The sequence below is a fragment of the Streptomyces sp. CA-249302 genome (assembly GCF_050936785.1).
GTDB lineage: Bacteria > Actinomycetota > Actinomycetes > Streptomycetales > Streptomycetaceae > Streptomyces.
This window is the reverse complement of sequence record NZ_JBNJMG010000001.1, coordinates 9410431-9468101: the sequence shown is the minus strand read 5'-3', so window position 1 is coordinate 9468101 and position 57671 is coordinate 9410431. Positions and strand designations below refer to the sequence as shown.

49 protein-coding genes, 3 pseudogenes and 1 riboswitch (2 of these 53 only partly in view) are annotated in these 57671 nt (G+C 71.0%); of the genes and pseudogenes, 17 read left to right on the top strand and 35 right to left on the bottom strand.

All coding sequences use genetic code 11. The features are described 5' to 3' along the window. Positions 1-390: pseudogene (locus ACQEWB_RS42575) on the top strand (type II toxin-antitoxin system VapC family toxin); it begins 21 nt to the left of the window's first position. 440 nt (positions 391-830) lie between these two features. On the opposite strand, the gene ACQEWB_RS42570 reads toward ACQEWB_RS42575, so the two are convergent. After that, positions 831-2069, bottom strand: coding sequence for an MBL fold metallo-hydrolase (locus ACQEWB_RS42570; RefSeq protein ID WP_432840996.1), 1239 nt, complete (start codon positions 2067-2069; stop codon positions 831-833). A gap of 239 nt (positions 2070-2308) precedes the next feature. Here ACQEWB_RS42570 and ACQEWB_RS42565 point away from each other — a divergent pair, with 239 nt between their 5' ends. From ACQEWB_RS42565 to ACQEWB_RS42545, 5 genes are all read left to right on the top strand, one after another. Then, complete coding sequence (locus ACQEWB_RS42565; RefSeq protein WP_432840994.1) at positions 2309-3466, top strand: acyl-CoA dehydrogenase family protein; 1158 nt, start codon at positions 2309-2311, stop codon at positions 3464-3466. Next, the gene (locus tag ACQEWB_RS42560) at positions 3466-5076 is read left to right on the top strand and encodes a 5-guanidino-2-oxopentanoate decarboxylase (protein WP_432840992.1); all 1611 of its coding nucleotides are present in this window, start codon (positions 3466-3468) and stop codon (positions 5074-5076) included. Before ACQEWB_RS42565 ends, ACQEWB_RS42560 begins: the two co-directional genes overlap by 1 nt. Beyond that, positions 5073-6251 carry a Glu/Leu/Phe/Val dehydrogenase dimerization domain-containing protein gene (locus ACQEWB_RS42555; protein WP_432840990.1) on the top strand — a complete coding sequence of 393 codons (1179 nt, stop codon included), beginning with the start codon at positions 5073-5075 and terminating at the stop codon, positions 6249-6251. Before ACQEWB_RS42560 ends, ACQEWB_RS42555 begins: the two co-directional genes overlap by 4 nt. Before the next feature lie 260 nt (positions 6252-6511). After that, the gene (locus tag ACQEWB_RS42550; RefSeq protein WP_432840988.1) at positions 6512-8818 is read left to right on the top strand and encodes an acetate--CoA ligase family protein; all 2307 of its coding nucleotides are present in this window, start codon (positions 6512-6514) and stop codon (positions 8816-8818) included. Positions 8819-8880: 62 nt separating this feature from the next. Next, a complete protein-coding gene (locus ACQEWB_RS42545; protein ID WP_432840986.1) occupies positions 8881-9300 on the top strand; it encodes a hypothetical protein in 420 nt (139 codons plus the stop codon). Positions 9301-9310: 10 nt separating this feature from the next. Here ACQEWB_RS42545 and ACQEWB_RS42540 read toward each other — a convergent pair whose 3' ends face one another. Beyond that, complete coding sequence (locus ACQEWB_RS42540; RefSeq protein WP_432840984.1) at positions 9311-10864, bottom strand: APC family permease; 1554 nt, start codon at positions 10862-10864, stop codon at positions 9311-9313. A gap of 199 nt (positions 10865-11063) precedes the next feature. Here ACQEWB_RS42540 and ACQEWB_RS42535 point away from each other — a divergent pair, with 199 nt between their 5' ends. After that, positions 11064-11684: a TetR/AcrR family transcriptional regulator gene (locus ACQEWB_RS42535; protein WP_432840982.1), complete on the top strand. Its 621-nt coding sequence runs from the start codon at positions 11064-11066 to the stop codon at positions 11682-11684. A gap of 93 nt (positions 11685-11777) precedes the next feature. Here the strand turns inward: ACQEWB_RS42535 and ACQEWB_RS42530 are convergent, their stop codons facing one another. The 4 genes from ACQEWB_RS42530 to ACQEWB_RS42515 all read right to left on the bottom strand — a co-directional run bounded on the left by ACQEWB_RS42530 (position 11778) and on the right by ACQEWB_RS42515 (position 17111). Next, positions 11778-12563 carry an SGNH/GDSL hydrolase family protein gene (locus ACQEWB_RS42530; RefSeq protein ID WP_432844309.1) on the bottom strand — a complete coding sequence of 262 codons (786 nt, stop codon included), beginning with the start codon at positions 12561-12563 and terminating at the stop codon, positions 11778-11780. Positions 12564-12707: 144 nt separating this feature from the next. After that, positions 12708-13427: a DUF6250 domain-containing protein gene (locus ACQEWB_RS42525; protein WP_432840980.1), complete on the bottom strand. Its 720-nt coding sequence runs from the start codon at positions 13425-13427 to the stop codon at positions 12708-12710. Positions 13428-13642: 215 nt separating this feature from the next. After that, positions 13643-14572, bottom strand: a complete 930-nt coding sequence (locus ACQEWB_RS42520) for a M23 family metallopeptidase (RefSeq protein WP_432840978.1) — start codon at positions 14570-14572, stop codon at positions 13643-13645. 4 nt (positions 14573-14576) lie between these two features. After that, a riboswitch (cyclic di-AMP (ydaO/yuaA leader) is annotated at positions 14577-14736 on the bottom strand. A 305-nt stretch (positions 14737-15041) separates the two neighbouring features. After that, positions 15042-17111: an alpha-galactosidase gene (locus tag ACQEWB_RS42515; RefSeq protein WP_432840976.1), complete on the bottom strand. Its 2070-nt coding sequence runs from the start codon at positions 17109-17111 to the stop codon at positions 15042-15044. A gap of 169 nt (positions 17112-17280) precedes the next feature. Between ACQEWB_RS42515 and ACQEWB_RS42510 the strand changes: the two genes are divergently transcribed. Beyond that, positions 17281-18078 (top strand): tyrosine-protein phosphatase, encoded by a 798-nt coding sequence (locus ACQEWB_RS42510; protein ID WP_432840974.1) that lies wholly within the window; start codon positions 17281-17283, stop codon positions 18076-18078. Between the two features lie 240 nt (positions 18079-18318). Continuing rightward, positions 18319-20784: an endonuclease/exonuclease/phosphatase family protein gene (locus ACQEWB_RS42505; RefSeq protein WP_432840972.1), complete on the top strand. Its 2466-nt coding sequence runs from the start codon at positions 18319-18321 to the stop codon at positions 20782-20784. 81 nt (positions 20785-20865) lie between these two features. Here the strand turns inward: ACQEWB_RS42505 and ACQEWB_RS42500 are convergent, their stop codons facing one another. The 21 genes and pseudogenes from ACQEWB_RS42500 to ACQEWB_RS42400 form a co-directional block, all read right to left on the bottom strand. Continuing rightward, complete coding sequence (locus tag ACQEWB_RS42500; RefSeq protein WP_432840970.1) at positions 20866-21588, bottom strand: hypothetical protein; 723 nt, start codon at positions 21586-21588, stop codon at positions 20866-20868. A 74-nt stretch (positions 21589-21662) separates the two neighbouring features. Next, positions 21663-21788, bottom strand: coding sequence for a DUF6126 family protein (locus ACQEWB_RS42495; RefSeq protein ID WP_432840968.1), 126 nt, complete (start codon positions 21786-21788; stop codon positions 21663-21665). Beyond that, positions 21785-22408: a helix-turn-helix domain-containing protein gene (locus ACQEWB_RS42490; RefSeq protein ID WP_432840966.1), complete on the bottom strand. Its 624-nt coding sequence runs from the start codon at positions 22406-22408 to the stop codon at positions 21785-21787. Before ACQEWB_RS42490 ends, ACQEWB_RS42495 begins: the two co-directional genes overlap by 4 nt. 72 nt (positions 22409-22480) lie before the next feature. Continuing rightward, positions 22481-23866, bottom strand: coding sequence for an aspartate aminotransferase family protein (locus tag ACQEWB_RS42485; protein ID WP_432840964.1), 1386 nt, complete (start codon positions 23864-23866; stop codon positions 22481-22483). Continuing rightward, positions 23863-25797, bottom strand: coding sequence for a 1-deoxy-D-xylulose-5-phosphate synthase (dxs, locus tag ACQEWB_RS42480; RefSeq protein WP_432840962.1), 1935 nt, complete (start codon positions 25795-25797; stop codon positions 23863-23865). Before dxs ends, ACQEWB_RS42485 begins: the two co-directional genes overlap by 4 nt. Positions 25798-25824: 27 nt before the next feature. Then, positions 25825-26982 carry a flavodoxin-dependent (E)-4-hydroxy-3-methylbut-2-enyl-diphosphate synthase gene (ispG, locus tag ACQEWB_RS42475; protein ID WP_432840960.1) on the bottom strand — a complete coding sequence of 386 codons (1158 nt, stop codon included), beginning with the start codon at positions 26980-26982 and terminating at the stop codon, positions 25825-25827. 4 nt (positions 26983-26986) lie between these two features. After that, positions 26987-28009, bottom strand: coding sequence for an adenosyl-hopene transferase HpnH (hpnH, locus tag ACQEWB_RS42470; RefSeq protein WP_432840958.1), 1023 nt, complete (start codon positions 28007-28009; stop codon positions 26987-26989). 5 nt (positions 28010-28014) lie between these two features. Continuing rightward, entirely contained in the window at positions 28015-28656 is a 642-nt protein-coding gene (locus ACQEWB_RS42465) for a 1-hydroxy-2-methyl-2-butenyl 4-diphosphate reductase (RefSeq protein ID WP_432840956.1), read from the bottom strand. Then, entirely contained in the window at positions 28656-30668 is a 2013-nt protein-coding gene (shc, locus tag ACQEWB_RS42460; RefSeq protein ID WP_432840954.1) for a squalene--hopene cyclase, read from the bottom strand. Before shc ends, ACQEWB_RS42465 begins: the two co-directional genes overlap by 1 nt. 116 nt (positions 30669-30784) lie before the next feature. Continuing rightward, on the bottom strand, positions 30785-31912 hold the full coding sequence (locus ACQEWB_RS42455; protein ID WP_432840952.1) for a polyprenyl synthetase family protein: 1128 nt from the start codon (positions 31910-31912) through the stop codon (positions 30785-30787). Next, positions 31912-33339, bottom strand: coding sequence for a hydroxysqualene dehydroxylase HpnE (gene hpnE / locus ACQEWB_RS42450; RefSeq protein WP_432840950.1), 1428 nt, complete (start codon positions 33337-33339; stop codon positions 31912-31914). The genes ACQEWB_RS42455 and hpnE overlap by 1 nt, the downstream gene beginning before the upstream one ends. Next, on the bottom strand, positions 33336-33437 hold the full coding sequence (locus ACQEWB_RS42445; protein WP_432840948.1) for a DUF6380 family protein: 102 nt from the start codon (positions 33435-33437) through the stop codon (positions 33336-33338). The genes hpnE and ACQEWB_RS42445 overlap by 4 nt, the downstream gene beginning before the upstream one ends. A gap of 65 nt (positions 33438-33502) precedes the next feature. After that, positions 33503-34453 (bottom strand): presqualene diphosphate synthase HpnD, encoded by a 951-nt coding sequence (gene hpnD / locus ACQEWB_RS42440; protein WP_432840946.1) that lies wholly within the window; start codon positions 34451-34453, stop codon positions 33503-33505. Continuing rightward, positions 34450-35352, bottom strand: coding sequence for a squalene synthase HpnC (gene hpnC / locus ACQEWB_RS42435; protein WP_432840944.1), 903 nt, complete (start codon positions 35350-35352; stop codon positions 34450-34452). The genes hpnD and hpnC overlap by 4 nt, the downstream gene beginning before the upstream one ends. 390 nt (positions 35353-35742) lie before the next feature. Continuing rightward, positions 35743-36519: an ABC transporter ATP-binding protein gene (locus ACQEWB_RS42430; protein WP_432840942.1), complete on the bottom strand. Its 777-nt coding sequence runs from the start codon at positions 36517-36519 to the stop codon at positions 35743-35745. Continuing rightward, complete coding sequence (locus ACQEWB_RS42425) at positions 36512-37441, bottom strand: ABC transporter permease (RefSeq protein ID WP_432840940.1); 930 nt, start codon at positions 37439-37441, stop codon at positions 36512-36514. The genes ACQEWB_RS42430 and ACQEWB_RS42425 overlap by 8 nt, the downstream gene beginning before the upstream one ends. A 38-nt stretch (positions 37442-37479) precedes the next feature. Next, the gene (locus ACQEWB_RS42420; RefSeq protein ID WP_432844307.1) at positions 37480-38352 is read right to left on the bottom strand and encodes a glycosyltransferase family 2 protein; all 873 of its coding nucleotides are present in this window, start codon (positions 38350-38352) and stop codon (positions 37480-37482) included. A gap of 5 nt (positions 38353-38357) precedes the next feature. Next, the gene (locus ACQEWB_RS42415; protein ID WP_432840938.1) at positions 38358-39137 is read right to left on the bottom strand and encodes a CDP-alcohol phosphatidyltransferase family protein; all 780 of its coding nucleotides are present in this window, start codon (positions 39135-39137) and stop codon (positions 38358-38360) included. Then, positions 39115-40176, bottom strand: a complete 1062-nt coding sequence (locus ACQEWB_RS42410; protein ID WP_432840936.1) for an iron-containing alcohol dehydrogenase family protein — start codon at positions 40174-40176, stop codon at positions 39115-39117. The genes ACQEWB_RS42415 and ACQEWB_RS42410 overlap by 23 nt, the downstream gene beginning before the upstream one ends. Next, the gene (locus ACQEWB_RS42405) at positions 40164-40916 is read right to left on the bottom strand and encodes a sugar phosphate nucleotidyltransferase (protein WP_432840934.1); all 753 of its coding nucleotides are present in this window, start codon (positions 40914-40916) and stop codon (positions 40164-40166) included. The genes ACQEWB_RS42410 and ACQEWB_RS42405 overlap by 13 nt, the downstream gene beginning before the upstream one ends. Then, positions 40913-42720, bottom strand: a pseudogene (locus ACQEWB_RS42400) (DUF5941 domain-containing protein). Before ACQEWB_RS42400 ends, ACQEWB_RS42405 begins: the two are co-directional and overlap by 4 nt. A 278-nt stretch (positions 42721-42998) precedes the next feature. Here ACQEWB_RS42400 and galE point away from each other — a divergent pair. From galE to idi, 3 genes are all read left to right on the top strand, one after another. Further along, a complete protein-coding gene (gene galE, locus ACQEWB_RS42395) occupies positions 42999-43964 on the top strand; it encodes a UDP-glucose 4-epimerase GalE (RefSeq protein ID WP_432840932.1) in 966 nt (321 codons plus the stop codon). A gap of 134 nt (positions 43965-44098) precedes the next feature. Next, positions 44099-45040, top strand: coding sequence for a cation diffusion facilitator family transporter (locus ACQEWB_RS42390; protein ID WP_432840930.1), 942 nt, complete (start codon positions 44099-44101; stop codon positions 45038-45040). A 175-nt stretch (positions 45041-45215) separates the two neighbouring features. Then, positions 45216-45809 (top strand): isopentenyl-diphosphate Delta-isomerase, encoded by a 594-nt coding sequence (gene idi / locus ACQEWB_RS42385; RefSeq protein WP_432840928.1) that lies wholly within the window; start codon positions 45216-45218, stop codon positions 45807-45809. Between the two features lie 3 nt (positions 45810-45812). On the opposite strand, the gene ACQEWB_RS42380 is transcribed toward idi, so the two are convergent. Together ACQEWB_RS42380 and ACQEWB_RS42375 are read right to left on the bottom strand one after the other, a co-directional pair. Then, positions 45813-46325, bottom strand: coding sequence for an ATP-binding protein (locus ACQEWB_RS42380; protein ID WP_432844305.1), 513 nt, complete (start codon positions 46323-46325; stop codon positions 45813-45815). A gap of 174 nt (positions 46326-46499) precedes the next feature. Further along, complete coding sequence (locus ACQEWB_RS42375) at positions 46500-46952, bottom strand: HdeD family acid-resistance protein (protein WP_432840926.1); 453 nt, start codon at positions 46950-46952, stop codon at positions 46500-46502. Positions 46953-47020: 68 nt separating this feature from the next. Between ACQEWB_RS42375 and ACQEWB_RS42370 the strand changes: the two genes are divergently transcribed. Next, entirely contained in the window at positions 47021-47776 is a 756-nt protein-coding gene (locus tag ACQEWB_RS42370; RefSeq protein ID WP_432840924.1) for an enoyl-CoA hydratase/isomerase family protein, read from the top strand. On the opposite strand, the gene ACQEWB_RS42365 is transcribed toward ACQEWB_RS42370, so the two are convergent. Together ACQEWB_RS42365 and ACQEWB_RS42360 are read right to left on the bottom strand one after the other, a co-directional pair. Further along, the gene (locus ACQEWB_RS42365; RefSeq protein WP_432840922.1) at positions 47748-48398 is read right to left on the bottom strand and encodes a DJ-1/PfpI family protein; all 651 of its coding nucleotides are present in this window, start codon (positions 48396-48398) and stop codon (positions 47748-47750) included. The two genes, ACQEWB_RS42370 and ACQEWB_RS42365, sit on opposite strands and share 29 nt — an antisense overlap. A gap of 10 nt (positions 48399-48408) precedes the next feature. Continuing rightward, positions 48409-49362, bottom strand: coding sequence for a GlxA family transcriptional regulator (locus tag ACQEWB_RS42360; protein ID WP_432840920.1), 954 nt, complete (start codon positions 49360-49362; stop codon positions 48409-48411). Positions 49363-49475: 113 nt separating this feature from the next. On the opposite strand from ACQEWB_RS42360, the gene ACQEWB_RS42355 reads away from it, so the two are divergent. Both ACQEWB_RS42355 and ACQEWB_RS42350 read left to right on the top strand, forming a co-directional pair. Further along, entirely contained in the window at positions 49476-50345 is an 870-nt protein-coding gene (locus ACQEWB_RS42355; RefSeq protein WP_432840918.1) for an SCO6745 family protein, read from the top strand. A 123-nt stretch (positions 50346-50468) separates the two neighbouring features. Further along, positions 50469-52840: pseudogene (locus ACQEWB_RS42350) on the top strand (Tex family protein). A 68-nt stretch (positions 52841-52908) separates the two neighbouring features. On the opposite strand, the gene ACQEWB_RS42345 reads toward ACQEWB_RS42350, so the two are convergent. Beyond that, a complete protein-coding gene (locus ACQEWB_RS42345; protein WP_432844303.1) occupies positions 52909-53214 on the bottom strand; it encodes a DUF1003 domain-containing protein in 306 nt (101 codons plus the stop codon). Between ACQEWB_RS42345 and ACQEWB_RS42340 the strand changes: the two genes are divergently transcribed. Continuing rightward, a complete protein-coding gene (locus ACQEWB_RS42340) occupies positions 53096-53392 on the top strand; it encodes a hypothetical protein (protein WP_432844419.1) in 297 nt (98 codons plus the stop codon). The genes ACQEWB_RS42345 and ACQEWB_RS42340 overlap by 119 nt on opposite strands. Here ACQEWB_RS42340 and ACQEWB_RS42335 read toward each other — a convergent pair. Both ACQEWB_RS42335 and ACQEWB_RS42330 read right to left on the bottom strand, forming a co-directional pair. Continuing rightward, entirely contained in the window at positions 53389-55029 is a 1641-nt protein-coding gene (locus ACQEWB_RS42335; protein ID WP_432840916.1) for an ABC-F family ATP-binding cassette domain-containing protein, read from the bottom strand. The two genes, ACQEWB_RS42340 and ACQEWB_RS42335, sit on opposite strands and share 4 nt — an antisense overlap. A gap of 36 nt (positions 55030-55065) precedes the next feature. Continuing rightward, on the bottom strand, positions 55066-56088 hold the full coding sequence (locus ACQEWB_RS42330) for an oxidoreductase (RefSeq protein WP_432840914.1): 1023 nt from the start codon (positions 56086-56088) through the stop codon (positions 55066-55068). Between the two features lie 66 nt (positions 56089-56154). On the opposite strand from ACQEWB_RS42330, the gene ACQEWB_RS42325 reads away from it, so the two are divergent. Then, a complete protein-coding gene (locus ACQEWB_RS42325) occupies positions 56155-57111 on the top strand; it encodes an FAD-dependent oxidoreductase (protein ID WP_432840912.1) in 957 nt (318 codons plus the stop codon). A gap of 119 nt (positions 57112-57230) precedes the next feature. Here the strand turns inward: ACQEWB_RS42325 and ACQEWB_RS42320 are convergent, their stop codons facing one another. Then, positions 57231-57671 carry the end of a Xaa-Pro dipeptidyl-peptidase gene (locus ACQEWB_RS42320; RefSeq protein ID WP_432840910.1) on the bottom strand. 1518 nt of this gene lie beyond the right edge of the window, so only the last 441 of its 1959 coding nucleotides appear in the window; its start codon lies beyond the right edge, outside the window; the stop codon is at positions 57231-57233.

The following is a 57671-nucleotide window of genomic DNA, read 5'->3' as shown; positions in this document are numbered from 1 at the left end:
GTCGCGTACCAGCAGGGGCTCCTCGACACCAACATCATGATCCTGCGCAAGTGGCTCGACCCAGAGGAGTTGCCCGCCGAGCCGGCCATCACCGCTGTCACCCTGAACACGCCGAGCGCGCCCGTTGCACGGACATCCTCCAGCGCGCCGAGAACGAGTTCGATCCCATCCCCTTCGACGCGGAAGCCGCCCGCGTCTACGGCCGCGTCTGCGCCGCCGTCGTCAGCGCCGGAGGCCTGCCTCGGCACCGCATCGCCGACCTGATGATCGCCTCGATCGCCGTCGCGGAACCTGCCCCTGTTCACCACCAACCCCGACGGCTTCAAGGGCCTGGACGACCTGCTCACCGTGGTCCCCGTCGCCCGCCCGAAGGTGCTGCACGACCGGTAGGCCGCCACCACACCAGCCGCACACGACGTCCATGAGCAGAGGTGAGCGGCATGTCAGGCCTCCCAGATCTCAGCCCGGAGCCTCCCCCGGGTCGGCACGTCCATACCCCGTTCGCGGGCCCCAGGCTCGTACCTCAGCCACCCCCGTCCCCGGAGCCACCGGCCGGCCGGGAGGCCTCCGCCCTGCCGCTCAGAGAGCCGGCAGGGCGAGGGACCGCCGGGTGTGCCTCATGAGGGCCCTAGGCGCTACAAGCCGTTCACCTTCACTCGCACGCTCACGCCAGTACGCACCATGGAGGGCAGTGGCCGGTACTCCGATGCCTCCTCCTGTGTCTGTCGACGTGATGCCCCGTAGATGGCTCGAAGTGCCCGCTTCCGCTCAGCCTCCGGCGTGACGGCAAAAACATCCGTCACACGCCTCAGCACATCCACTCTCAGACCTCAGCCCGCGGGAACCGTCTCCGGCTCCCCCGTCCCCTCCGCTGTCTTCCCCGGCACCTCACCGGCCTCAGCCACCGCAGCCGTCGTCGCCTTCGGCGGGGCGTCGTGCGTCGGCCAGCCACCCTGGGGCGCCTGGGCCGCCGCCCGCCACCACGGGTCCGTCGGCAGTGTCTCCGCCGTCGGCTCGAAGGGTTCTCCCGGGCGGGGTACGGCGAAGCGGGAGCCGGTCGCGTGGGCTGCGGCGACCGTGCCCTCGCCGGGCTCTGCCCAGGGGTGGGTCGCCAGGTTGAAGGTCGCCCAGTGGATCGGCATCATCACGCCGTGGGGCTGCCCGCCCTGGAGGTCGAGGTGGGCGCGCATGCCCTCCTCGGGCGTCATGTGGATGTCCGGCCAGAAGTCGGAGTACGCGCCGATCTGGATCATCGTGGCGTCGAACGGCCCGTGCTCGGCGCCGATGTCCTGGAAGCCCTCGAAGTACCCGGTGTCGCCGCTGTGGAAGATCCGGTGCTCGTCGCCGGCGACGGACCAGGAGGCCCAGAGCGTGTGCTGGGTGTTGCGCAGCCCGCGGCCGCAGAAGTGGCGGGCCGGGGTGGCGGTCAGGGTCAGACCGCCGACCTTGGTCGCCTCGTGCCAGTCCAGCTCGCGGATCCGGTCGGCGGAGACACCCCAGAGTTCGAGGTGCTCGCCCACTCCGAGCGGCACGGCGAACAGGGTGTCCGTGCCGGCCAGCGCCTTGATCGTCGGCAGGTCCAGGTGGTCGTAGTGGTCGTGCGAGATGACCACTACGTCGACCGGTCCGAGCGCGGCGAGCGGCACCGGCACCGGGTGCAGCCGCTTGGGCCCGACGAAGGAGAACGGGGAGCAGCGCTCGCCCCACACCGGGTCGAAGAGCACCCGCTGTCCGTCGATCTCCGCGAGCACGCTGGAGTGCCCCATCCAGGTCAGCCGCAGCCCGGTGACGGGCGGCTTCGCGATGTCGGCGAGCGTGGTGGCGTGCACGGGGATGTTGCCCTTGGGCGCACGCCGCGGCCGCTCGTCCTTGTCGAAGAAGACCTTCGCGAAGTCCAGCATCGAACCGGCGGGCCGGGTCCGGGCGGTGCCGCCGGGGTTCTGGAAGACCCCGTCCTTGAAGTGCGGTGATCTGCGGATACGGGCGAGGCGCTCACCGCTCGGGTCCGCGCCGAAGGCCGCGGGCTGCAGCGCGCGGAGCCCGGAGCTCAGGGAACGGAAACCGGACACGGTACCTCCAGGTGGAGTCGTCGAGGCGTTCCATTATGGTCCGCTCCTCTGACAACACCGCGGTCGTCCGAGTCCTGCCGGACGCTTTCCAAAGAAAACCCAAAGAAACGCGCTCGCGCGTCGGTGGGTACTGATGATCCGTTCAGCACGTTGACAGCGGGCCGGACCGCTTTCGATACTGACTGACGATTCAGTAATCGTCTGCCGGTGATCATCCCCCGCGGCCTGTTGGAGGCACCATGTCCGACCTCCCCACCGAGCTGGTCCCGCTCAGCCAGGAGCAGCGCGACATCATCGATCTCACGCGTGCGTTCGCGCGCGAGGAGATACGGCCACGCGCGCGTGCCGTCGACGAGGCGGACGTCGAGACGCCGTGGGACCTGTGGCGCAGGGCCGCCAAGGTGGGCATCACCGGCTTCATGCTGCCGGCGGAGTACGGCGGGGGCGGCTTCACCGACGTGTTCACGCAGTGCCTGGTGCAGGAGGAGCTGTGCGTCGGGGACCTCGGCATCGGGAACCTGCTGTGCTCGAACGGCTTCTTCGCCGACCCGGTGCTGGAGCTGGGCACGGCGGAGCAGAAGCGGGAGTGGCTGACCCCGCTGACCGGCCCGGACACGCCGATGACAGCCCTGGCGACCACCGAGCCGGGCGCGGGCTCCGACGCCGCGTCGATCGTCACGACGGCGCACCGCGTCGAGGGGGGCTACCGGCTCAATGGGCAGAAGGTCTGGATCTCCAACGCGGGCGAGGCCGAGCAGTACGTCGTCTTCGCCAAGACCGACCCGGCGCAGCGCTCGCGCGGGGTGAGCGCGTTCCTTCTGCGCAAGGACACCGCGGGCGTCTCCTTCGGTGAGCCGATGAAGAAGATGGGCCAGCGCGCGATCGTCTGCCGGGAGATCTTCTTCCAGGACGCCTTCGTCCCCGAGGAGGACCGGCTCGGCGCGGAGGGACAGGGCTTCCACGGGTTGATGCGGACCTTCGACATCTCCCGCGCGGTGTTGGGCGCGGCCGCGACGGGCGTGGCGCGGGCGGCGTACGAGTACGCGCGCGACTACGCACGCGAACGGCAGCAGTTCGGCAGGCCGATCGTCGAGCACCAGGCGGTCGCCTTCCGCCTCGCCGACATGCGCACGCGCGTGGAGCAGTCCCGGCTGATGACCTGGCGGGCCGCGCGGCGCCTGGACGCCGGTCTGGACGCGACCGCCGAGGCGGCCATGGCGAAGCTGACGGCGTCCGAGACCGCCGCGTACTGCACCTGGGCGGCCGTGCAGACGCTGGGCGGCTGGGGCTACTCGCGTGAGTTCCCGGTGGAGCAGTGGATGCGGGACGCCAAGCTGGAGGAGATCGAGGAAGGCACCTCGGACATCATGCGGCTCGTGATCTCGCGGAGCCTGTGATGGTGAGTACGGGTCCCTTCAAGAGCCTCGCGAGAGGCGGTCTCCTCACCGGCGGCGAGGCCCTGGTTCGCGCTCTGTGCGGCCATGGTGTGACCCAGGTCTTCGGCATCCCGGGCACGCACAACCTGGAGGTCTACCGGCACCTCGCGGCCTACGGGATACGGCATGTGACGCCCCGTCACGAACAGGGCGCGGGTTACGCCGCCGACGGGTACGCGCGCGTGACGGGCCGCCCCGGCGTCGTCCTCACCACGACCGGCCCCGCCCTGCTCAACGCGGCGGCCGCCGTCGGGCAGGCCTACTCGGACAGCGTCCCCCTCCTCGTGGTCTCCCCGGGCATGCCGCTGCGCCATCCGCGCCTGTCGACGGGACTGTTGCACGAGATGCGCAGCCAGACGGAGGCGCTGCGGGGCGTGGCCGCGTTCAGCCACCGGGTCTCCTCGGTCGCCGAGATCGACGCGGCGGTGGCACGAGCGTTCACCCTGTTCCGTACGGGTCGGCCGCGGCCCGCGCACATCGAGGTCCCGCTGGATCTCCTGGAGGCCGCGGAGCCGCTGGGGCCCGTCCGCCTGGCGCCGCCGGTCCCGCCACCGGTCCCGTCGGTACGGGAGGCCGCCACGGCCCTCTCCGGGGCTTGTCGACCGGCGCTGGTGCTCGGGGGCGGCGCGCGCACCGCCGGGCCCGCCTGCCTGGCCCTCGCCGAGAGACTGGGCGCCCCCGTCGTCACCACGGCGAACGGCAAGGGAGTCGTCCCCGAGACGCATCCGCTGTCGCTCGGGGTCTCGCTGCACAGCCCGGCGGTGCAGAAGTGGCTCGCCACCCGGGACGTCGTCCTCGCAGTCGGCACCGAACTGGCCGAGTCCGATTTCTGGACCGTCCCGCCCCCGCTCGACGGCACGCTGGTCAGGATCGACGTCGACCCGGACCAGATGTACGCGGGCACACCGGCGGACGTAGCCCTCGTCGGGGACGCACGGGCCGTCCTGGAGGCGCTGCTGCCCGAACTGCCGCCCCACGCGCGCGTGCCGGACGACATCACCACCCTCCGGGCCGCCCGCGACGCCGAGACCGCCGCGCGCGACGCCCGCTGGATCCCGTACCTGAAGGCGATGCGTTCCGTGCTCGCCGGGGACGCGGTGGTCACCTCCGACAGCGCCCAGTGCTGCTACTACGGCGCGCTCCCCCACCTCCCGATCGGCTCCACGGGCCGCTACCTCCACCCCACCGGCTTCGGCACCCTCGGCTACGCCCTGCCCGCCGCGATCGGCGCCAGGACGGCGCGGCCCGACCGGCAGGTGGTGGCGCTCAGCGGCGACGGCGGCCTCCAGTTCACGGTGCAGGAACTGGCGACCGCGGTGCAGCTGCGACTCCCGTTGCCCATAGTGGTGTTCGACAACGGCGGTTACGGCGAGATCCGCGACGAGATGAGGGCGCGCGGCGACACGCCGACCGCGGTCGACCTGCCGGCCGTCGATCTGCCGGCCCTGGCCCGTGCCTACGGCGGACACGGCACGCGCGCGTGCAGCCCGGCGGAGCTCCGCCACGCCCTCGCCGAGGCCCTCGACCGGCCCGGCCCCACCCTGATCGTCATCCCCGAGGAGACCGCATGACCGCCCCCCTGATGTCGCTCACCTGGACCGACCACCTGACCGGCCGCCAGGGCTTCCTGGTCGTCGACCGGCTGGTGCGCGGGGTCTCCAGTGGCGGCCTGCGGATGCGCGAGGGCTGCACGCTCGACGAGGTCGCCGGGCTCGCCCGCGGGATGACCATGAAGGAGGCGCTGCACTACAACCCGGAGGGCCGCTACATCCCGCTGGGCGGCGCCAAGGGCGGCATCGACTGCGATCCCCAGGACCCGGGGGCGTACGGGCTCCTGGTGCGTTATCTGCGTGCCATGAAGCCGTACATCGAGAGTTTCTGGACCACCGGCGAGGACCTCGGGCTCACCCAGGACCTGGTGGACCGGGCGGCGGCGGAGGCGGGGCTCGTGTCGTCGATCCAGGCCGTGTATCCGCTGCTCGACGACGAGGCGACGGCCCGGCGGCGGCTCGCGGACGCGTTCGCCGTCGAGGTGGACGGCATCGGGCTCGACGAGCTGGCCGGCGGCTGCGGGGTGGCCGAGTCGGCGCTGGCGGCCCTGGACCGGGCCGGTGTGCCGTACGAGGGCACGCGGGTCGCGGTGCAGGGGCTGGGCACCATGGGCGGGGCGACGGCGCGCTTCCTCACGCACGCGGGTCTCACGGTGGTCGCCGTCGCCGACGTCAAGGGCACGATCGCCAACCCGGCCGGCCTGGACGTCGAGGCGCTGCTCGCCGCGCGCGACGCGTACGGCACCGTGGACCGTGCCGCGCTGCGTCCCGGGGACCGTGAACTGCCCGGTGACGCCTGGCTGTCGGCCGAGGCGGAGGTGCTGGTGCCGGCCGCCGTCTCGTACGCGATCGACGCCGCCAACCAGGGGCGGATCAGGGCGCGTTGGATCGTCGAGGCGGCCAACATGCCGGTGCTGCCGGAGGCGGAGGAGCTGCTGGCAGCGCGGGGCGTCACCGTGCTGCCCGACGTGGTCGTCAACTCCGGGACGAACGCGTGGTGGTGGTGGACCCTCTTCGGCGACATCGGCCCGGACGCGGACGAGGCCTTCGCCCACACGCGCCGCTCGATGCGGGCCCTGATCGAACAGATGCTGGCCCGGGCGGAGGCCGACGGAACGACCCCGAGGGCGGCCGCACACGCGATCGTCGCGGACCGACTGTCGGTGATCGCGGAGCGGTTCGGGTGGTACCGGTGAGGGAGACGGGGGAAACGGGGGCGGGGGAAACGGGGGCGGGGGACTTGGGGGCGGGGGACTTGGGCGTTCGGGAAACGCAGGCTGGGGATCACGGGGCCGGGGAAACGGCCGCCGGGAAATCGGGGGCCTGGGAGCCGGCGGCGGGGGAATCCAGCGCCTGGAAGACGCCGGTCGGGGAACCACGCGCAGGGCAGCCGAACACCCGGGAAGCAGCAGCCAATACGCTCCCCCTGCCCGATGCCTTGTTCGACCCCCGCTCCGTGGCCGTCGTCGGTGCCTCCGACAACCCCGAGAAGTGGGGGTACTGGCTCGCCAAGGGTGCCCTCGCCGGACGTGACCGGCGGGCCGTGCACCTGGTCAACCGGCGGGGTGGCGGCCTCGACGGGGTTCCCTTCCGTACCGGCCTCGACGGCCTGTCCTGCGAGCACGTCGTCGTCGCCGTGCCGCCCGCTCAGGTACGTCCCGTGGTGGCCGAGGGCCTCGCGGCGGGCGCGCGCTGCGTCACCGTCATCACCGCGGGCAGTGACCCGGCCGAGGAGCGGGCGCTCACGGCTCTGGTGACCGGTGCCGGGGCCCGGCTGCTCGGCCCCAACTGCATGGGCCTGGTCGACACGACCACCCAACTCCGGCTCAGCTGGGGCGACTTCCCCGCGGGCGAGGTCGGCCTGGTGTCCCAGAGCGGCAACCTGGCCCTGGAGATCGGGCGCCTCCTCGCCCGCGCGGGACAGGGATTCTCCCGCTTCGTCTCCCTCGGGAACCAGCGCGACATCGACGCGGCGGACGCCCTGGAGGCCCTGGTCGCCCACGCACCGACCCGGGTGATCGCCGCGTACATCGAGGACTTCCGCGACGGCCGCCGCCTGGCCCGCACCCTCACCGCGGCGCACGCCGCCGGCAAGCCGGTACTCCTCCTGACGGTCGGCCGCAGCCCCGCCTCCACGGGAGCCGCGGCGTCCCACACGGGCGCCCTGGTGAGCCCGTACGCCACGGTGGCCGCGGTGTGCCGGGACAGCGGGGCGCTGCTGCTGGAGTCGGCCGGGGAACTGGTGGACACGGCGGTGTGCCTGCTGGCGGCGCCGAAGACCGGCAACTCTCCGACGCCCAAGGACCTTCGACCGCCCTCCCTGCATCGGACCACCCAAGACGCTCAGGCGCCCCCTCTGCACCCGACCAGTCACGACACTCCGGCGCCCTCCCTGCAACCGTCCACCCAACACACCCCGGCGAGCTCCCTACCCCCGACCACCCAACACACCCCGGCGCCCTCCCCGCACCCAACCGCCCAACACACCCCAGGCCCCACTCCCGAAGACGCCCACGCGCCCTCGCCCCCGGCGCCCGTCTCCCCCCACCCCCTCCGCATCGCGATAGTCGGCGACAGCGGCGGTCAAGGCGCCCTCGCCGCCGACGCGTTCACCGTGCGCGGCGCCGACGTGCCCGCGCTTCCGCCGCACGCCGTGTCCCGTCTCGCAGCGCTGCTGCCGCCCGGCGCCGGCTGTCGCAACCCGGTCGACCTGGCCGGTGCCGGTGAGGCCGATCTCGATGTCTACGCGCGCGTGGCGGGCGAGTTGCTGGCCGGCGGCCAGGTGGACGCCGTCGTCCTCACCGGCTACTTCGGGGACTACGCCACCGCCAACCCCGCCCAGACCGCCCGCGAGTGCGAGGTCGCAGGCCGACTCGCGGACACCGCCCTCGCCTCCGGCCGCAGACTCGTCGTGCACACCATGGCCCGCGACACGCCCGCCCTCGCCGTCCTGCGCGAGCGCCGCATCCCGGTCTACGAGCGCATCGAGCAGGCCGCCACGGCGCTCACCGGCGCCGCACGCCTCGCCGCCCTCACCGGAGCCGCCCGCCTCGCCGCCACGCCTCCGCACACCCCACCACCGGCGACGACCGCGCCGTACCGCCTCCGCGACGGCGGCTACGAGACCGTCCGTGAACTCCTCGCCTCCTACGGACTCGCCTTCCCCGCCGCCGAGTTCGTGACCGACGCCGACCAGGCCGCGGAGGCCGCGCACCGCGTCGGCCACCCTCTGGCGCTCAAGGCTATGGGCCTCGCCCACAAGACCGAGGCCGGCGGAGTGGCCCTGCACCTGGCCGACGGGGCGGCCCTCCGTGCCGCCTTCCGCCGTATGCGCGTGGCGACCGGCGCCGAGCGCTACGCCGTGGAGGCCATGGCGACACCGCCGTACGCCCATGAACTGATCGTCGGCGTCCGCCGCGACCCCGCCTTCGGTCCCGTCGCCCTGGTCGGCATCGGTGGCGTCACCGCCGAGCTGCTCGCCGACACGGCCCTCGCCCTGGCCCCGCTGACACACGCACGCGCGCGTGCCCTGCTCCTCGAACTGCGCCACGCGCCGCTGCTGACGGGCTGGCGCGGCGCCCCGCCCGTCCATCTGGACGCGGCGGCCGCCGCCCTGTGCGCGGTGGCCCGGGCCGCCGCCGAGCATCCGGAGCTCGCCGAACTGGAGGTGAATCCCCTCCTGGTGCATCCCGGCGGCGCGCTCGCCCTGGACGCGCACGCCGTACTGCGGGACCCGAACGCGTCATACCCTGCCGGGAATTGAGACCGCGGACCCGCGGCACGAGAGTCGAGGGCATACAGAGCTCACCGCACACGAGGAGCACCATGCCCGCCATCGACGCGCAGGACCTGGCCGACCGCTACATCGCCCTGTGGAACGACCCCGACCCGGAGACCCGCCGCAAGACCGTGCACGAACTGTGGGCGGAGGACGGGGAGCACATCCTGCTGCCGCCCCAGGAGATGCACGACCGGGCGGTGGCCCTCGGTTTCGGGACCGCCGCCCTGGAGGCCCGCGGCCATGACGAGCTCCACGCGCGCGTGACGCGTGCCTACGAGGAGTTCGTCGCGCCGGGAACGTACGTCTTCCGTATCCAGGAGACGCCCCGGCAGGTGCGGGACGTGATCTCCTTCCGCTGGGAGGCCTTCCAGCGGGAGGAGGGTCGAGTGACCGGAGGCGGCCGGGACTTCCTGGTCCTGGACCAGGCCGGCCGCATCCGGTTCGACTACCAGTTCCCGGACTGACCCCGGCCCGCTATCCCTTCTCCCGGCGCGTCCGCGCCCCGAGCGCATAGAACACGAGCCCCAGCCCCACGAAGGCCACGAGCGGCACCACCTGGCTGAGCGTGTACTGGACTCGCTGCCCCGCGAACGACTCGGGCAGCGAGTCCGCCGCGCTGCCCGCCGTCCCGAACCAGCCGACGCCGAAGCCGGGCCAGATCAGGACGACGACGGTGAAGGCGACGAGGGCGGTGGCGAGGCCGCTGACCAGGCGGGCGCCCAGGAGCCCGCCCGGCACCGCGTACGGGCGCGGCACCTCCGGATACCTGCGGCGCAGCACCGCGAGGCTAGGGAAGGTGATGACGTACGAGATGAAGGTCGTGCAGATGGTCAGGCCGAGGCCCGCCGCGAAGTACTTCTCGCCGTCGCCGCCGGTGAGGTTGAGCGCGATGACGAACAGCGCGGAGGCGAGGACGGCGGAGAGGAGGTTCACGCGCACCGGCGTGCCGTGCTTCTCCGAGATACGGCCCAGCCAGGCCGGTCCCGCGCCGTCCGCGCAGGCCACCGCCTGGGCGCGGTGGGCGCCCATCGCCCAGGTGACGCCCGAGGTCAGCAGGCCGATGATGAGCCCGGCCGCCGCGATGCCGCCGCACACCGCGCCGAAGCCGGTCAGCGTGACCGTGCCGTCGGCCGCGATCGAGCCGCCGTACACCGTGAAGACGGCCTTGCAGGCGTCGATGAAGCCGCCGAGGCTGCCGATCCGGTCGCCCGGGAGCACGAACAGGATGCCGAGGATCGGGCCGCCGTACAGGAGCAGGGCGGCGAGGCCGGAGCGGAGGATGGAGAGGGGGATGTCGCGGCGCGGGTTGCGCATCTCCTCGGCGGCGGAGCTGGGAAGTTCGAAGCCCACGTAGTTGAAGATCAGGACGGGGACGAGGGCCACGAAGCCCGCGTAGGTGGGCGCGAAGCCGCCCGCGGGGAGGGCGTGGACTCCGTTGCGTATCGCGTAGACGACGACCGAGACGAGGAAGAAGCCGAGCAGCACGATCCGGGCGACGGCCCCGGCGATCGGCACCCACTTGCCGATGCGGACCGACTGGACGACCGCCAGCGCGCCGCCCCAGATGAAGACCAGTCCGGCCGCGTACTTCCAGACGCCCGGCAGCGGGGTGAAGAACTCCTCCCAGGTCGTCAACGCGATGATGCACAGGCTGCCGCCCACCCACACAGGGTTGGAGATCCAGTAGAGGAGCTGGTTGACGCCGGCGGTGAGGCGGCCGAAGGCGAGCCGGGTCCAGACGTACGGGCCGCCCTGGACCGGGAAGGCGGCGCCGAGTTCGGCGACCAGCAGGCCGTACGGCAGGAAGAAGGCGAGCGCCAGGATCGCCATCCAGGTCAGGCCCTGTGGGCCCTGGGCCGCGACCGAGCCGATGGTGTCGAGGCCGACGAGCGTGCAGATCAGGAAGAACAGCACGTCCAGCCGGCGCAGGTCCTTGCGGAGCAGGGTGCGCTGCTCGCCCCAGCCCGCGGAGAGATCGGGGCCGTCGGGCTCCTGCCGGTGGACGGATGTGGTCGGTGCTTGGGTCACGGGCGGACTCCTACTGGCGGACGTCTGCTGAGGGCTGGTGAGGACTGCTGACGACTGCTACTGACTGAACGAGCAGTCAGTAGTGCGGGGAGTGTGGCCTCGGCCACAGGGCAGTGTCAAGAGGTCCGCACCCGGTCCGGAACCGGACAAGTGGGGGCCTCGACCGGCACCGCGGGCGGTGACCGAATAGGGTGACGGCGTGGCGAGAGTGCGGTTGAGCGTGGCGGAGCGGCGTGAGGAGTTGCTGCGGGCCGCGATCCAGCAGATCGAGGTGCGGGGCGTGGCGGCGGTGCGGATCGCCGACGTGGCCTCGGCACTCGGCGTGAGCAACGCGCTGGTGCTGTACCACTTCTCGACGAAGGAGAAGCTGGTCGCCGCCGCGTTCACCTACGCCGCCGAGGACGACCTCGCCCATCTGCGCAAGCTGCTCGGCCGCCGTACGACGGCGCTACGGCGGCTGCGTTCGGCGGTGCGCTGGTACGCGCCGACCGGGCAGGCCAAGGGCTGGCGGCTGTGGATCGAGGGCTGGGCGGCGGCGCTGCGCGAGCCCGCGCTGCGGGAGGTCACCCGGGACCTCGACCGGCAGTGGAAGGCGGCGCTCGCCGAGGTCATCGCGGAGGGCGTGGCCGCGGACGAGTTCCGCTGCCCGGACCCGAATGGCACGGCCCTGCGTCTGACGGCCCTGCTCGACGGTCTCGCCGTACAGCTGACCTCGTACGCGGGAGCCGTGCCGCGGGCGCGGGCCCAGGAGTGGGTCGACGAGGCGCTGGCACGTGAACTGGGTCTGGAGCGCGAGGCGTTGACCGCGTCAGAGCGGTGAGCCCGTCTCCCGGCGCCGCGGCACGCGCGCGTGGGCCGCGCCGGGCAGGCACGGCCCACACCACCACTCGGTCCGCTCTCAGGCCACCGGAGGTCAGGCCACGGGGGCGATCCGGCTCCTGATGTCCTCCGGCGACAGCGCGCCCTTCGCCGTGACGTGGTCGCCCGAGGACTCGCCGCGCAGCCGACGCCCGATCCACGGCACCAGGTACTCGCGCGCCCAGTGCACGTCGTCCCGCCGGACGTCGAGGGTGCCGCGCGGCGGGAGCGGCGGCCAGGCCTGGTCGGGGTCGGCCGGGACCTCCAGGCCGAGGACCTGTCCGGCGCGCAGCGCCACGCGCGTGTGCCCCTCGGGAGAGAGGTGCAGCCGGTCACCGTCCCAGGCCCTGCGGTCCTGGACCGTCTTCAGGGACCACAGGTCGAGCACGGGGCAGCCATGCCGGTCGGCGATGGCCCGTACATGCCCGTTGTAGGTGGCGATCTTGCCGCGCAGGTGCTTGAGCACGGGTACGCCACGGGTGTCGAACCCGGTGGTCACCATGACGGTGCCGGCGACCTCGGTAAGCCGTACGACGGCCCGCTCGAAGCGCTCGGCGACCTCGTCGGGGTCGGTGCCGGGCCGGATGATGTCGTTGCCGCCCGCACAGAAGGAGACCAGATCCGGCGCCAGCTCGAGAGCCTGCGGGACCTGGTCCGCCACGATCTGGTCGAGCAGCTTGCCGCGCACGGCGAGGTTGTTGTAGCCGAAGTCGCCCTCGGGCCGGCGGTCCGCCAGGAGCACCGCGAACCGGTCGGCCCAGCCGACGAACGCCCCGTCGGGCCCGGGGTCGCCGACGCCCTCGGTGAAGCTGTCCCCCACCGCAACGTACGACCCGATCACTGATCTGCTGTCACTCTTCGAATCGTCTGCCACGTGGTTCATGATTCACCTTCGAATGTGACCTACGCGACCGTAAGAAAGGGTTGACGAGCGGTGAGATAAGCCACTCCTAAAGGGTTCACCAAGCCAGGAATAACCCTCCGATCAGGGACGTTGACGGGTCGATCGCCGGACCTCGAAGCCGCTGATCCGGAAATGGCTCCAGGTCGTCCGGAAACCGAAGTGCCCACTGGTGTACGGCTCCGGGTCGTCGTAGTCGAAGACGAGCCGCCCGTTGTTCCACCAGCGCACCGCCGATCCGTCGGAGACGATCCGCACCCGGTTGGACTCGTTCGCGACCAGCAGCGGCTCGGTGTAGTCGTAGATCAGCGGCCGCACTCCGGCCTCGCCGACGTAACGGCGCAGCCGGGTGGTGGTGTTCGTGTTGGCGCCGTAGCCGACGTAGTACGTCTTCAGGTAGTCGTACTCGGCCAGCGCCCCGCCCCGCGGCGTGGCGAAGATGTCGTCCGGGGACCGCACGTCGGTGGCGTTCCAGAAGTTGTTGAGGTCGGAGACGCGGTCATTGACCCCGCCCTCGGAGACGGCCGTGGCGGTGTACTCGATGACGTAGGGCCCTTCGAGCCGCTGCTTGAACCAGACGGTCGCGCCGGCGGGTACGTCCACCTCCAGCGTCCCGCGCGAGGAGGTGACCGTTCCGCCGTTCTCCAGCTCGACGGCCCATTTGGTCAGGCCGTGCCGGAAGTCGTCGTGGGCGATGAGGCGGCCCCTGCGGCGGGGCGCGGCGCTCGCGGCGCCGGCGGGGGTGAGGGCGGACAGGGCGGCTCCGGCGGCCAGGGTGGCGAAGGCTCTGCGGGTGGGCGTCACGTCGGGCGGGCTCCTCGGCATGTGGAAAGCGCTTGCACATCGGACGGGGATCACTGTGTCCCGAGCGCTCCGCCTTGTCGACACCGCCTGACGGGCCGCCACACGACCGCAACACCGAAGGCCGGACCCGGGGATCGGGGTCCGGCCTTCGGCGGCGTGTCGGGCTGCGGGTCCCCCGCTCGAGCGAAGCCGAGAGTGGGGGAGGTCGGTGGGGGTCAGCCGACCGCAACGCCCTTGGAACGGAGGTAGGCGACCGGGTCCACGTCGGAGCCGTAGTCCGGCGTGGTGCGGATCTCGAAGTGCAGGTGCGGGCCGGTGACGTTGCCGGTCGCGCCGGAGAGGCCGATCTGCTGGCCCTCGGTCACGGTCTGGCCGGCCGAGACGGAGAGCTGGGAGAGGTGGCCGTACTGCGCGTAGTAGCCGTCGGCGAGCTTGATGACGACCTGGTTGCCGTACGCGCCTCCCCAGCCCGCGGAGACGACGGTGCCCGCGCCGACGGCCTTGAGGGCGGTGCCGGTCGGGACGACGAAGTCGACGCCGGTGTGGTAGCCGCTGGACCACATGCTGCCGGCCACGTGGTAGCCGGTGCCGATGGTGGCGCCGGTGACCGGGAGGGTGAAGCCGGTGGCGGTGCTGGTGGTCTCGGCGGCCTTGGTGGCGGTCGTCTTCGAGGAGGAGGACGACTTCGACTCGGCCGAAGAGGAGGACGAGGTCGAGGACTTGGCCGAGGACTTGGTGGTGCCCGTCGTGGCCTGCTTGCCGATGCTGAGCTTCAGGCCGGGGTGGATCAGCGACGGGTCGTCGCCGACGGCCTGGCGGTTGTCCGCGTAGAGCTTCTTCCAGCCGCCGGTGACGTTCTGCTCGTCGGCGATCTTCGCGAGATAGTCGCCGGTCCGCACCGAATAGGTGCGCACGCCCGCGTTGTTGGCGGCGCTCTTCTTCTCGGCGGCCTTCTTCTCGGTGACCGGAAGGGACTGGACGGCCTTTTCGGAAACCGACTGGGAAGCGGACTGCGTGGTGGCCGCATGGGCGCCGGTGGCCCCCATGAGCGGGAGGGCGAGAGCGGCGCCACCGGTTCCGGCGACGGCGATCGAGCGGGAAAGACGCGGGGACTTCGGGCGGCGGTGCTTACCCTTCGCGGGCATGGCGAATTCCTCTCCGGCGCCTGCGAGGTGAGCTGTCGGGTGCGGACTGGAGATGCCCGGCCGCGCGGTGAAACGCGGCTTTACCCCTAGCCGTTCCGGAGACCGGAACAGGCGGTTGTACCTGTGGGTCCCCCGCTCCTGCCGTTCACGGGTGAGTTGTGCGGTCCCCGGGCGGCGGCAGGATTGGGCGTCCGTCCGGATTGGTGTGGAACGTAAGCGACCAAGACGCAAAGGGACAAGTGACGGTTCCCTGTGAATACGTTTCCCTTGATCCCTTTCCGGAATTCCCGGTTACTGTCCGTTAACCGGGAAGGCGCGCCGGAACCCAAAGCCCCATGAGAAGCACCTGAATTACGTGAACATGACGGGGCACACACCGTCACGGATATGACGCTCCTCACGTGACTGTGCTCCAGCTTTCCTTATTCCAGAGCGAGTTGGAATGAAGACGCCAATTCGGACAGAAGGCTCAGATGCGGCGCAGACGGAGGACTGCCGCATCAAGGTCGCCGCGAAGTCCGGTCCGAAGTCCGTGATGCAGCAATACGGCACCCCTGTGCACTTCGCCCGTTTCAAGGCATTCGTACGAGGCTGTCGGGTCGAGGCCGCGCAGGCGCAGCGCCGGCACCGGTTCGCCGTAACTCTGCGCCTGGAGCCAGGCGAGGACGACCGCCTCGCCGCCGCGCACGTACTGGACGGCGCTCAGGCCGCCCGTGGGAGGCCGCAGCCGGTACAGGTCCCCGTGCTGCACGAGGGGCCGGATCTCCTTGTAGAGGGCCACCCAGTCACCCGCCTCGGCGAGCTCCTCCTCGGTCCACTCGGTGAGGTCCCCGCCGACCCCGAGCACGCCGGCCATGGAGCTGACGAACCGGAAGCGCAGCGAGCTGACCCGCCCGTTGAGCTGGGTGTTGGGGCTGTCGGTGACCCAGGCGGCCATCACGCGCGCGGGGTGGATCTGGCTGAAGCCGTGCTGGATGGCGAGCCGGTCGAGCGGGTCGGTGTTGTCGGAGGTCCACACCTGGTCGGTACGGCTCATGACGCCGAGGTCGATCCGGCCGCCGCCGCCCGAGCAGGACTCGAAGGCGACGCCGGGGTGCGCGGCCCGCAAACGGTCCAACAGGGCGTACAGGGCGCGCACATGGTCGATCCAGAGGCGCTGCGGGTAGCCGTCGCCGGGCCAGCCGGCGTCGGTGAAGCAGCGGTTGAAGTCCCACTTGACGTAGTCGATCGGGGCGCTGGCCAGGAGCGTGTCGAGCCGCTCCCAGAGGTACTCCTGGACGTCCTCGCGGGCGAGGTTCAGCACGAGCTGATTGCGGAATTCCGTCCGCTTTCGTCCTGGTTGGAACTGGACCCAGTCGGGGTGTGCGCGGTAGAGGTCGCTGTCCGGATTGACCATTTCCGGCTCCACCCAGATGCCGAACTGCATGCCGAGTGCGTGCACGTAGTCGGCGAGCGGCTTGAGGCCCTTGGGGAAGCGGTCCGGGTTGGGCGTCCAGTCGCCGAGCCCGGCCCGGTCGCTGGTGCGCTTGCCGAACCAGCCGTCGTCGACGACGAAGAGCTCGACGCCGATCGCCGCGGCCCGCCGGGCGAGGGTGCCCTGCTGCTCCTCGGAGATGTCGAACTCGGTGGCCTCCCAGGAGTTGAACAGCACCGGACGGTCCCGCTCGGCGTCCGGGATCACGTACGCGCGCTGGTACGCGTGCCAGGCCCGGCTGGCGCCCCCGAAACCGCCGTCGCTCCACAGTCCGGCGAAGACGGGGCTGGTGTACGACTCCCCCGCCTCCAGCCGCAGCAGCCCGGAGTCGTCGTATCCTGCGCCGCCGGTGATCTGCACGCGCGCGTCCGGGAGTTGCGCCACCGCGATGCGCCAGGAGCCGGACCAGCCGAGGGCGCAGCCGTAGACCTCGCCGCGCTCCTCGGTGGCGTCGGTGTCGAGGGCGACCCAGGGCAGGTGCTGGTGTCCGGTGTGGCCGCGGCGGCTGCCGATGATCTTCTCGCCGTAGGTCAGCGGGGCGGCGGTGAGCAGGGACTCGGCGGCCCAGCGGCCGTGCAGCTGGGACAGCCGCCAGCCCTCGCGGTCGGGCAGGGTCCAGGCGGCGGGGTCGGCCCGCAGCAGCTCCAGGGCGGGCCCCTCGTTGCCGAGCTCGACCCAGCGCTCCACGACGTCGTGGCGCATCCGGTAGTGCAGGGTGACGGCCAGCCCGCCGTCCCGGAAGCGCAGCCGCAGCTGGTCGCCCTCCGCCTCGTACGCCTCGAAGGTCCACTCGGTGCCGCGCCGCTCCTCGGTGCGCACGGAGAGGGCCGGGCGGACGAAGCGGGGGCCGCCCTCGACCGGGTACTCCTCGCGGCCGTCGAGCTGCGACTCGAAGGGCCAGTAGTCGGGCAGCGGACGCACGGCGAGCGCCTCGGCGTCGGCGAGCGCGATCCGCGGCCCCCAGTGCAGGTGCAGCAGCTCGTCGCCCTCGGTGAGGTGGACGGCGTAACTGCTGGTCGGCCCGGAAAGAACCCAGGTACGGCCGTGGTCGGAGATCTCCAGCATCAAGCCCTCACACATTCGAACAGGTGCGATCAATCAGCAACATCATCAAGGGCCGTGGGGTCGGACTGCAACGCCTGTGGACAACTCATTGCCTCAGGAATCCATGTCGTATGGTCGAGAGCGTGCCCGTCGGCGAGCGGCGACGGCGGGCGGAGTGGGAGGAGCCCCCGTGACGCAGCAGATACCGTCGACCGAGCCCGAGCTGTCCGGTGTCCGCAATTTCCGTGACGTGGGCGGGCTGCCGACGGTGGACGGACGGCGGGTGCGGCACGGCGTGCTGTTCCGCAGCGGCCATCTCGCGCACGCGACGGAGGACGACGCCGCCTTCCTCTCCTCCCTTGGGCTGCACACGATCTTCGACTTCCGCAACGCGGCGGACCAGAAGCTGGAGGGCCCGGACGTCGAGCTGCCGGGCGTGCGGAACGTGAACCTGCCGCTGTCGGACCCGGCGGACGGCTCCGAGTTCTGGAAGATGGTCCGGGACGGGGAGATCGAGCAGCTGCGGGAGATCCTCGGCGAGGGCAAGGGCGCGAATCGCATGATCGTCTCGTACCGCTCGATCATCAAGGAGCGCACGGGCGAGCACGCGCGCGTACTGCGCTCGCTGGCCGAGGACAGCGTGCCGGCGCTGATGCACTGCGCGGCGGGCAAGGACCGCGCGGGCCTGTCCATCGCCGTGACGCTGCTCGCGGTCGGCGTGGAGCGCGAGGCGATCGTCGCCGACTACCTGGAGTCCAACGCCAAGCACCGCCGCTACCAGGTGCGCCGCAGCGGCTCCTCCGCCGCGGGCTACTCCCCCGAGGTCATGGAACTCCTCAGCCCCCTCTTCGAGGCCCGCGCCGAGTACCTGACGGCGGCCTTCGAGACCATCGAGGAGACCTGGGGCAGCGTGGACACCTACCTGGAGCAGGGTCTGGGAGCCACCCCGGAGGTCCGGGAGCGGCTGCGGGAGCGACTGCTCGACTAGGGCGGGTCGGGGTCGGAAACACAGGGCCGGTCGTGCCGCGGAGAGGATGCCGCGGTGGGGCCGGCTCCGTCATGTGAGGCCTCTGACACATGGTCACAGACCCACTGGACCCACAGATTTAACCGCAGGCCCCTTGTGTCGTCATTTTCTACGCGCGTAACCTCAGCCGATCGCATGGATCCCACCGGCAATAGCACCTCATGTGCCGTTTCTCCGGCGGACGTTGAAGGAGTCATCCTCGTGCAGATTCACAGACCCGGCGCCTCGCGCGCAGCCGGCGCCGCGTTCATAGCCGCGACCGCCACCGCGGCCGTCATCGCCGCGCCGCTGCCGGCCGCGTTCGCCACCCCGTCGGCGAGTGCCGTCATCTCGGAGGCGTACGGCGGCGGAGGCAACTCCGGGGCGACGCTCACCAACGACTTCGTGGAGCTGGCCAACCGCTCGACGGCGGCCTACCCGCTGGACGGCTACAGCCTGCAGTACCTCCCGGCCTCCGCCTCCGCGAGCTCCCTGTGGCAGGTCACCCCGCTCACCGGCTCGCTCCCGGCCGGCGGTGACTACCTGGTCTCCGAGGGCGCGGGCGCCGGCGGCACCACCGCGCTGCCGACCGCCGACGCGAGCGGCAGCATCGCGATGGCCGCCGGCAGCGGCACCGTGGCCCTGGTCAAGGGCACCACGGCACTGACCTGCAAGACCATCGCCGACTGCACCGGCGACGCCAACGTCGTGGACCTCCTCGGCTACGGCACCGCGGTCGTCCGCGAGGGCACCGCCGCGCCGACGGCGAGCAACACCACCTCCGTGTCCCGGGCCGCCTCGCTGGCCGACACCGACGACAACTCGGCGGACTTCACGGCCGGTACGCCCACCCCGACCAACAGTGCGGGCGACACCGCGAGCGGCGGGAGCAGCGGCGGCGGGACGGGCGGTCCGACCGCGCCCGGTCCGTTCCGTATCCACGACATCCAGGGCACCACCCGTATCTCGCCCCTCAAGGGCCAGAGCGTGGTGGGCGTCCCCGGCATCGTCACCGCCGTCCGCACCACCGGCAGCAAGGGCTACTGGATCCAGGACCCCAACCCGGACTCCGACCCCGCCACCAGCGAGGGCCTGTTCGTCTACACCGGCTCCGCCGCCCCCACCGTCTCGGTCGGCGACTCGGTGCTGGTCAGCGGCAAGGTCTCGGAGTACTACCCGGCCTCCACCGCCCAGTCGGTCACCGAACTCGGCAGCCCGGTCTCCACCACCCTCTCCACCGGCAACGCCCTCCCGGACGCGGTCGCCCTGAACGACTCGACCATCCCGGACGCGTACACGCCGACGAACGACGGCGGCAGCATCGAGGCGCTGACCCTCCAACCGACCGTCTACTCGCAGGACTTCTACGAGTCCATCGAGGGCATGCGCGCCTCGGTCACCGACGCGCGGGTGACCGGCCCGACCAACAGCTACGGCGAGATGTTCGTCACCGCCAAGCCCGGCGAGAACCCCACCAAGCGCGGTGGCACCATCTACGGCGGTTACGACCAGCAGAACACCGGCCGTATCGAGATCGTGTCGGCCGACGGCACCACGCCCGTCCTCAACGTCGGCGACGAGCTGTCCGGCACCACCACCGGCCCGGTCGACTACTCCGACTACGGCGGCTACCTGCTGGCCCCGTCCTCCGCCACCACCGGCACGGCCGTCGACAACGGGCTCAAGCAGGAGGTGACGCGCCGGCAGAAGGGCGACGAACTGGCGCTGGCCACCTACAACGTCGAGAACCTCGACCCGACCGACAGCGACGACAAGTTCGCCCGGCTGGCCAAGGGCATCGTGACGAACCTGTCCTCGCCGGACGTGGTCACCCTGGAGGAGATCCAGGACGACAACGGCGCCACCGACGACGGCACCGTCTCCGCCGAGGCGACGCTGACGAAGTTCACCGACGCCATCGTGGCGGCCGGCGGCCCGAAGTACTCGTGGCGCTATATCAACCCCGTCAACGACCAGGACGGCGGCGAGCCCGGCGGCAACATCCGCCAGGTCTTCCTCTTCAACACCAAGCGTGTCTCCTTCGTGGACCGCGCCTCCACCGGTGACGCCTCCACCACGGCCGTGTCGGTGGTCAAGGACCGGAAGGGCGCGGCCCACCTGTCCGCCTCCCCGGGCCGCATCGACCCCACCAGCAGCGCCTGGAACAGCAGCCGCAAGCCCCTGGTCGGCGAGTTCAGGTTCCAGGGCAAGACCGTCTTCGTCATCGCCAACCACTTCAACTCCAAGGGTGGCGACCAGCCGATGCACGGCCGGTACCAGGAGCCGACCCGCTCGTCCGAGACGCAGCGCAAGCTCCAGGCCGAGGAGGAGAACGCCTTCGTCGACACCCTCCTCGCGGCCGACCCCAAGGCCCAGATCGTGGCTCTCGGCGACCTGAACGACTACGAGTTCTCGGACGCCGTGAAGACCCTCACGGACGACGGTGACGTCCTCACGGACCTCATCACCACCCTCCCGGCGGCCGAGCGCTACAGCTACGTCTACGACGGCAACAGCCAGACCCTGGACCACATCCTGACCAGCCCCTCCATCACCCACTACGACTACGACGTCGTCCACATCAACTCCGAGTTCGCCGACCAGGCGAGCGACCACGACCCGCAGGTCGTCCGGATCGACGTGAAGGACTGCGGCTTCAAGGCCCACCAGCCCAAGCCGCACAAGTAGACGACGCGGGAAAGGGCCCTGGTGCTTGTCGAGTGCCGGGGCCCTTCGCCGTTCCCGGCCTGCACGGGCACCCGGGCCCGCTCAGGCCCGCCTGCGTCGCACATGGAGGTCGGATGTCAGGAGGCTCATGAGCGCGAGGGCTCCGGTCACCGCCGCGCAGACCGCCGCCAGGATCCACGCCCACACGGGTCTGCCGTCGAACAGCACACCTTCCAGGACCAGTCCGACCGCGGCGCCGGGGAAGCAGTAGAACCCGAGCAACGAGGGGCTCCACCAGCGGATGCGCAGCCTACGGACGTACCCGAGCGCCACGACGGCGGCGGCCCCCAGGGCGAACCACGCGCCCGCAAGCCACGCCAGCGGCGTCCAGCGCACGCCGAAATAGGGATCGAGCCGCTCGGTGTGGCCCCGCACGGTGAGCCGGACCACCTCGCCGTGCCAGACGAGCAGTTCGGCGCGGTCACCACGCCCGGCGCGACGGTAGGTGTCGGCTCCCACGTGGAGCGACTCGGTGCGCCGCTCCCCGGCGAACCGCATGTCGAGCCGCAGGCGGTGGCCCCTGGTGCAGCTGTCGGGGGCGACATCCCCGTAGGAGTCGCAGCGCGTCCAGGACGTCTTGCCGGTGACCTGCCCGGTCCCGGGCACCAGACAGTCGGCCCGCTTCCCCGCACTCCCCTGCCCGCCCGGGCAGACCGAGGCGTGCCGGTACGTCTGTCGCTCGTGGTACTCGTCGGCCACCGGCACGGCGAGCCCCCCGGCCAGGCACAGCAACGCGATCGTTCCCAGTGCTCGTGCCCACTGCATCAGCCGTCGCTTCCCCCCTCATCGCGGCACCCCTCGGCGACCACGAGCATCCCGCCCCCAACGGTTCCCTACGGCTACTTCGCGCCCACCGAGAACAGCAGATAGACGAAGGCCGCGAAGAGATGTCCGACAGCGATGTAGATGATCAGCCGCACCCAGAGGGCGCGAGGGAACTTCTCCTCCATGTTCCGTTCGCTCATGGCGTGTCTCCGGTGATCGGGCCCAGGCACAGTGTGGCCGTGGGGCTCTGTAGCAGGGTGTGGACGAACAGGAGCTCGACGCCGTCGGGATCCTGGGCGGCGATGCGGTGCGGGGTCAGCGAGTCGAAGTGCGCGCTGTCGCCCGGACCGAGCCGGTGCGTGGTGTCGCCGAGCCGCAGCCGCAGCCGTCCGCGCAGGACGTACAGCCACTCCTCGCCGGGGTGCACGCGCACGATGTCGCCCTGGGAGCCGTGCGGTACGTGGACGCGCAGAGCCTGCATCCCGCGGCCGGGCGCGCCGGCCTGGAAGTAGGTCCAGCCGCCCGCGGCCGTCGGTTCCATGTCGGCGGCCCGCACGACCGCGTCCCGGTCGGCGACCGTCTCGCCGAGCAGCTCCGAGACCGTCGTACCGTAGATACGGGCGAGGGCGAGCAGCATCGGCAGCGAAGGCTGGCGTCGTCCGGTCTCCAGGCGGGAGAGATGGGCCGGTGACAGCCCGGCGGCGCCGGCCGCGGCCTCCAGGGTGAGGGAGGCGCGACGGCGCAGGGCGCGCAGTTGTGGCGCGACGACGGGCAGGTCCGGTCCGGCGGGCGGCTCGGACTCGGCTTCCGGAGAGCTCATGCTCTCCATTCAGCCGGACCCTTGCCTCTGCGGCAAATTTCTTGCCTCAGAGGCAAAAGCCCGACCGCGTCGCTAGCGGTTGGCGACCGCCTGCTTCACCAGCGTCTTGCTGAAGTCCCACATCAGCCCGCCACCACTGTGCGCGTCGTCCATGACGGCCGTGAAGGCGTCCACGAACCGGTCCACGTCCTGCTCGCCGACGACCAGCGGCGGGATCAGCTTGATCACCTCCAGGTGGTCGCCGGAGACCTGGGTGAGGATCCGGTGCCGCTGAAGCAGGGGCACGACGACCATCTGCGCGAACAGGCCCTTCCGCGCGGCCTGAAGCATGGTCCAACGGCTGCGCAGCTTCAGTGACTTGGGCCTGCCGAACTCGATGCCGATCATCAGGCCGCGGCCACGCACGTCGGCGAGCAGCTCGTACTTGTCGATCAGCGCGGCGAGCCGGGACTTCAACTGCTCGCCGGTGGCACGGGCGTTGGCCACGATCTGTTCGTTCTCCATGACCGACAGGACCGCGAGCCCGGCCGCCATGGCCTGGGCGTTGGCCCCGAAACTCGCCGAGTGGACCAGGACCCGGTCCATCGACGAGTAGACCTTCTTGAAGATCCAGTCCTTGCCGAGCGTGGCGCCGACCGGGACATAGCCGCCAGACAACGCCTTGGCCACGCACACCAGGTCCGGCTCGACACCCTCCTCGTGCTGGTAGGCGTAGAAGTCGCCGGTCCGGCCGAGGCCCGTCTGCACCTCGTCGGCGATCAGCAACGCCTTGTGCCTGCGCAGCAGTTCCTGGGCAGCGCGGAGATAGCCGGGCGGGGCCTCGTGCACGCCCTTGCCCTGGATCGGCTCGACGATCAGCGCGGCGACGTCGCCCTTCTTCAACTCCCTTGCCAGGGCGTCGAGATCGCCGAGCGGTACGGCCGTGTCGGGCAGCAGCGGGGCGAAGCCGTCGCGGAAGCCGTCCTCGCCGTTGACCGACAGGGAGCCGGTGGTCAGGCCGTGGAAGGCGTGGTCGCAGTAGAGGACCCTGGGCCTGCCGGTGGCGTACCGGGCGAACTTCAGCGCCGTCTCCACAGCCTCCGTACCGCTGTTGCCGAAGAACACGCGGTCCAGGTGCGGGCTGTACGTCAGGAGCTTCTCGGCCAGCAGCCCGGGCAGGGGCTGGCAGTCGAAGCGCGTGAGGTCGGCGAGGTCGGCGTCGAGGACGTCGTGCAGCGCCTTGCGGACGACGGGGTGGTGGCGTCCCAGGCCCATCACCCCGAACCCGGCGAGCATGTCCAGGTAGTCGTTGCCGTCCGCGTCCCAGAAGTGGGCGCCCTCGGCGCGCTCGTAGACCTTGTCGAAGCCGATCGTGTGGAGCATGCGCGGGAGTTGGTGGTTCAGGTACTTCCCGTGCAGCTCGTAGCGCTCGGCTCCGCGCTCGGCCAGGAGTGCGCCGAGGTCGAACTCCTTGGTCATTCAGCCTTCTCCTTGAGGGTGCCGTCCACCTGTTCCTCGACCGCGAGCGTGTCTTCGGCCTCCTTGACGGCCAGGCTCGCGCCGATCCGCCCGGCCACCTCGACGGGCGTGAGCCCGATGTCGGCCAGCACCTCCCCGCGCTTGGCGTGCGCGAGGAACTGCTCCGGGATGCCGAACCGCCGTACCGGGACGTCGACTTCGGCGTCTCCGAGAGCCAGCGCCACCGCGGCTCCCACGCCACTCGCGCGGCTGTTGTCCTCGACGACGGCCACCAGGCGGTGTTCGGCGGCGAGGCCCGGGAGCGCCGGGTCGACGGGCTTGACCCAGCGGGGGTCGACGACCGTGCAGGAGATGCCGCGCGCCTCCAGCAGCTCGGCGGCCTGGAGGCAGACCGGCGCCATCACGCCGACGGCCACGAGCAGCACCTCGGGCATGTCCGCGCCGCGGTGCAGGACGTCGAGGCCGCCCACGCGGTCGATCGCCGGGATCTCGGGCCCGACCGACTCCTTCGGGAAGCGCACCAGCGTCGGCGCGTCGTCCACGGCGACGGCTTCCCGCAGCTGCGCCCGCAGTTGGTCGGCGTCGCGCGGCGCGGCGATCCTGAGCCCCGGTACGACCTGGAGGATCGACATGTCCCACATGCCGTTGTGGGAGGCCCCGTCGACGCCGGTGACGCCGGCCCGGTCCAGGACGAACGTCACTCCGCAGCGGTGCAGGGCCACGTCCATCAGGAGCTGGTCGAAGGCACGGTTGAGGAAGGTGGCGTAGACGGCGACGACGGGGTGCAGCCCGCCGGTCGCGAGGCCGGCCGCGGACACGGCGGCGTGCTGCTCCGCGATGCCCACGTCCCACACCCGGTCCGGGAACCGGGCCGCGAACTTGCCGAGCCCCACCGGGTGCAGCATGGCCGCCGTGATCGCCACGACGTCGTCCCGCTCCTCCCCGATCGCGACGATCTCGTCGCCGAACACCGAGGTCCAGGAAGGCCCGTTGGAGGGCGCGAGGGGCTCGCAGGTGAGCGGGTCCATCACGCCGACGGTGTGGAAGTGGTCCTCCTCGTGGGCGATGGCGGGCTCGTAGCCGCGGCCCTTCTCCGTGAGGCAGTGGATCAGCACCGGGCCGTGGAAACGTTTCGCGCGCCGCAGCGCCGACTCGACCGCGCCGATGTCATGTCCGTCGATCGGGCCGACGTACTTCAGCCCCAGGTCCTCGAACATGCCCTGCGGGGCGAACGCGTCCTTGAAGCCCTTCTTGGCGCCGTGCAGCGACTCGTAGACGGTGTTGCCGATGACCGGGGTGCGCAGCAGCACGCCCTTGCCCCAGGCGAGCACCTTCTCGTACGAGTCCGTGGTGCGCAGGGTGGCCAGGTGGTTGGCGAGCCCTCCGATGGTCGGCGCGTACGAGCGCTCGTTGTCGTTGACGACGATGATCAGCGGCCGGTCCTTGGCGGCCGCGATGTTGTTGAGCGCCTCCCAGGCCATGCCGCCGGTCAGCGCGCCGTCGCCGATCACGGCGACCACGTGGCCCTTCTCGCCTTGGACCTGGCGGGCCTTGGCCAGCCCGTCGGCCCAGCCGAGCGCCGTGGAGGCGTGGCTGTTCTCGACGATGTCGTGCTCGGACTCCTCGCGCGAGGGGTAGCCGGAGAGGCCGCCCTTGCCGCGCAGCTTGGAGAAGTCCTGACGGCCCGTCAGCAACTTGTGCACATAGCTCTGATGGCCGGTGTCCCACACGATGCGGTCGACCGGCGACTCGAAGACCCGGTGGAGGGCGATGGAGAGTTCCACCACCCCCAGGTTGGGCCCGAGGTGTCCGCCGGTCCTGGCCACCGCGTGCACCAGGAACTCCCTGATCTCTTCGGACAGTTCGCGAAGTTCCGTTTCGGACAGCGCCTTCAGGTCGCGTGGTCCCCGGATGTTCTCCAGAATCGTCACGCTCGGGCCCCCTTCGGTCCGTGCTGATCAACTCACGGTGACGGCCGGCTCCCCCGACACGACGCCGTCCTGCTCCATCTGTTCGGCGATCTTCATCGCCTCCTCGATCAGGGTCTCCACGATCTTCGACTCCGGGACGGTCTTGATGACCTCGCCCTTCACGAAGATCTGCCCCTTACCGTTTCCGGAGGCGACACCGAGGTCCGCCTCCCGCGCCTCGCCCGGGCCGTTGACCACACAGCCCATCACGGCCACCCGCAACGGGACTTCCATGCCGGTGAGGCCCGCCGTGACCTCGTCGGCCAGCCTGTAGACGTCGACCTGGGCGCGCCCGCAGGACGGGCACGACACGATCTCCAGCCGCCGCTGCTTGAGGTTGAGCGACTCCAGGATCTGGAGGCCGACCTTGACCTCCTCGGCGGGAGGCGCGGACAGCGAGACCCGGATCGTGTCGCCGATGCCCTGCGAGAGCAGCGCCCCGAAGGCGACGGCCGACTTGATCGTGCCTTGGAAGGCCGGGCCGGCTTCGGTCACGCCGAGGTGCAGCGGGTAGTCGCACTGGGCCGCGAGCTGCTTGTACGCCTCGATCATCACGACCGGGTCGTTGTGCTTCACCGAGATCTTGATGTCCCGGAAGTCGTGCTCCTCGAAGAGCGACGCCTCCCACAGCGCGCTCTCGACGAGGGCCTCAGGGGTCGCCTTGCCGTACTTCTGGAGCAGGCGGCGGTCCAGCGAGCCGGCGTTGACCCCGATGCGGATCGGGGTGCCGTGCTCCTTGGCGGCCCGCGCGATCTCCTTCACCTTGTCGTCGAACTGCTTGATGTTGCCCGGGTTCACGCGGACCGCCGCACACCCGGCCTCGATCGCGGCGAACACGTACTTCGGCTGGAAATGGATGTCCGCGATCACCGGGATCTGGGACTTGCGCGCGATGGTCGCCAGCGCGTCCGCGTCGTCCTGTGTGGGGCAGGCGACGCGGACGATCTGGCAGCCGGACGCGGTGAGTTCGGCGATCTGCTGAAGGGTCGCGCCGATGTCCGACGTACGGGTCGTCGTCATCGACTGCACCGACACCGGCGCCCCGCCGCCGACCGCCACCGGCCCGACCTGGATCTGCCGGGACACGCGCCGCTCGGCGACCGGCCGGGCCGGAACCTCGGGGACGCCCAGGGAAATGGCGGTCACGACGTCACTCCCGGTTCCCGGAGACCGTCTCGCGCATCGCGCGCAGGGACTCCTTCAGCGACCCCATGGTGGCGAGGACGGCGGTGGGCTCGTAGCCGCAGTGCGCCATGCAGTTGGCGCAGCGCGGGTCCTTGCCACGGCCGTACTTGTCCCAGTCGGTCTCCTCGATCAGTTCGCGGTACGTCGGCACGTACCCGTCGCTCATCAGGTAGCAGGGGCGCTGCCAGCCGAAGAGCGAGTAGTTGGGGATCGCCCAGGCGGTGCACGGGAAGTCGACCTTGCCCTCGAGGAAGTCGAGGAACAGGGGCGAGTGGTTGAGCCGCCACTTCTTGCGGTTGCCGCCCGCGAAGGCCTTCTTGAACAGTTCGCGGGTCTGCTCGACGCCGAGGAAGTGCTCCTGGTCGGGGGCCTTCTCGTAGGCGTAGGCGGGCGAGATCATCATCTCGTCCACGTGCAGGTCGTCATTGAGGAAGTTGAGCACCTCGATGATCGTCTGCGGGGTGTCCGTGTTGAAGAAGGTCGAGTTGGTGGTGACCCGGAAGCCGCGCCGCTTGGCCTCCTTGATCGCCTCCACGGCCTCGTCGAACACGCCCTCCTTCGCGACGGACTCGTCGTGCCGCTCGCGCAGCCCGTCGATGTGCACCGCGAAGGCGAAGTACGGGGAGGGCTTGAACTTGTCCATCTTCTTGCGCAGCAGCATGGCGTTGGTGCAGAGGAAGACGTACTTCTTCTTCGCCACCAACTGCCGCACGATCTCGTCGATCTGAGGGTGCATCAGGGGCTCACCGCCCGCGATGGACACCATCGGCGCACCGGACTCGAGGACCGCCCCGACGGCCTGCGCCACCGGCATGCGCTGCTTGAGCACGCCCGCCGGATGCTGGATCTTGCCGCAGCCCTCGCACTTGAGGTTGCATGCGAAGAGAGGTTCCAGCTCCACGATCAGCGGGAACTTGTCCCGCTTGCGGAGCTTCTGTTCGGCCAAGTATGTAGCGACCTTGATGGACTGACGCAGCGGCATGGCCATCTGGCTCACCTCCTGGGGAGCAGCAAAGAACGGTGCCATTCGAAGAAAGCTGGAAGTACGGAACGAAGGACGCGGAAGGCTGATATTCCACCGCGGACCGTGCCGATCCGGACGAGTTCATGTTCAGGAGCGTCCACGACCACCCGTACGGCCGCAACGGGGCGCTCACCGGTGCGTACGGCGCTCAGGAGCGTCGCCGCGGATTCCATGTCGACCGCGATTGCGCCGGTCGCGAGCAGGTCCGACCGTTCCTGACCGCGGACGACGTGATCGGAGCCGGTGAGCGGTCCGGTGTGCACGGTGCGCCCGGGCACGGCCCGTACCAGCTCCTTGACGAGTAGGTCGGTTCCCACGCACGGAACGGTTCCGTCCGGGTCCCGGGTCTCCTCGGCGACCACGAGGTCGCCGGGGTGCATGCCGGGGGCGAGTCCCGCGCAGAAGCCGGTGGCCAGCACGGCGGCCTCGTGCAGCGCGGGGTCGGCGAGGACCCGGGTGACCGAGCGCTCGGCCGCCCTGGGCCCCATGCCGGTGCGGAGCACGGTGACGGGCCCGCCGGCACCGCCGCGGTCGCCGGTGCGCAGGGCGAGGTGCTCGATGCCGAGCGCGCAGGCGATCAGCAGCGGGGCCGGGGCGGGCTGGGTATTCATCAGCCCTCCTTGACCTCGGCGAGGGGCTTCGCCTTCGTGGCGAAGGGCTCGCCGTTGACGTACCGGCCCAGCGCGGTGAGCGGGAACACCTGCCGGTAGAGGTGGTAGTTGATCGAGAAGTCCCAGGGGAAGCCGGTGCCGGTGAAGTACGGCTCGTCCCAGGAGCCGTCCTCGAGCTGGGTGGCCGCGAGCCACTCGACGCCGCGCTCGACGGCCTTGGAGTCCTTCTCCCCGGCCGCAAGCAGCGCCATCAGCGCCCACGCGGTCTGCGAGGCGGTGGAGGCGCCCTTGCCGCTCCACTGCTTGACGTCCTTGTAGGAGCGCAGGTCCTCGCCCCAGCCGCCGTCGTCGTTCTGGACCGACTCCAGCCAGCTGACGGCCCGCCGGATCGCCGGGTGCGAGCCGGGGAATCCGGCCGCGACGAGGGCGGGTACGACGGATCCGGTGCCGTAGACGTAGTTGACGCCCCAGCGTCCGAACCACGAGCCGTCCGGCTCCTGTTCGGCAAGGAGCCACTCGATGCCGCGCCGGGTGCGCGGGTCGTGCGAGAGGCCCTCGACGGCCAGCATCTCCACCACGTGTGCCGTCACGTCGGCGGACGGCGGGTCGATGACCTCGCCGAAGTCGCAGAACGGCAGCCGGTTGGGGAAGGGGCTGGTGTTGTCGACGTCGAAGGCGCCCCAGGCCCCGTTCTTCGACTGCATGCCGAGGTTCCAGCGCACCCCGCGCCCGATCGCGTTGTCCACCCGCTCCGGGTCGTGGTGCCTGACCCGGCGCAGCGCGAGGACGACCTCGGCGGTGTCGTCGATGTCGGGGTAGTTGTCGTTGTGGAATTCGAACGCCCAGCCACCAGGTGGCAGTTGGGGCCGCTTCACGGCCCAGTCGCCGGGCCGGACGATCTCCTCCCCGAGCATCCAGTCCGCCGCCTTGACGAGCTGCGGATGGTCGGCGGGCACTCCCGCGTCGACGAGCGCGATGGTCGCCAGGCACGTGTCCCACACGGGCGACTGACAGGCCTCGATCATCCGGGACCCGTCCTCGCGCCACACGGCGAAACGGTCCAGCGAGGCCAACCCCTCGCGCATGACCGGGTGTTCGAGGTCGTAGCCCAGCAGGTACAGCGCGATCACCGAGTACACGGCAGGCGGCTGGATGCCGCCCCAGCAGCCGTCGTTCTCCTGTCGCTCGATGATCCAGCGGGCCGCGGAGTTCATCGCCGACCTGCGCAACCTGCGTGGTACGACCTTGCGCAGCTGGTGCAGTGCCTTGTCGAGACGCTGGAAGGCGCCGTCCCAACTGGCCGCCGGGGCAAGGGGCTTGGGCGGATTCGGGTTGTCCGGGTCGGTGTGCAGCTCGTCGAGCGGGAAGGGTGCGGGCCGCACCGGCCGCTTCGCGGAGACGATCGTCAGCGGGACGATGGTCTGCCGGGCCCAGCACCCGAAGTCGTAGATGTTGAGCGGGACCCACTTGGGGAAGTAGATGAGCTCCGGCGGGAGTTCGGGCAGGTCCTCCCACTTCCACCAGCCGAACAGCGCGAGCCAGATCCGGGTGAAGACACGTGCCGAGGCGATGCCGCCCCGCTCGCGGATCCACGCCGAGGCCTTCGCCATGTGCGGGGCGTCCGGCTCGTCGCCGGCCAGCCGCAGGGCGACGTACGCCTCGATGGTGGTGGAGAGTTCGCCCGGGCCGCCGTAGAAACTGGCCCAGGTCCCGTCCTCGCGCTGCCGGCCGCGGATGAACAGCGCGGCGCCCTGCGCGGTGGTCTCGTCGAGGATGCCCAGGAACTGCCGCAGCAGCAGGTCCTCGGCGTCCATGGTGACGTTGGTTTCGAGGTCGCCCTTCCACCAGCCCTGGGCGTCCTGCCGCGACAGCAGGAATTCGGTGGAGCGTCGTGCTGCGCGTACGGCGGCGTCGTGCACCCCCGCCGCCACGGGGCTCGTGCTGTCGGTTTCGCTGGCCGCGGCAGCCCGGGGCGGCAGGGCCCCGGTGCTTCCGTCGGTCGTCGCTGTCATGGCTTCCCCTTAGTGCAGTCGTGCGAGTCGTGCTGCTGTGGGTCCGCCGTCGGCCGGTGCTCGTGTTCCCGCGACACCGGCCGGCGACTACGCGAGGGCTATTCGACCGATAGTGATCATCTCTTTCGTACGACGACGAAGTCGGCGAGCGCCGCGAACTGAGCCCGCACCCGGTCGGGCATGTCGATGGCGTCGAGGGCCTCGATGGCGATGGTGTGCTGACGGCGCGCTTCCCCGGCCGTCCATTCGCGGCCGCCCGCCTTCTCGATGAGGGCGGCGCGGGCCGCGAACTCCTCCTCGGAGAAGTTCTCGAAGTCGCTGCTCTCGGCGTCGGCGGCGAGGAGCTCGCCGAGCCGCTCGGCGGCGGGACCGTCCGCCGCGAGCGCGGCCACGACCGGCAGGGACTTCTTGCGCTGGCGCAGGTCGCTCCAGGTCTGCTTGCCGGTGGAGACCGGGTCGCCCCAGATGCCGAGGAGGTCGTCGACGGCCTGGAAGGCCAGGCCCAGGTGGTAGCCGTACTTCTCCAGGGTGTCGGCGGTGCGGTCGTCCGCGCCGCCGAGGACCGCGCCGATGGAGGAGGCGCAGGCGAGCAGGGCGCCGGTCTTGTTGCCCTCCATCTCCAGGCACTCCTCGACGCTGACGCGGTCGCGGTGCTCGTAGGAGATGTCCTGCGCCTGGCCGTCGATCAAGGCGCGGGTGGCGCTGGTCAGCCGGCGGGTGGCACGGCCGGCCTCGACCGACCCGAGCTCCAGGAGCACCTCGTTGGCCAGGGCGAACAGGGCGTCGCCGACCAGGATCGCCTGGGCGGGGCCGTGCACCTTCCAGACGGTGTCACGGTGGCGGCGCTGTTCGTCGCCGTCCATCAGGTCGTCGTGCAGCAGGGAGAAGTTGTGGACGAGCTCGACGGCTACGGCGCCCGGGATGCCGACCTCGGGGGCGGCGCCGGTGACCTCGGCGGACAGGACCGCGAGGGCGGGGCGCACGGCCTTGCCGCCGTCACCGGCGGCGGGGTTGCCCTCGGCGTCGATCCAGCCGAAGTGGTAGGCGGAAACGGTGTCCATGGGAGGGGCCAGGCGGTCGACGGCCGCCCGCAGTACCGGTGTGGCAAGGGTCCGGCCGCGCTCCAGGAGCGCGGTCACGTCCACCGCGTCGGCAGCCGTCTCGGCCGGGGGCACAGTGGGCACAGTCTCTCCTCTTGTTGCGGTACCGGGGGTGCGGGGGCCTTCCGCGTGCTGATCGAGCATCACGCCGCCTCCTCGAAGTCGAAGAGGTGACTCGGGCGGGGCCGGCCCAGGGCGCTCAGCGCGGCGTCCGCCGCACTCACACCACTGCGGACCGCACTCTCCATGGTCGCGGGCCACCCTGTGGCGGTCCACGCTCCGGCCAGGTAGAGGCCGGGGGCTTTCGTACGGGCGCCGGGCCGCAGCCGTCCGACGCCGGGGGTCGGAGCGAACGTCGCCGTGCGCTCCCTGGTCACGAAGAAGTCCTTCACCTCGGCACCGCGCGTGCCCGGCAGCAGCCGCTCCAGCTCGGGCAGATAGCGCTCGCGCAGCGCGGCGACCGGCTCGTCGATCTCGTCATGGGCGGCCGACTGGGACAGCGCCAGGTACTGGCCCGCACGCAGGCCGGAGGCGTCGGTGCGGTCGAAAACCCACTGGACCGGGGTTCCGAGAGCCGCGAAGAACGGTTTGTCCAACACCTTGCGGTCGTAGACGACATGGACGTTGAGGATCGGCGCGGTACCGATCTCCAGAAGATTTTCGGGGGCGTCGAGCGCACCGTCCGGCAGCAGGTCGTGGGCCTCGCGCTGGGGTACGGCGAGCACCACGGCGTCCGCGGCGAGGGTCTCGCCGGGAACCTGAACGGTCCAACGCCCGTTTTCGTCAGTAGAGATGGAGGTGACGCGTGTACGGACCTCGGTACGCACGCCCACGGAGTCGAGCGCCTTGCGGGCGAGCCGGTCATGCAGTTCACCCAGCGGGACGTGCGCCCATCCGATGTCGGCCGCGCCCGGGTCGGACAGCAGACCGGTCTTGAACACCATCGCGGCGAGCCCCAGCGAGGAGTCGCCCGCGACCGCGTTGAGGGTGGCGACCCCGACCAGGTCCCACAGGGCCTCGACGGCACGCGCCGACTGACCGTGCGCGGTCAGCCAGCTGCCGAAGTCCTGCGTGTCCAGGTTCGGATCGGCGAGGTCCAGGCCCTTGAGCGCGAGCGCGGCACGCCCCACCTTGGCCCGCTCGGCGAGCGAGAGGTGCGGATACGTGGCGAGGCTGCGTCCCAGGTGCAGCGGCACCGGCAGCGCGTCGCGCCGCAGGCGTCCAAGGCGCCGCCCCTCGGGCTTGTCGACGTCGAGAACGGGCACGTCGAGACGATCCTGCAGCGGCGCCAGCGCCGTCCCCTCGATGCGGTCGAGGAACCAGCGGTAGGCGGTGCAGCAGCGCAGGTACACGTGCTGACCGTTGTCGACGGTCAGTTCGCCGCGCTGGAAGGAGAAGGCGAGGCCACCCAGTCTCGGCCTGCCCTCGATCAGGGTGACGCGGACGCCCGCGTCGGCGAGCGCGAGTGCCGCGGTGATGCCGGCGAGCCCGCCGCCGATCACGACGGCGTCCCGCCCGCCTCGTCCCGGGACGTCGGCGGCCGGTCCCTCCGACTGTGTGCCGTCGCTCATCGTGCGCCCTCCCCTGCGCGACCGCCGTGGTTGAACCGTGCACGGCAGGCCGTTGCAGTCAGGGACGCGGTCTCCGGGCGGAGGGTTGCGTGCCGCATTTCGGCAGTGGAATCACCTTGGACCCTTTTGTCCAATCGGCAAGCGTCCATCGGGCCCGCGTCCATCAGGCGCGCCTCCTGACGGTCCTCCGCGTCACATGCCGGGTGTCGAGGCCGGACAGGCCGCGGACGGCGACGTACGCCTTCTCCCGCCCGGGCAGTGAGACCCGGCCGCGCAGCACGGCCTCGGGGTCGCGCTCGATGCGGTCGAGCAGGCGACGGTAGATGCCGGCCATGGCGGCGACGCAGGCGCCACTGCGCCGGTCGAGCATGGGGAGCAGCCGGTAGCCCTCGGCGAAAAGGGCGCGGGCCCGTCGCACTTCGAAGTGCACGAGGCCCGCGAAGTCGGAGCCCTCCGGTGGGGTCGGGCCGTTGAAGCCGGCCGAGCACCCGAATTTCGCCAGGTCGTCGGAGGGCAGATAGGTGCGGCCGCCCTCGGCGTCCTCGCGGACGTCTCTGAGGATGTTGGTGAGCTGGAGCGCGAGCCCGAGGGTGTCGGCGTACTCGGAGGCGCGCTCGGCGCCGCGGGCCCCCGGTTCCGTGCCGAACACGCCGAGCGAGAGGCGTCCGATGGCGCCCGCGACACAGCGGCAGTAGACCTTCAGGTCGTCCCAGGTTTCATAGGTCTCGCCGCGGACGTCCATCAGCACGCCGTCGATCAGCTCGTCCAGGCCGCCGAGCGGGATCGGGAAGACCTCCGCGGCATGGGCGAGGGCGACCGCGACGGGATCGATGTCGTCCTCGGCGACCGCGCCCTCGCGCACACGGGTCAGCAGCGCCCGGGTGTCCTCGAGTCTCGCGGCCTTGACCTCGTCCGCCAGCGCGCCGTCGCCGATGTCGTCGACACGCCTGGAGAACGCGTAGAGCGCCGACATGGCCCGGCGCTTGGGCGTCGGCAGCAGTCTGATGCCGTACGCGAAGTTACGGGCCTGCTGTCCGGTGACGGCCTCGCAGTAGCTGTAGGCGGCGAGTACCGGTGCGGACACATGTTGTTCCGACTCCACGGTCCGGATCACCCCTCTCCTCGCAGAGTCACGCCCACCTCGCGCAGCAACTGGATCCTGCCGGGCTTGGGCGGGCCGGGAAGTACGTCGTATTCGGCGGCGGCGATTGCACGGATCGCCGCCCTTCCCCCCGCCACGAATCCCGCGAGCAGCAGCTTCAACCTGCCGTGGACGCTACCCACCAGGGGGGCGCCTTCATTCAGGAGATTGCGGGCTCGTTCTGATTCGTATGCAACCAGTGCGCGCACCGATGCGCCCGTGGTTTTCGTGGCGAGATCCGCCTCTTGAACATGGAACTGTTTCATGTCCTCGGCGGGCAGGTAGATACGGTCGCGGCCGAGGTCCTCGGCCACGTCCTGAAGGTGTTCGACGATCTGGAGTGCCGTGCAGACCGCGTCGGAGAGCCGGATCCGCTCGGGGGTCGAGGTGCCGGTCACGGAGAGGACCAGGCGGCCGACCGGGTTGGCGGAGAGTTCGCAGTAGGCAAGCAGGTCGTCGTAGGTCTCGTAGCGGCTGACGACCTGGTCCTGGCGGTTGGCGGCGATCAGGCCCAGGAAGGGCTCGGGGGTGAGTGAGCGGCGGCGGACCGTCGGCTGGAGACGGCGCAGCAGCGGGTGCCGGGGCCGGCCGGAGAAGACCCTGTTCAGGTCGGTCTCGAAGGCGTCCAGCATGAGCAGCCGGTCATCGGCGTCCTGGGGCGACACGCCGAGCAGCCCGGCGTCGGCGCCGCCGGGGGCCAGGTCGCCGTCGCCGATGTCGTCGACGAGGCGGGCGAAGCCGTACACGGCCATGAGGTCGTCGCGCCAGGCTTTGGGCAGGAAGAAGGGTGCCACGGGGAAGTTCTCGCTCGCGGCCTTGTCGAGCGTGCCGCGCTCCGGATCACCGGCGCGCGACGTACCGGTTCCCGTCACCGCCGGCCGCCCGCGGCAAGGACGGCACAGGCAGCTGCGCTGAGCTGGGGAGTTTCCGTAGCCATTGCCGTCACATCTCCCGTTCTACACCGCAGACCCAATACACACTATTTCGGACACGCCGCCCGGCCGTCCGCACGGCTGTCCCGCTTGTGGGTGTCGCGCATTATCGCCCCACTTTGCCGCGTTTCGGGACCGGTACAGCTTACGTTGTACAACGCAGCGAGCTCCCCTGGGGTGTCCTGCACATCACAACAACACACCGATTGGCGTCAAGATTCCTAAGGGCAAGCCGAGTTGACGTTTCCTTTGCAGACGCGGGGCCCCGCCGCGAAGGTTGCGGCGGGGCCCTGCGATCCGGCCTGGCAGTTGCGTCCAGGGCCGGGTGGACTACTTGCCCGTGAACTTCTCGTACTCCTTGAGGACCTCTTCGGTAGGCCCGTCCAGGCGCAGCTCGCCGCGTTCCAGCCAAAGGACGCGGTCACAGGTGTCCCGGATCGACTTGTTGCTGTGACTGACGAGAAACACCGTGCCGGCCTCCTTGCGCAGCTCACGGATGCGCTCCTCGGAGCGGATCTGGAACTTGCGGTCACCGGTGGCCAGCGCCTCGTCGATCATCAGGACGTCGTGGTCCTTGGCGGCGGCGATGGAGAAGCGGAGGCGGGCCGCCATGCCGGAGGAGTAGGTACGCATGGGGAGGGTGATGAAGTCGCCCTTCTCGTTGATGCCGGAGAAGTCGACGATCGACTGATAGCGCTCCCTGACCTGCTCGCGGGTCATACCCATGGCGAGCCCGCCCAGGATGACGTTCCGCTCGCCCGTGAGGTCGTTCATGAGGGCCGCGTTGACGCCGAGCAGGGACGGCTGGCCGTTGGTGTAGACGCGGCCGCTCTCCGCCGGGAGCAGCCCGGCGATGGCGCGCAGCAGGGTCGACTTGCCGGAGCCGTTGGAGCCGATGAGGCCGATGGCCTCGCCGCGGTAGGCGACGAAGGAGACGCCCCTGACGGCGTGCACCTTGCGGACGCCCCGCTCGTCGCCGCGCTTGACGATGCGGCTGAGGGCGGACGTGGCGCTGCCCTTGCCGGTCTTGGCGCCGTGCACGCGGTAGACGATGTGCAGTTCGTCGGCGATGACCGTCGGGATGCGTTCCTCCTGCGGCTCAGCCACGGCCGTACCTCTCCTCCGCCTTCCAGAAGTACACGAAGCCGCCGAGGGCGATCAGCAGCGCCCAGCCGATCGCGACCGCCCAGGCGTGGTCGGGAAGGTTCTCGGAGCCGTAGCCCTCGATGAGGGCGAAGCGCATCAGGTCCATGTAGATGGCGGCCGGGTTCAGCTGCAGGACGTTCGCCAGCCACTGCGGCTTGTCGGCCAGGAAGATCGGGATGGAGAACATCACGCCCGACGCGTACATCCAGGTACGCATCACGAACGGCATCAGCTGGGCGAGGTCCGGGGTCTTGGAGCCGGCGCGGGCGAAGATCAGCGCGAGACCGGTGTTGAACAGGAACTGCAGGGTGAGCGCCGGGACGATCAGCAGCCAGGACAGGTCCGGGTAGCTGCCGAAGGCGGCGGCCACCGCGAACAGCACGATCATCGAGTACAGCAGCTGCTGGAGCTGCTGGAGCGCGAAGGAGATCGGCAGCGAGGCGCGCGGGAAGTGCAGCGCGCGGACCAGGCCGAGGTTGCCGGAGATCGCGCGGACGCCGGCCATCACCGAGCTCTGCGTGAAGGTGAACACGAAGACGCCGGTGACCAGGAACGGGATGTAGACGTCGTGGTCCAGGCCGCGGTTCGCCTTGAGGATCATGCCGAAGATGAAGAAGTACACGGCCGCGTTGAGCAGCGGGGTGGCCACCTGCCACAGCTGGCCGAGCTTCGCCTGGCTGTACTGGGCGGTCAGCTTCGCCCGGGAGAAGGCGAGGATGAAGTGACGCCGGTCCCAGAGCTGGCGGACGTACTCGACGAGGGAGGGGCGGGCGCCGCTCACGGTCAGGCCGTAACGGGCGGCGAGCCCGCCCGCCGTAAGACCCTCGTCGGGCGACAGGCCGACGCCGGGGGCGACGGTGCCGTCGTGGGTTGTCTCACTCACTGATGAAAACTTTCTTCCGGCTCACAGGAACGAGCTTGTCAGATCACAGGAGGTCGGCCCAGTCGGGTAAGCCGCCACACCGTACGCCACTTCATGGGCCGTCGCGGGCCGCACGGAGTGGTCCAGCCCTCCCGGAACCCGCCGAACCACGCCCGGAGGGCGGACCGCGAGGGGCGCCGGACGAGGGTGAGCAGCAGCCAGACCCCGAGGTAGACCGGGACCAGGAGCGCGGGGAGGTTGCGGCGGGCCAGCCAGACCCGGTTGCGGGCGACCATGCGGTGGTAGACCGCGTGCCGCGAGGGCGCGGTGGTGGGGTGGAACAGCACCATGTCGGACCGGTAGTCGATCATCCAGCCCGCGTCGAGGGCCCGCCAGGCCAGGTCGGTTTCCTCATGGGCGTAGAAGAACTCGTCCGGGAGCCCGCCGACTTCGGCGAAGACCTGGGTGCGTACGGCGTTGGCGCCGCCGAGGAAGGTGGTGACCCGGGAGGAGCGCATCGGGTCCTTGGCGCGCAGGCGCGGGACGTGGCGGCGCTGGGTGACCCCGGTGTCGGGGTCGGCGATGCGGAAGCTGACGATGCCGAGCTTCGGGTCGGCCTCGAAGGCCTTGCGGCACAGCTCGGCGGTGTCGTGCCCGGCGAGGAGTCCGTCGTCGTCGAGGAACATCAATATGTCGACGTCGCGGCCGCTGGGGCCGAAGGCCTCGATGCCGACGTTGCGGCCGCCGGGGATGCCGAGGTTCTCGGGCAGCTCGATCGTGCGGACGCCGTCGGGGACGTCCGGGACCGGCGAGCCGTTGCCGACCACGACCACCTCGACGCGGTCGCCCTCCTGCTTGGCGACCGAGTCGAGAAGGGCGCGGAGTTCGTCGGGGCGGTTGCCCATGGTGATGATCACCGCGCCGACCTTCATGCCGGTCACTTCAGCCTGCTCGACGCGAGGATGGAGACCAGGTGCAGCAGCGTCTGGAGCAGCGCGATGCCGGCCAGCACGGCGACGCCGAGGCGGGAGAAGAACAGGTCGCCACGGGCGTTGTCGACCACGGCAAGGACCAGGATCAGCAGGGACGCCTCGATGCCGAGGATCAGCCGGTGGAACTTCAGCAGGGACGCGGCCTTGCGGGCCAGCGCCATGCCGGAGGAGCGCATCTCGGAGGCGGACTCCTGCACGGGCGGCTTGCCGGCCTGGTGCCGGGCGACGCCCACCAGGTCGGTCTCGGCCTTGATCAGGATCGCGCCGAGCGCGGCGAGGGTGCCGAGGAAGGCCCACAGCCAGTCGATACGGCCGCTGCCGAACAGGTCGGCGGCGCGCAGGCCGAAGCCGACGAGCACGGCGGCGTCGGTGAGGTAGGCGCCGACCCGGTCCAGGTAGACGCCGTTGAGCGAGTACTGCTTCTTCCAGCGCGCGATCTCGCCGTCGACACAGTCCAGCAGCAGGTACATCTGGACGCACACCACGCCGAGCACGGCGCCCGGGATCCCCGGCACGAGCAGTGCCGGGGCCGCGAGCACGCCGAATACGGTCATCAGGTACGTGAGCTGGTTGGGCGTGACCCTGGTGTTCACCAGGTAGCGGTCGACCCGCAGGGACACCTCACGCATGTAGAGGCGCCCCATCCAGTGCTCACCGCTGCGCCGGTCCTTGACCCCTGCGGGGTGGACGACCGGGCGGAGTTCAGCTACCGATGGCCTTGACATAGTCGGCGTATGTGTCCTTGATCTGGTCGGTTTTCAGGTCGAGGTGTTCGAGGATCGTGTAGCGGCCGGGGCGGGTCTCCGGAGCGAACTCCACGGCGCGGACGAACTCGTCCACGGTGAAGCCGATCTCCTCGGGCAGCACCGGCAGCCCGTGCCGGCGCAGCACGTCGGCCATGTTCGCGGCCTCCTCGTGCGCCCCGCGCAGGTACATCGCGAAGGCCGCGCCCAGGCCGCACTGCTCGCCGTGGGCGGCCGCGCGCTTGGGGTAGAGCAGGTCGAAGGCGTGGTTGATCTCGTGGCAGGCGCCGGAGGACGGGCGGGAGTCGCCCGACACGGACATGGCGATACCGGTGAGGACCAGGGCCTCGGCGAGGACCTGGAGGAAGCCGTCGTCGCCGACGCCGCCCGGGTGCCGCAGCACCGCCTCGCCGGCCTGGCGGGCCATGGCCGCCGCGAGGCCGTCGATCTTCTCTCCCTTGACGCGGTTGGCCAGCTCCCAGTCGGCGACCGCCGAGATGTTGGAGATGGCGTCGCCGATGCCGGAGCGCACGAAGCGGACCGGCGCCTCCCGGATCACGTCGAGGTCGATGACCACCGCGATCGGGTTCGGCACACCGTACGAGCCGCGGCCCGCGTCGTTGTCCAGCGTCGCGACCGGCGAACACAGGCCGTCGTGCGCCAGGTTGGTGGCGACGGCGACCAGCGGGAGGCCGACCCGTGCCGCCGCGAACTTGGCGCAGTCGATGATCTTGCCGCCGCCGAGCCCGACGACCGCGTCGAAGTGGCCGGCCTTTATGTCGCCGGCCAGCTGCACCGCGTCGTCGATGGTGCCGCCGCCGACCTCGTACCAGGTCGCCCCGGGCAGGGTGGGCTCGAGGCGGGCGCGCAGCCGCGCACCGGAGCCGCCGCTGACCGCGATGGCGAGCTTGCCGGAGTGCGAGATGCGCTCGTCGGCGAGCACACAGGCCAGGTCGTCGAGAGCACCCGGGCGGATGTCCACGACGACCGGGGACGGAATCAGCCTCGTCAGTACTGGCACGCGATCTCCCGTCCGCGGGCGAGGTCGTCGTGGTTGTCGATCTCGACCCACTTGACGTCGCCGATCGGCGCCACGTCGATCCGGAAGCCGCGGTTCACGAGTTCCTGGTACCCGTGCTCGTAGAACTGCTGCGGGTCGGTCTCCCAGACGGCCTTGAGGGCGTCGGCCAGCTCGGGGGTGGCGTCGCCCTCGATCAGTGTCACGCCGATGTACTCGCCCGTCGCCTCGGCGGGGTCCATCAGCTTGGTGATCTTCGTCATCCCCCGCTCGGGGTCGACGACGACCTTCATCTCCTCGTCGGCGAGGTTCTTCACGGTGTCCAGGGCCAGGATGATGCGCCTGCCCTCGCCGCGCGCGGCGAGCAGCGTCCGCTCCACGGAGACCGGGTGCACGGTGTCGCCGTTGGCGAGGATCACGCCGTCCTTGAGGGCGTCACGGCCGCACCACAGGGAGTAGGCGTTGTTCCACTCCTCGGCCTTGTCGTTGTCGATGAGGGTGAGCTTGAGGCCGTACTTCTGCTCCAGGGCCGCCTTGCGCTCGTAGACGGCCTCCTTGCGGTAGCCGACGATGATCGCGACCTCGGTCAGACCAATCTCGGCGAAGTTGCCGAGCGTCAGGTCCAGAACCGTGGGTTCGCCCTCTATGCCCGCGGGCCCCACCGGCACCAGAGCCTTGGGAAGGCTGTCGGTGTAGGGGCGCAGACGCCGCCCGGCGCCCGCCGCCAGCACGAGGCCGATCATGCGGTTTCTCCTTCGTCGTGTACGGCGGGTGCCCCTGCGGACACCCAGAAGCGGATGCTCTCGACGAGCACCACCAGGGCGACGGCCACGGCGAGCACCGTGAGCGCGACCTTGAACTGCGAGGCAGTGAGCGCGGCGGCCAGGACCGCGACGAGCAGCGTCCGCCCTTCCTGCCCCCGACGGCGCGCACCAGCCAGGCCGGGGGCGCTCCGGCGTTGCCGCGGATGCGGTACACCGTGTCGTAGTGATGGTAGGCGACAGCGGCCACCAGGCCGAAAGCCGCAGGAAGCGCTCCGTTTACCTCCGCTTTGGCCGCGAGGATCAGGACGGTGCCGTATTCGGCGGCGCGGAAGAAGGGCGGGACGAGCCAGTCGAGGGCGCCCTTGAGCGGGCGGGCGACGGCCAGGCCCGAGGTGACGGCGTAGACGACCGCGCCGACCGCGGCCCACGGACCGCCGAAGCCGGGCTGCGAGGCGAGGCCGACGAGAACGAGACCACCGAGGAGGGCCAGGGCGGGGGCGGCGAAGCCGGCCAGACGCCGCGCGAAGCCCTTGGAAACGCCCGCGACGCCCTGCGCGAGCGGACCCGAGTCCGCCAGGTCCGCCAGCGCCTGCGCGGCACGGTCGGTACGCCGCGCCTTCCGCGTCAGCGACCGCAGGACGCGGCCCGCAGTGGTGTAAGTCGCCGCGAGCGCACACCCGATGAGCAGCACGTAGAAGGTGATCCGGGGCGTCGTGACCGCCGTCAGCACGGCGATCATCGCCCAGCGCTCGCCGATCGGCAGCACGATCATGCGCCGCACCCACACCGTCCAGCCGACGCTGTCCAGCTTGTCCGAAAGGGCCGCCGTGGGGCTGGTGTTGGCGGTGGCGTCGTGGTTCGCCTCGTTGAAGGAGAAGTCGACGACGTGCCGGCACGTCTGCAGGATCATCGCGCCGAGCGCCAACGCCCATACGTCGTCGCCGCCTTGGGCCGCACCCAGGGCCAACCCCGCGTAGTAGGCGTACTCCTTGATGCGGTCGAAGGTGGCGTCCAGCCAGGCGCCGAGCGTGGAGTACTGGAGGGAGTAGCGGGCCAACTGGCCGTCGGTGCAGTCCAGTACGAAGGACGCGATGAGCAGGACACCGGCCGCGACGAAGCCGCCGCGGGTGCCGGTGGCCGCGCAGGCCGCCGCGATCAGCGCGGTGAGCAGGGACGCGGTGGTCACCTGGTTCGGGGTGAGGCCGCGGCGGGCGCACCAGCGGGCGATGTAGCGGGAGTACGGGCTGATGAAGAAGGTGGTGAAGAAGCCGTCGCGGGACTTCACGGCCGACTTCAGGCGTACGGCCTCGTCGTCGACGTTCGCCACGGCCTGCCGTGCCTCGTTGCGGGCCTGCGGGTCGGCCGGGACCTCGGCGACCAGGCTGCCGAGCTCGGGACGGTGGACGCCCGCCTCCTCCCCGTCCAGCGCGGTGACGACGCGGTCGGCGAGGCTGTCCACAGCGACGGCCGTACCGCCACCCGCCGAGTTCTCGCGGGCCAGTGCGCGGGTGAGCGCCACCCGGCCCTCGGGCTGTGCGGTGACGGCGCCGGCGATCGCGGCGAGCGGGAAGCGCGGGTCGGTCAGGCCGAGGCGCAGTGCGTGCAGGTGGCCGACGAAGCGGGCGTCGACGAGGGCGACCCGCCGGTCGCAGGGTGCCTCGGCGACCAGCCGTTCGGCGTCGGCGGCGTCGACTGCGACCTGTACGTCGAAGCCGAGGGACCGCAGATCGCCCTCGATCGACGATCCGGGGACCGGCTGACCGGTGAGGATGGCGGTCGACAACCGAACTCACTCCCTGGGTGCCGACGCCCTGGCGCCGGTCATGTGCATGGTGGGGGCGCCCCTTGGACGCTCCAGGCGGGCGGCATGTCGGCAGAGGCTATCGGATGCCCGGAGGCCCGCGTTCACCGGCCGTTCACGGGCTGATCAACGCACTCTCCACTGGCCTTTGCCGCGATCATCATCGGTGATCCGGGGCTCCGCCCACAAACCGCGCCTCCCAGACCGGGCATCCGGGACATTGGGTGACGTGCGGAGATGTCGACATAGGGTGGGCGACCATGACATGGCTGATCACAGGCGGAGCGGGATACATCGGGGCCCATGTGGCACGGGCCATGACGGAGGCCGGGGAGCACGTCGTGGCGCTGGACGACCTCTCCGCCGGGTACCCCGCACGGCTGCCGGCGACCGTCCCGCTGGTCCAGGGTTCGTCGCTCGACGGCGGCCTGCTCAAGCGGGTGTTCGCCGAGTACGGCGTGACCGGCGTCGTCCATCTCGCGGCGCGCAAGCAGGTCGCCGAGTCCGTGGCACAGCCCACCCGTTACTACCGGGAGAACGTCGGCGGTCTCGCGACGCTGCTCGAGGCGGTGGCCGAGGCCGGCGTCGGGAGGTTCCTGTTCTCGTCCTCGGCGGCCGTGTACGGCAACCCCGACGTGGACCTCATCACGGAGGACACCCACTGCGCCCCGGTGAACCCGTACGGCGAGACCAAGCTCACCGGCGAGTGGCTGGTCCGGGCGGCGGGCCGGGCGCACGGCATCTCGACGGTGTGCCTGCGCTACTTCAACGTGGCGGGCGCGGCCGCGCCCGAGCTGGCCGACACCGGTGTCTTCAACATCGTCCCGATGGTCTTCGACCGGCTCACCCGTGACGAGGCCCCGCGGATCTTCGGTGCCGACTACCCGACCCCGGACGGCACCTGCATCCGCGACTACATCCATGTCGCGGACCTCGCCGAGGCCCATCTGGCGGCGGCCCGGCGGCTCGGCGACCGGGACGGCGACCTCACGGTGAACATCGGCCGGGGCGAGGGCGTCTCCGTGAGCGAGCTGATCACGGTGATCGGCGAGGTGACCGGCGACCGCCGTACGCCCGTGGTGGAGGACCGGCGTCCCGGCGACGCGCCACGGGCCGTCGCCGCCGCCGCGCGGGCCGCCGAGGAACTCGGCTGGACCGCCCGGCGCGGGGTGCGCGAGATGGTCGAGTCCGCCTGGCGGGGCTGGCAGCTGCACCACGGCAAGTGAACTTAGGCTGCCCTGACCTGCGGTTTGTTTGCGCAGGTCAGGGCACATGACAACGGTGTTCAGTGCCGCGTTGCCCGATACCCCCCACCCGTAGTTCACTGTGATCCTTGGACGGAGACAGGAGGGTGTCTGCCATGGGGGCTGGGCACGATCACGGACACGGGCACTCGCACGCGCCGCCCACCGGTACGGCGGCCGCCGCGTACCGCGGACGGCTGCGCGTCGCGCTGTCGATCACGCTCACCGTCATGGTGGTCGAGATCGTCGGCGGTCTGCTCGCGGACTCGCTCGCGCTGATCGCGGACGCGGCCCATATGGCGACCGACGCCCTCGGGCTCGGCATGGCGCTGCTGGCCATCCACTTCGCCAACCGCCCGCCGGCCGGCAACCGCACCTTCGGGTTCGCCCGCGCCGAGATCCTCGCCGCGCTCGCCAACTGTCTGCTGCTGCTCGGGGTCGGCGGTTACGTCCTGTACGAGGCGATCCAGCGGTTCGTCACGCCGGCCGACACCGAGGGCGGGCTGACCATCGTGTTCGGTGTGATCGGTCTGGTCGCGAACATGATCTCGCTGACGCTCCTCGTGCGCGGTCAGTCGGAGAGCCTGAACGTGCGGGGCGCGTTCCTGGAGGTCGCCGCGGACGCCCTCGGTTCGCTCGCGGTGATCGTCTCCGCGCTGGTGATCCTGGCCACGGGCTGGCAGGCGGCCGACCCGATCGCCTCGCTGGTGATCGGCCTGATGATCGTGCCGCGCACCCTGAAGCTGCTGCGCGAGACCCTGGACGTACTGCTGGAGGCGGCGCCCAGGGACGTCGACATGGCGGAGGTGCGGGCCCACATCCTCGACCTGGACGGCGTCGAGGACGTCCACGACCTGCACGCCTGGACGATCACCTCGGGCATGCCGGTGCTGTCCGCGCACGTGGTCGTGCGCTCCGAGGTGCTCAGCGCGATCGGCCACGAGAAGATGCTGCACGAGCTCCAGGAGTGCCTGGGCGACCACTTCGACGTTGCGCACTGCACCTTCCAGCTGGAACCGGGCGGGCATGCGGAACACGAGGCGAAGCTCTGCCATTGAGGCAGGTGAGGTGCCCCACGGGCGGAATGCAGCGATCCGCCGCCCGGCTGCGTCCTGAGTCCCACAACCCCGCCCCGGACGGTTCCCCGGCCGCCGCGCCGGGCACGATCAACTGCCGGGAGTGCCGGATTCGTACGGCACACTTGGGGCGCGAAGACCGATGCGAAGGATGGGTATGCCGATCACACCTGCCACCGCGACGCACAGTCCGTCGAACGGCACCGCAGACGCGATTTTGCTGGAGCTCGTCGACGAGGACGGCGTCACGATCGGCACCGCGGAGAAGCTCGCCGCCCACCAGGCGCCGGGGCAGCTGCACCGCGCCTTCTCCGTCTTCCTCTTCGACGAGCAGGGCCGGCTGCTGCTCCAGCAGCGGGCGCTGGGCAAGTACCACTCCCCCGGTGTGTGGTCCAACACCTGCTGCGGCCACCCCTACCCCGGCGAGGCCCCCTTCGCGGCCGCGGCCCGCCGGACGTACGAGGAACTGGGCGTCTCCCCCTCGCTGCTCGCCGAGGCGGGCACGGTGCGCTACAACCACCCGGACCCGGACTCGGGCCTGGTCGAGCAGGAGTACAACCACCTGTTCGTCGGGATGGTGCAGTCGCCGCTGCGCCCCGACCCGGAGGAGGTCGGCGACACCGCCTACGTGACGCCCGCGGAGCTCGCCGAACGCCACGCGAAGGACACCTTCTCGTCCTGGTTCATGACGGTGCTCGACGCGGCCCGCCCCGCGGTCCGGGAGCTGACGGGCCCGTCGGCCGGCTGGTGAGGCTCAGAGCACCCGCACCGGTTTGAGCGGCAGGGCGGCCCAGATCACCTTGCCGCCGCTCGCCGTGTGCTCGACGTCGCACACCCCGCCCGCCTCCCGGGTGACCTCGCTGACCAGCAGCAGCCCCCGGCCGCCCTCGCCGCCGTGGTCGGCCTCCAGGGCGGTCGGGCGGTAGGGGTGGTTGTCCTCCACGGACACCCGCACCCACTCGGCGCCCACGGCCACCTCCACGGCGAGCATCGGCGAAAGCAGCGCCGCGTGCTTCACGGCGTTCGTGGCCAGCTCCGAGACGATCAGTAGGAGGCCGTGGACCAGTTCGTCGGAGACGGGCACTCCCTGGCGGTACAGCAGGTCCCGTACGGCGTGCCGGGCCTGCGGGACCGAGGCGTCCACGGCGGGGGCGGTGAACCGCCAGACGCCTTCGTACGGCAGCGGATCCGCGGGCCTCGGGTCGAGGGGCTCGTCCTCCGGGCCCCCTTCTGGGCGTGGGCCGGACCCGCGCCCGTGGTTCTCCATCGTCCGGTCGCCACCCTTGCGCTCGATTGTCACCACACGTCGAGTGTTGATAACGACCCGCTCCGCTCCGGATGACTGAACAGAAGTCAGCAGGTATCGAGCACTTGTGACCGTTGTCTTGTGACTGGGTGAGTTGCGGGACCGCTCTTGTCCCGCTTCAGCGGGCTTCGCGAACTATTCGGGTTGTACGGGTTTGACGGCGGCCTGGACTGATTCCTCCCCTTCGCCCTCTCCCGCGAGCCGTTCGGAGACCATACCGACGATGCGACGGCCGCCGTAGCCGGTGGCGATCAGTCCGAGTCCGTCGAAGAGCAGCGCGGCGAACATGGTCAGCGCCTCGGCGGCGGCCTCGGGACGCCGGAGGACGACGACGCCGGCCGCGATGTTCAGGGCGGCGACCACGACCCCGAGCCAGAAGAAGTTGGTGCCGCGGGCCTGGATCGCGTGCAGCAGGCCGACCGCGCCCCCGATCAGCAGCAGCCAGCCGAACAGGAGCATCGAGGTGAGGGTGGCGACGCCGGTGTAGACCAGCCCGACGAGCCCGGCCAGGACCAGGACGACGCCGAGGGCGGCAAGCCAGCCGAAGCCGCGGCTGAGCTTGGCGGTCTCCTGCGTTCGTGCGGCCATGCGGGGCCTCCTCGGGCTGCGGCCCCTCCTTGATCGTACGGTCGCGGGGTGCGGCTAGCATCCGGCTCATGGAGCCCCAGCTGCTGCACACCGTCACCGACTCCGTCGCCACCGTCGTGGTGCACAACCCCGCCAAGCGCAATGCCATGACGGCCGCGATGTGGGCGGCCGTGCCGCCGCTGCTCGGCACCCTCGCGGCCGACGCGGAGGTACGGGCGCTGGTGCTGACCGGGGAGGGCGGGACCTTCTGCGCCGGGGCCGACATCTCCACGCTGCGCGGGTCGCCGGAGGAGGCGCAGCGGCTCGCGGTGGAGGCCGAGGAGGCCCTCGCCGCCTTTCCGAAGCCGACGCTGGCCGCGATCCGGGGGCACTGCGTGGGCGGCGGGTCGCAGCTGGCGGCGGCCTGCGATCTGCGCTTCGCGGAGGAGGGAGCGCTGTTCGGGGTGACGCCGGCGAAGCTCGGGATCGTGTATCCGGCCTCGTCCACGCGGCGGTTGGTGTCGCTGGTGGGACCGGCGGCCGCCAAGTACCTGCTGTTCTCCGGGGAGTTGGTCGACGCGGAGCGCTCGCTGCGCACCGGGCTCGTGGACGAGGTGCTGCCGGAGGGCGAACTCGCCGAGCGGGTGGCCGAGTTCACCCGGATCCTGGTCTCCCGTTCGCAGCTGACGCAGGCCGCGGCGAAGGAGTTCGCGAACGGCCGGACCGACCGGGACGCGTACTGGACGGAGCAGGCGCGCGGCAGCGGCGACACCGCCGAGGGGGTCGCCGCGTTCCTGGAGCGCCGTCAGGCGCGGTTCACGTGGGCTGTTCCCGACCGAGGATGAACCGGCTGCGTGAGCGCAGGAATTCCGTGACGTCCGCCGGAGCCTTCTCCGGTGCCCCCGCGCCGTAGGGCGGCTGCGGGTCGTACTCGATGCCGAGTTGTACGGCCTGTGCCACGAAGTCCCCGGAGATCCGGCCCAGCAGCGCGAGGCCCATGTCGATGCCGGAGGAGACGCCGGCCGCGGTGACGTACTTGCCGTCGAGGACGACCCGCTCCCCCGTCGGTTCGGCGCCGTACTTCTTCAGCTCGTCGAGGGCCAGCCAGTGCGAGGTCGCCCGGCGGCCTTCGAGGAGGCCCGCGGCGGCGAGCAGCAGGGAGCCGGTGCACACGGACGTGGTCCAGGTGCTGGTGGCGTCGGCGGCGCGGATCCAGTCGAGGAGGGCCCGGTTCTCCATCTGCGGGGTCTGGCCGGGGCCGCCCGGGACGACCACGACGTCCGGGCTCGGCACCTCGGCCAGGGTCCGGTCGGCGGTCAGCGCGAGGTTCCCGTTGTCGTTGCGGACCGGGCCGGTGTGCTCGGCGACGAAGACGGTCTCGGCGTCCGGGAGCCGGCCCAGGGTCTCGTACGGTCCGACCGTGTCGAGGGCGGTGAAACGGTCGTAGAGGACGATGGCGATCTGCACGGGAGTCCTTTCAGTGGGTGGTCGCCGGGCGGAACCGGCGGCGGTACTCGGCCGGTGCCGCGCCGAGCGTGCGGACGAAGGAGCGGCGCATCGCCTCCGGGGTGCCGTAGCCGCAGGCGCGGGAGATCTCCTCGACGCCGTCGGCGGTGTCCTCGAGGAGGCGGCGGGCGTGTTCGAGGCGGACCCGGTCGACGTAGCGGCCCGGGGTCATGCCGGTCTCGGTCTGGAAGGCGCGGGCGAAGTGGCGGGGCGAGAGCCGGGCGCGGGCCGCGAGGGTGTCCACCGACAGGTCCGCGCCCGGATGCTCGGTGATCCACTGCTGCACCTCGCGCAGCGGCTCGCGCCGGGCCGTCTGCGCGGCGAGCTGGGCGCTGAACTGGGCCTGGTTTCCCGGTCGGCGCAGGAAGACGACCAGGTGCCGGGCGACGGACAGGGCGACCTCCCGGTCCAGATCCTCCTCGACCAGCGCGAGGGCGAGATCGATGCCGGAGATGACGCCGGCCGAGGTGGAGAGGCGCCCGTCGCGGATGAAGATGGGGTCCGGGTCGACCTCGACGTCCGGGTACTCGCGGGCGAGCTTCTCGCACACCGACCAGTGGCTGGTCGCCCGGTGGCCGTCCAGCAGGCCCGCCGCGGCCAGCAGCAGCGCTCCGCTGCACACCGAGACCAGGCGGTCGGCCCGCGGGCCGTGCTCGCGCAGCCAGGCCACCACGCGCGGATCGGGGCGCCGGGTGCCGGCCCCGCCCGGGACCAGCAGGGTGTCCGCGGGCGGGGCGTCGGCGAAGGAGTGGTCCGGGACCAGGGTGAGGCCGCTGGAGGTGCGCACCGGCCGGCCGTCGGGGGACGCGGTGCGGATCCGGTAAGTGCCCGGGCGGTGGAGCTCGGCGCCGTTGAGGACCTCCACCGGGCCGGTGACGTCGAGGCTCTGCACGTTGTCGAAGAGGACGACCAGGACGGTTTCCATGGCTTCGATTCTTGGCGGCCCGGACGATGGCCGCAATGACGGGCTCCCCACCATTCCTGCCATCCGGGACCTGCCTCTGGAGGCCGTACCAACCAGTCGGTAACCTGCCGGGCATGACTACCGTCACCCTCGAACCGCGCGCGGGCCGTCAGTGCCACAACGCGCTCAACTCCCTGCACGCGACGCTCTACTTCTCGCCCGATCTCGGCAAGGAGATGGCCTCGATCGGCATCACGCACCCCAGGGCGGTCAACTTCGCCGTGCGGGCGGCCGCGATGGGCCGGGTGGGGGCGGGCACGGTGGCGGCGGCCTTCTACAACTACAAGTACGAGCTGGTGGCCCGGCATGTGCCGGCCGTGTGGTCGGTCGCCGGGCCGGGAGACGTTCTGGCGGCACGCGCGCGTGCGATCGACACGACCCTGCGGCGGCTCCTGGGCGACGAGGCGGTGGGGTCCGCGGAGATGGCGGAGGCGGCGGGGCTCGCGCTGCGCGCCACCGAGGCGTGCTCGCGGTCCGCGCGCCCGCTGTATGCCGCGCACGCCGATCTGCCGGTGTCCGACGAGCCGCATCTGGCGTACTTCCATGCCGCCACGCTGCTGCGCGAGCACCGGGGTGACGGGCACCTCGCCGTACTGATGTCGGCCGGGCTCGACGGCCTGGAGGCCGTGGTGTCGCACACCGCGACCGGGAAGGGCATGGCCCCCAAGTGGGTGTTCGGCAGCCGCGGTTGGAGCCAGGAGGACTGGGACGCGGCGAGCCTGCGGCTGCGGGAGCGCGGGGCGCTGGACGCGGACGGCGAGCTGACGGAAGCCGGCGTCGCCCTGCGCGCGGAGATCGAGGCGGAGACGGACCGGCTGGACCGGGGGCCGTACGAACATCTGGGTGCGGCGGGCGTCGCACGGCTGACGGAGCTGGGGCGGCTGTTCGCCGGCGCCGCGCTGGCGGCGGGGGCATACCCGGCGGATCTCCTCGGCAAGCGCTGAGGAACTCCGGGCTCGGAGCCCGATTCCGCCGCCCCGGCCCGCCCGGTGCCGCCCTGATCCACGATTGTCGGTGCCACCTGCCACAATTGCGGCGCAACCTCAGTGAGAAGGCGGTACGGGATCGTGACGACACCCCTCGTAAGCTCCATCGAAGGCAGGATCGCCGAGGAGCTCGGCGTACGGGAGCGGCAGGTCAGGGCCGCCGTGGAGCTGCTCGACGGCGGTTCGACGGTGCCCTTCATCGCCCGCTACCGCAAGGAAGCGACCGAGATGCTCGACGACGCGCAGCTGCGCACGATCGAGGAGCGGCTGCGGTATCTGCGGGAGCTGGAGGAGCGGCGGGCGGCGATCCTCGACTCGGTGCGCGAGCAGGGCAAGCTCACCGAGGAGTTGGAGGCGCAGATCCGGGGTGCCGAGACCAAGGCGCGCCTGGAGGACATCTACCTGCCGTACAAGCCGAAGCGGCGCACCAAGGCGCAGATCGCGCGCGAGGCGGGCCTGGAGCCGCTCGCCGAGGGGCTGCTGGGCGACCCGAGCGTGGATCCGCTCGCCGCGGCCGCCGCGTTCGTCGACGCCGACAAGGGTGTCGCCGATCCGCAGGCCGCGCTGGACGGCGCGCGGGCGATCCTCACCGAGCGGTTCTCCGAGGACGCCGACCTGATCGGCGAGCTGCGCGAGCGCATGTGGGTGCGCGGGCGGCTGGCGGCCAAGGTGCGGGACGGCAAGGAGGAGGCGGGCGCCAAGTTCGCCGACTACTTCGACTTCGCCGAGCCGTTCAAGGAGCTGCCCTCGCACCGCGTCCTGGCGATGCTCCGCGGCGAGAAGGAGGAGGTTCTCGACCTCGCCCTGGAGCCGGAGGAGGCGACCGACGGGCCTTCGTCGTACGAGGGGATCGTCGCCCACAAGTTCGAGATCACCGACCGCGGGCGGCCCGCCGACAAGTGGCTGAAGGACACGGTCCGTTGGGCCTGGCGCACCCGCATCCTGGTGCACCTCGGCATCGACCTGCGCCTCAGGCTGCGTACGGCCGCCGAGGACGAGGCCGTGCAGGTCTTCGCCGCCAACCTGCGCGACCTGCTGCTCGCCGCCCCCGCCGGCACGCGCGCGACGCTGGGCCTGGACCCCGGTTTCCGCACGGGTGTGAAGGTCGCCGTCATCGACGCCACCGGCAAGGTGGTCGCGACGGACGTCATCTACCCGCACGTACCGGCCAACAAGTGGGACGAGGCGATCGCCAAGCTGGCCCGCCTCTCGCAGGAGCACAAGGTCGACCTGGTCGCGATCGGCAACGGCACGGCGTCCCGCGAGACCGACAAGCTCGCCGGTGAACTCATCACCAAGCACCCGGAGTTGAAGCTCACCAAGGTGATGGTGTCCGAGGCCGGCGCGTCCGTGTACTCGGCCTCCGCGTTCGCCTCGCAGGAGCTGCCCGACATGGACGTCTCGCTGCGCGGCGCCGTGTCGATCGCCCGTCGCCTCCAGGACCCGCTGGCCGAGCTGGTGAAGATCGACCCCAAGTCGATCGGTGTCGGCCAGTACCAGCACGACCTGTCCGAGGTGAAGCTGTCGCGTTCGCTGGACGCGGTGGTGGAGGACTGTGTGAACGGCGTGGGCGTGGACGTCAACACGGCGTCGGCCCCGCTCCTCGCGCGCGTGTCCGGCATCACCTCGGGTCTCGCCGAGAACATCGTGGCGCACCGGGACGCCAACGGCCCGTTCAAGTCGCGCGGCCAGCTGAAGAACGTGGCACGGCTCGGCCCGAAGGCGTACGAGCAGTGCGCGGGCTTCCTGCGGATCCGCGGCGGCGACGACCCGCTGGACGCGTCCAGCGTGCACCCGGAGGCGTACCCCGTCGTCCGGCGGATGGTGAAGACGTCCGGCCAGGAGGTGGCGTCGCTGGTCGGCAACACGGGTGTGCTGCGCTCGCTTCGGCCGCAGGACTTCGTGGACGAGACGTTCGGTCTGCCGACCGTGACCGACATCCTCAAGGAGCTGGAGAAGCCGGGGCGCGACCCGCGTCCGGCCTTCAAGACGGCCACCTTCAAGGAGGGCGTCGAGAAGATCTCCGACCTGGTGTCGGGGATGGTGCTGGAGGGTGTCGTGACGAACGTGGCCGCGTTCGGGGCGTTCATCGACGTGGGTGTCCATCAGGACGGGCTTGCGCATGTGTCGGCGCTGTCGAAGACGTTCGTGAAGGATCCTCGGGATGTCGTCAAGCCCGGGGACATCGTCAAGGTGAAGGTGCTGGACGTCGATATTCCGCGGAAGCGGATCTCGTTGACGCTGCGGCTCGATGACGAGGCGCAGGCCTCCGGCGGGGAGCGGCGACAGCAGCGGGGTGGGCGTCCGCCCCAGCAGCGGCAGCAGCAGCCCCGTCAGGGCGGGCGTGGCGGTCAGGGGGCGGGGCTCGTCAGGCGGCGCCGCCTGCGAACAGTGCGATGGCCGATGCTCTTCGCAAGGCCGGGTTGGTGGATCCGAAGAACAAGGGGCGGTAGCGGTAGGCGGGGAGCTGCGGGTCCGTTGTGGCTGGTCGCGCAGTTCCCCGCGCCCCTATCGGGGCGCTTTAGTGGCCCTCGTTCATACGAGCCCGGTTCTCTTTCAGTAGCTCCTGGACTCGGTGTTCTACCTCTACCGGGTCGACCCCCAACGCCCTGCCCATGTGGACCGCCCAGACCTCCGAGCGGACGTTTGTCTCGAAGTCCAGGTCCGCTCGGACGTTTTCGCGGGCTGCCTGACGGTTCTGGCTCACCATGACGAAGGTCGAGAGGAAGATCGCCTCCAGGCTGACGATCATGGTGAGCAGGCCGAAGGGGTACGGGTCCCAGATCGCACCCTTGCCGAACACGCCCTCGTTGCACGCGATCCACACCGCGAACCACAGGGCGTGGAGGTACACGAACGTCATCGTCCCGGAGAACGCGGTGATGGCGTCCGCGATGCGGTCCTGGGTGCCGCGCATGCGAACGACCACGTCCTGTTCGTGCGTGATCTTCACGGACGGACGTTTCGCCGATGAGCCCATCGTCTCTCCCTGGTCGAGCCGCTAGCGTTCCGTCACCTTGCCCGCCGCCACTTCCAGGCGGCGGTTCACGTGGACCGCGTCCAGCATCCGGCGGTCGTGGGTGACCAGGAGGAGGGTGCCTTCGTAGGCGTCGAGGGCCGACTCCAGCTGTTCGATGGCCGGCAGGTCGAGGTGGTTCGTCGGCTCGTCGAGGACGAGGAGGTTGACGCCTCGTCCCTGGAGGAGGGCCAGGGCCGCCCGCGTGCGCTCGCCCGGGGACAGGCTGGTCGCGGAGCGCAGGACGTGGTCCGACTTGAGGCCGAACTTGGCCAGCAGGGTGCGGACTTCGGCCGGTTCGGTGTCGGGTACGACGGCGCAGAACGCGTCCAGCAGGGACTCCTCGCCGTGGAACAGCTTGCGGGCCTGGTCGACCTCGCCGACCAGGACGCCGGAGCCCAGGGAGGCCGCGCCCGCGTCCAGGGGGATACGGCCCAGGAGCGCGCCCAGCAGGGTGGACTTGCCCGCGCCGTTCGCGCCGGTCACCGCCACCCGGTCCGCCCAGTCGATCTGGAGTGAGACCGGGCCGAAGCTGAAGTCGCCGCGCCGCACCTCGGCGTCCCGCAGGGTGGCGACCACGGCGCCCGAGCGCGGGGCCGACGCGATCTCCATGCGCAGCTCCCACTCCTTGCGGGGCTCCTCGACCACCTCGAGGCGTTCGATCATGCGCTGCGTCTGGCGAGCCTTCGCGGCCTGCTTCTCGCTGGCCTCGCTGCGGAACTTGCGGCCGATCTTGTCGTTGTCGTTGGACGCCTTGCGGCGCGCGTTCTTGACGCCCTTGTCCATCCAGGAGCGCTGCGTCTGGGCCCGGTCCTGGAGGGCCGCCTTCTTGTCGGCGTACTCCTCGTAGTCGTCGCGTGCGTGCCGGCGGGCGACGTCCCGTTCCTCCAGGTAGGCCTCGTAGCCGCCGCCGTAGAGGTTGATCTGCCGCTGGGCGAGGTCGAGTTCGAGGACCTTGGTGACCGTCCGGGTGAGGAACTCGCGGTCGTGGCTGACGACGACGGTGCCGGCCCGGAGGCTCTTCACGAACCGTTCCAGGCGCTCCAGGCCGTCCAGGTCGAGGTCGTTGGTGGGCTCGTCGAGGAGGAAGACGTCGTAGCGGGAGAGCAGGAGGGAGGCGAGACCGGCGCGGGCCGCCTGGCCGCCGGAGAGGGAGGTCATCGGCTGGTCCAGGTCGACGGCGAGGCCCAGGGAGTCGGCGACCTCCTCGGCCCGCTCGTCCAGGTCGGCGCCGCCCAGGTCGAGCCAGCGCTCCAGGCTCGTCGCGTACGCGTCGTCGGCGCCGGGCGCCCCGTCGACCAGGGCCTGAGTGGCCTCGTCCATGACTCGCTGGGCCTCGGCGACGCCGGTACGGCGGGCGAGGAAGGCACGGACCGTCTCGCCGGCCCGCCGCTCCGGCTCCTGCGGAAGGTGCCCGACGGTCGCCGTCGGCGGCGAGAGCCTGAGCTCCCCCTCCTCCGGCGCGAGCAGCCCCGCGAACATCCTGAGCAGCGTGGACTTGCCGGCACCATTGGCTCCGACCAGCCCGATCACGTCCCCGGGCGCGACGACGAGGTCGAGCCCCGAGAAGAGGGACCGGTCACCGTGTCCGGCGGCAAGATTCTTGGCGACGAGGGTTGCACTCACAGGGAGCGATCCTAATGGGCGGGGCTGAGCGGAGCGCTACCGTGCCATCGCCTCCACCAGCACACTCCCCGAGGTCCGTGCCACCACGAAGGACTCCCCCTTCACCGCCCTCGCGTCGAGAGCGATCCGGTGGCGCCCCGGTTCGAGAACACCGTCGAAGACCTCGTTGGCGTGGGTCCGGTACAGCCGGTCCAGCCGGTACGCGGTCAGCCGCACCCGGCACGGCGAGGTGACCTCGACCCCCGCCTCCCCGTCGGCGGCGACCAGACGGGTCAGCCGGCGCTGTTCCACCGGACTGCGATCCAGGGCGTGCTCGATCTGGGCGACGAGGAGGGGCACTATCGGCGCGAGCCCCTCGACATAGGCGACGTCGAGGCCGGCCTGCTCGAAGGCGCGGCGCACGGCGGCACGTTCCTCCTGAGTGACGGCACGGCCGAAGGCGACCGCACCGTAGGCGGCCAACTCGTCCGCGGGGACGCCGTTCGCGTCGTGGGCGATGTCCGCACCGATGCCGATAGTGCGCAGAGCGGCGGCGAGCTTGGCGAGCAGAGCGACACGCGCGCCGATGAGCAGAACCCGCCGACGGGTCGACCGGGACTCGCCGTCGAGCAGCCCGGCAAGCGCCTCGCGGTACTCGGTGCCGTGGAAGCGGAACGGCCCTATGCCGTGGTAGCCGTTGAGGTCGAGGTCGGCGTGTTCCTCGGTCTGCCAGGCGAAGTCGCGCCAGATGTAGTCGTCGCCGTCCCGCTCGATCACCGTGGTGACGGCACCGCACGCGAGGTCGGCGCACTCGGGGCAGCCGTAGATGACGTAACGGCCGTCCGGAAGCGGGGGCTCCGCCTCCAGCAGGAGGCTGCGGACCTGTTCGGTGAAGATCGCGGGTGGGACGTCGGAGGCGAGCGGAGAGACGGCGTCGAGGTCGGAGAGCTGGAACAGCAGCGGGCGCCCGTCGACGATGAAGTCCACGAAGTCCCGGTGCACCTGGTAGTCACCGTTGGCGAGGACTCCACCGGCACGCATCGCCGGTGCCAGGCCGAAGGTCGCGTACTCGACAGACATGCTGTGAGTATCCCCAGAGTGGCTGCGGTCTGAGCACGGGATGGGACATTCCGCTACGGTCCGGACGTGGAGAGCGATTCGAACAACGATGTCATCGTGGTCGGCGGCGGGATCATCGGCCTCACGACCGCCGTCGTCCTCGCCGAGCGTGGCGTACGGGTGCGGGTGTGGACGCGGGATCCCGTCGAGCGGACCACCTCGGCGGTTGCCGGGGCGCTCTGGTGGCCGTACCGGATCCGGCCGACAGCTCGGGCACGCGCGTGGGCGCTCAAGTCCCTGGACGTGTACGAGGAGTTGGCGGACCGGCCCGAGGTGACCGGCGTACGCATGGTCGAAGGGGTACTGGGCGAGGCGGATGCGGACTCGGCCGAAGGGTGGGCGGCCGCCCGGGTGCGGGGGCTGCGGGCGTCGACGGCCGAGGAGTACGGCGGGACCGGTTTGTGGGCGCGGCTGCCTTTGGTGGACATGGCGGCTCATCTGCCGTGGCTGAGGGAGCGGTTGCTGGCGGCGGGCGGGATGGTCGAGGAGCGCACGGTGGCGGACTTCGCGGAGGTGGGTGCGCCGGTGGTGGTCAACTGCACGGGGCTGGCTGCCCGTTCGCTCGTGCCGGATCCGGGTGTACGTCCCGTGCGGGGGCAGTTGGTCGTCGTGGAGAACCCCGGCATCCGCACGTGGCTCACCTCCACCGGGGCCGACGGGGAGATGGCGTACTTCTTTCCGCAGCCGGGGCGATTGATCCTGGGCGGCACGGCCGTGGAGGACGACTGGTCGCTGGAGCCGGATCCGGTGGTGGCTGGGGCGATCGTACGGCGGTGTGCGGCACTGCGGCCGGAGATCGCGGGGGCGCGGGTGTTGGAGCACCGGGTGGGGTTGCGGCCGGCGCGGGACGCTGTGCGGCTGGAACGGGAAGGTCTGGCTGGTGGGCGGGTGTTGGTGCACAACTACGGGCATGGTGGGGCGGGTGTGACCGTGGCGTGGGGGTGTGCGGAGGAGGCGGCCGGGCTGGTTCGTCCGGCCGCCTAGCGCTCCGCGGGGGTGCGGCGTTCTCGTCTGCGGCGCCGTTGTGGCTGGTCGCGCCCCGCGGTGGAGCCGCGGATCGACACAGCCCCGCGCCCCTCAACGACGATGTTGCGCGCCCCTGTTCAGCCGATCGGGACGCGGTGGGCGGCGCTCGGGTCGCGTACCCCCTTCAGGGTCGTTGCCGTGGGTGCGGCCGCCGACTCGCCTGACGTGGCGTTGGCGAAGGCCTTCGCGCCGCCAACCAGCGGGACTCGGGCCGACGTGCGGGTCAGGTCCAGGGTGAGGGTCGGCTTGTCGGCCGGCGGGTCGATGAGGTCCTTGTCGGTGCCCGCGATGATCAGGGCCAGGCGGTGGCCGGCCGGGACGACATGGTCGGTGGCCGCCAGGGACAGGGTGATGGTGTACGCCTTGCCCGGGGTGAGCGGGACGCCCTTGAGGTCGGAGGCGTAGTTGCCGAGGTCGGCCCAGCCGCGGCTGAACACCGTGTAGTCGACGTCGGCCTTCGTGGCCGCGGTGTTCTTGAAGCAGGCGCTGTCGCCCGCGGTGCTCGCTCCCCAGCAGCT

Coding starts and splice junctions, on each gene's coding strand:
- ACQEWB_RS42565 (WP_432840994.1), top strand. CDS start 2,309: ATGTCCGACCTCCCCACCGAGCTGGTCCCGCTCAGCCAGGAGCAGCGC.
- ACQEWB_RS42560 (WP_432840992.1), top strand. CDS start 3,466: ATGGTGAGTACGGGTCCCTTCAAGAGCCTCGCGAGAGGCGGTCTCCTC.
- ACQEWB_RS42555 (WP_432840990.1), top strand. CDS start 5,073: ATGACCGCCCCCCTGATGTCGCTCACCTGGACCGACCACCTGACCGGC.
- ACQEWB_RS42545 (WP_432840986.1), top strand. CDS start 8,881: ATGCCCGCCATCGACGCGCAGGACCTGGCCGACCGCTACATCGCCCTG.
- ACQEWB_RS42520 (WP_432840978.1), bottom strand. CDS start 14,572: ATGCCCGCGAAGGGTAAGCACCGCCGCCCGAAGTCCCCGCGTCTTTCC.
- ACQEWB_RS42515 (WP_432840976.1), bottom strand. CDS start 17,111: ATGCTGGAGATCTCCGACCACGGCCGTACCTGGGTTCTTTCCGGGCCG.
- ACQEWB_RS42500 (WP_432840970.1), bottom strand. CDS start 21,588: ATGCAGTGGGCACGAGCACTGGGAACGATCGCGTTGCTGTGCCTGGCC.
- ACQEWB_RS42495 (WP_432840968.1), bottom strand. CDS start 21,788: ATGAGCGAACGGAACATGGAGGAGAAGTTCCCTCGCGCCCTCTGGGTG.
- ACQEWB_RS42490 (WP_432840966.1), bottom strand. CDS start 22,408: ATGAGCTCTCCGGAAGCCGAGTCCGAGCCGCCCGCCGGACCGGACCTG.
- ACQEWB_RS42485 (WP_432840964.1), bottom strand. CDS start 23,866: ATGACCAAGGAGTTCGACCTCGGCGCACTCCTGGCCGAGCGCGGAGCC.
- hpnH (WP_432840958.1), bottom strand. CDS start 28,009: ATGGCCATGCCGCTGCGTCAGTCCATCAAGGTCGCTACATACTTGGCC.
- ACQEWB_RS42465 (WP_432840956.1), bottom strand. CDS start 28,656: ATGAATACCCAGCCCGCCCCGGCCCCGCTGCTGATCGCCTGCGCGCTC.
- shc (WP_432840954.1), bottom strand. CDS start 30,668: ATGACAGCGACGACCGACGGAAGCACCGGGGCCCTGCCGCCCCGGGCT.
- ACQEWB_RS42455 (WP_432840952.1), bottom strand. CDS start 31,912: ATGCTCGATCAGCACGCGGAAGGCCCCCGCACCCCCGGTACCGCAACA.
- hpnE (WP_432840950.1), bottom strand. CDS start 33,339: ATGAGCGACGGCACACAGTCGGAGGGACCGGCCGCCGACGTCCCGGGA.
- ACQEWB_RS42445 (WP_432840948.1), bottom strand. CDS start 33,437: ATGCGGCACGCAACCCTCCGCCCGGAGACCGCGTCCCTGACTGCAACG.
- ACQEWB_RS42420 (WP_432844307.1), bottom strand. CDS start 38,352: ATGAAGGTCGGCGCGGTGATCATCACCATGGGCAACCGCCCCGACGAA.
- ACQEWB_RS42415 (WP_432840938.1), bottom strand. CDS start 39,137: ATGTCAAGGCCATCGGTAGCTGAACTCCGCCCGGTCGTCCACCCCGCA.
- ACQEWB_RS42405 (WP_432840934.1), bottom strand. CDS start 40,916: ATGATCGGCCTCGTGCTGGCGGCGGGCGCCGGGCGGCGTCTGCGCCCC.
- galE (WP_432840932.1), top strand. CDS start 42,999: ATGACATGGCTGATCACAGGCGGAGCGGGATACATCGGGGCCCATGTG.
- ACQEWB_RS42390 (WP_432840930.1), top strand. CDS start 44,099: ATGGGGGCTGGGCACGATCACGGACACGGGCACTCGCACGCGCCGCCC.
- idi (WP_432840928.1), top strand. CDS start 45,216: ATGCCGATCACACCTGCCACCGCGACGCACAGTCCGTCGAACGGCACC.
- ACQEWB_RS42380 (WP_432844305.1), bottom strand. CDS start 46,325: ATGGAGAACCACGGGCGCGGGTCCGGCCCACGCCCAGAAGGGGGCCCG.
- ACQEWB_RS42375 (WP_432840926.1), bottom strand. CDS start 46,952: ATGGCCGCACGAACGCAGGAGACCGCCAAGCTCAGCCGCGGCTTCGGC.
- ACQEWB_RS42370 (WP_432840924.1), top strand. CDS start 47,021: ATGGAGCCCCAGCTGCTGCACACCGTCACCGACTCCGTCGCCACCGTC.
- ACQEWB_RS42360 (WP_432840920.1), bottom strand. CDS start 49,362: ATGGAAACCGTCCTGGTCGTCCTCTTCGACAACGTGCAGAGCCTCGAC.
- ACQEWB_RS42355 (WP_432840918.1), top strand. CDS start 49,476: ATGACTACCGTCACCCTCGAACCGCGCGCGGGCCGTCAGTGCCACAAC.
- ACQEWB_RS42340 (WP_432844419.1), top strand. CDS start 53,096: ATGACGAAGGTCGAGAGGAAGATCGCCTCCAGGCTGACGATCATGGTG.
- ACQEWB_RS42330 (WP_432840914.1), bottom strand. CDS start 56,088: ATGTCTGTCGAGTACGCGACCTTCGGCCTGGCACCGGCGATGCGTGCC.